This window comes from Acinetobacter sp. MYb191 (genome assembly GCF_037572605.1).
GTDB classification, from domain to species: domain Bacteria; phylum Pseudomonadota; class Gammaproteobacteria; order Pseudomonadales; family Moraxellaceae; genus Acinetobacter; species Acinetobacter johnsonii.
In genome coordinates this window covers 112,055-169,725 of record NZ_JBBGZP010000014.1, presented here as the reverse complement: position 1 = coordinate 169,725, position 57,671 = coordinate 112,055, and the positions used below count along the sequence as shown (strand labels likewise).

Sequence of the window (57,671 nt, the reverse complement as noted above, 5' to 3'; positions counted from 1 at the left end):
TGGGGCAGTCATTACATTTAAAAGGTTCGGGTAGTCCGCGTACAACCACGACGCAACCTATTACACAAACCGCTCCAATTCAACGTCAAAATGTTGGTCTCCCGAGTCAAAATACGACCACCACAACCACAACAACTCCTGCTAAAGTACCGACCGCACCTGTTGCGAGCTCGAAAAGTTCAACTTTACGCTGGGTAAAACCAAGTAATGGCGCTGTTTTGCAAGGTTATAATTTAGCAAATAATGTGAAAGGTATTCGCTATGCTGGTAACCAAGGTGATCCAATTTATGCAGCAGCAGATGGCCAAGTGGTGTATGCAGCAGACGGATTGAAAGAATATGGAAACTTAATTTTGATTAAGCATATTGATGGTTATATCACAGCATATGCACACAACAGTGCAATGAATGTGAAGAGCGGTCAAAATGTGACGGCAGGGCAGAAAATTGCAGAAATGGGCTCCACAGGTGCAACACGCACCATGTTAGAGTTCCAAGTACGCTTAGATGGCAAGCCAATCAATCCGACTATAGTTTTACCATTAAATTAAAAAATCTGGATGCAACGCAAAAAATTCACCGTATAATACAATGAGTTGTTTTTATCAAATAGATGAAAACTTCTCATGAATCCAGAGAGAATTTTATGTTAGATCAACTACGGGCAATGGGTGTTTTTGCTTGTGTTGTCGAAAAGAGTTCATTTAGTGGTGCCGCGCGTGAGTTAGGCATCACTACAAGTGCTGTGAGTCAGCAAATTCGTTCTTTAGAGCAAGAGATGGAAGTTGTTCTTTTACATCGCTCAACAAGAAAGTTGAATTTAACTGAAGCAGGTCAGGCTTTTTTCCACAGCTGTCAAGAAATGCTCGCCGCTGCTGAACGTGGCAAAATACGTATCAATGAATTGCGAGATGATCTCGTGGGTGAGCTGCGAATAGCCACTACGCCAGAGTTAGGTGCCAATCATGTGATTCCAGCTTTGTCGCATTGGATGTCTGCACATCGCGGATTATCTATTCATATTGAAGCAGATAATCATTATGTGGATTTGATGAATGGGCGAATTGATATTGCCTTAAGAATGAGTCCAACAGTTGACGATCAAAGCGTACATGTCGTGCCATTGGCGCGCGTGGAACAGATTTTGGTTGCATCACCGAGCTATTTGAATCAGTCTGCACCAATTTCACGACCTGAAGATTTGAAAAATCATGATCTTATTCCGATCACAATTATGAAAAATAATCATGATTTTGATTTTAAAAATGTAGTGACAGGTGACGCGGTTAAACTTGAGATGAAATCAAGAGTAGCCAGTAATAATATTTTAGTAACAAAGACTTTATGCCAACATGGGCATGGGGTTGCACGTATTTTATATTTAGATGTGCAAAAAGAATTGGTTAACGGTTCTTTAGTGGAAGTTCTTCCAGAGTGGAAGCTCCCTAACTTTACGCTATATGCCATCATTTCAAAGCATGAACAACAGCCGATGAAGATCCATCGTTGTTTGGATGCATTGAAACAATACTTTTGCCAATTACCCGGCGGTCGTATTTACCAAGAAGCAAGCTAATTCGATAGAGATTGTAATTGACGATCAGTCAACCCATACAAATGCTTATAAATTTTTAAATGATATAACTACATAATTTGGGTTAAGCGGTTCACATGGATCCGCTTAATATGGAGAGCAGCAGAGAAAGGCCAAAGCACTTACATCTGTTGCTCTTTATTTTTTTTCATTCAAAAGAATAGCAATACTTTTATTTCAAGCTATCTAAGCTTATTCAGCCTGATCTTGTGTTAGTTCTAAAGCGCGTTGGTAAGCAATTTTCTTTTTGATGCCGGTCAAATCCGCCGCTAACTGTGATGCAGCTTTCACTGACAAATCTTGTAAGAGACGCGTTAAAAGCTGGTCGAGTTTTTCTTGTGCCATATCTTTTTCAGTGGTCGCGCCACCAACAACCAATACAATCTCACCTTTTTGTTGATGATGATCGTTTGCAATAAATTCAACCAACTCACCTAAAGTCATCTTCTTGATGGTTTCAAAGGTTTTGGTAATTTCACGGGCAAAACCGACAGGGCGGTCAGCACCAAAGACTTTAGCCATGTCACTGACACTGTCTAAAATACGATGTGGTGCCTCATAAAAAATCAGAGTTTGCGTTTCGTCTTTGAGTTTTTCCAAGCTTGCCAGTCGTTGGGTTTGTTTAGAAGACAAAAAACCTTCAAAGCTGAAACGATCACTGGGTAAGCCGACTGAGCTTAAAGCGGCAATCGCAGCACAAGCGCCTGGTACAGGGATTACGCGGATATTATGCTCTTGTGCTGCACGAACCAATTTAAAACCTGGATCACTGATAAGAGGCGTTCCTGCATCACTGATAAGCGCCATATCTTCACCGTTCAACAAACGCTGAATAAGGATGTCAATTTTGTTGCTTTCGTTATGCTCGTGGCATGCAGTAAGTGGAGTTTGAATATTAAAGTGTTTCAGTAATTGTGCTGAAGTTCGTGTATCCTCAGCAGCAATGATTTTGACTGATTTTAGTACATCAATTGCGCGGTAAGTCATGTCATCTAAGTGCCCAATAGGGGTTGCGACTACAAATAACTGGGCACTCATGGGTTTTCTCCGCGCTGCAAAATAATAAAGTGATAGGTTGGATTGAGTACTTTGATGCATTCAACCGATACCGCGATAAGCATTCTACCTGAATTGTCCGTCGTGGCGTGAGCTAGAATGTTGTCGGCGATGCATTTGCAGGAGTTAGTGAGACATTCGGCTGAAATCTAAACGCCAAGAAAGCTTTAAAACACAGAATGAAATGAATTGATTGGTTCAAGAGACTTGCAGCTGTGGTTTTAAACATCAAGGCGTGAGATTTTTGATCGATATTGAGTTTTTCGAAATACGCTGATTAAAAAAAAATAAAAACGAAGTAGGGAAGATAAAGAGATGAAGCTGGGACAATGGGCAGAGCAACAAGCTTTGACTGTGCTAGAAGAACAGGGGTATGTTCATGTACAGTCCAATTATCACTCGCGCTTTGGAGAAATTGATCTGATTGTACAAAAAGGGCAGGAATTGGTTTTTGTTGAGGTCAAAGCACGCTCAAAAACGCGTTTTGCGCAGGCTATTGAAACAATTTCCTATTCAAAACAACGCAAAATAGCAAAAACGGCCATGTTATTTTTACAAGATCATCCACATTTCCACCAATATTATTGCCGCTTTGATGTGATTTGTTTTGATTTTTTTAAAGAAATTGCAAAAACCATACAGCAAGATTTTTCAAAATTCACTTATGATCAGCAATGGATAGAAAATGCTTTTACTTTTGATCAAGACTTTATTAATCTTTGAACAAAATCAAAGCTGAAATGCTGAATTAAAATAGTTTGAAAAGTTGAGGAGTCTTGCTGAGTGTTCAATCGTATTGCAATGACCGTATTATGCGTCGCAAGTTTATCTGGATGTGCAAGTTTCATTTCGGGTGGGACAGGAACAGCCGCTGTAGGAACAGAAAGCGGTGCACGTTCATTAGGGCAGGTTTTTATTGACTCTTCAATTGAGCGTACTGCAAAAATTAACTTATATAAATTGGACAGCCGTTTTAAACAGTCACGTGTCAATATCGAAAGTTTTCATGGGAATGTCTTGTTAACAGGACAAGTACCCGATCAACACTTACGTCAGTTGGCTGAAGACAATGTACGTGCGATGTCGGATGTCAAAACCGTGCATAACTACATTACAGTTGGAAACCAAATTAGTTATAGCACCATCATGCAAGATACCTCAGTCACGGCAAATACACGTGGCTTGATCATGAAAGCTGCTGTTGTTTCAGATGCGAAAGTCCGTATTCACACCGAAGATGGTGTGTTATATGTGATGGGGCGTTTAAATGGTGCTGAAATTACCGATTTAAACCAAGTGTTACAGCAAGTGGGGAATGTGACTAAAATTATCACACTGGTGGATAATATAGAGCAACAGTCCCAAATGACCAGTGCGTTTGCGTCACCAATGATCAATTCAACACCAACAGAGCAAACGCCTGTTGCGATAGACCCAGACCAAGTTGAGCCAAATAATGTTCAATAAGCTTCAGCCTTTTGTTCAAAGACTGAATCGTTCGGTAGAGTATGCAAGATTACTCTATCGTGACTTTCGTATTTATGATGTCGGTAGTTATGCCCTAAACCGTTTAACACCGCGTAAGGGTTATTCGGTCCAAGAAAATGTGGCCTATGGGTTACGCGCGCGACACCGTTTAGATTTGTTTCGCACGCAAACACCGCGTGAACACCGGCCTCTGATTGTATTTGTGCATGGCGGTGCATGGATGCATGGCGATAAAAAAGATTATCGTTTTATTGGCGAAGCCTTTGCCAAAGAGGGCTTTGATGTGGCGGTGATTAACTATCACTTGGCGCCTGAACATATTTTTCCTGCTTCTATTGATGATCTCAGCTTGGCTTTAAATTATCTCAATGTACATCAACTTAAATATCAAATTTCGACTGAAAAAGTGGTGTTGATGGGGCATTCTGCGGGTGCATTTAATGTGATGTCTGCGCTCTATCATCCGAAGCCATATGAAATACAATGCCGTAGTCAAATTACCGCCATTATTGGTTTGGCAGGCCCTTATCATTTTGACTATAAGGGTGATCCAATCTGTGCGGATGCTTTTGATCAGAACAGACCTTATCAGGAAGTGATGCCATATTATTTCGTCGAGTCGAATACGGTTAAACATTATCTGTTGGTTGCAGAGAATGATGATGTCGTTGGGTTGAGCAATGCCGTTGATTTGGATCGTAGATTGAAAGAAAAAGGCAACTACAGTCAACTTTGGACGGTGCCGCGTATCGGTCATATTTCAATGATTGGTTCAGTATCGAGTTTGTTTAGTCGTTACTTCACGACCAAGCAAAAAATTATGCAGGCACTCGAGGATGCGCTTAAGCACTAATTGGGTTTTAAGGTGTATTTGTTGTAGAGATGGTGAGTGAGCTTAGAGCCACTCACGTGTGTCATCCGCGACTGTTGTGCCTTCTGTCGCATGCATGATCATGGCATGTGCAATGCTGCCTTTGAACGGAATTTCTGGCAATTGATCAAACTTAAAGAATTGAGCATCGCTGATTTCTTCTTCTTGTAAGCAAAGCTCACCCGATGCATATTCTGCTTTAAACGCAATCATTAAGTTACTTGGAAAAGGCCAAGGCTGACTCGCTAAGTATTGAACATTTTTAACTCGAATGCCGACTTCTTCCAAGGTTTCGCGGCGTACAGCTTCTTCTAAGGTTTCACCGACTTCAACGAAGCCCGCAATCAAGCCATACATATTGCTGCGGGTATTACGCGCATTTTTTGCCAACAGAATTTCATCTTCACCTCGTGTAATGACGGTGATGACACAGGGTTGTACCCGTGGATACTGATGATAACCGCAGGCAGGACAGATCATGGCATATTCGCTAGAATGTGCTTCTGTGGCGTGGCCGCAATGGCTACAAAATTTATGATTGCGACGCCATTCTAGCAGCTGAATAGCTCGGCTGGCCTGTTCGAATTGTTTGGTGCTCCAGAGTGGAAGCAACTGGCGAATTGGGATGAGTTCTAAGCCTTCAGGAATCGGCTCATTGTCTAGCAGGTCTCGGGCAATCACTTGATCACCCGAGTGGAAACTTAAATCACTTGCTAGTTTTTCTACACGAGGCAATTGAAAGTTATGGTCCACCAACAATTGCTGTTGGTGGAAAATATAAGCAAGTGAAAGTTCTGACATTAGGCAACAGTCTTTAGTTTTTGGCTACTGTTCAATGCTACATCAAACATACTGTGTAATACAGGCTGTTTGTTTTTTAAGTTATCAATCAGCATATCTGCACTTGCGAGTGCATCAAGTACATGATTCACCTGAGCAGCAGTGAGCGCAGTTTCAGCCGTGATTTGTTGTTGCACAAAATCTGCTGAAATATTCAGAGCGGTTTGCCCATTTTCAGCGCCTAAGAACAACATGGCGCCCGCAACTTCACGTAGTTGCGCAGGAGTATTCTCAAGAGCAGTTAAATCTTGTTCTTGCTGATATTGCGCCAACGCTTGACTACTTAAGTCAATAGATGTTTTAGCCTCTGACAATAACGCAGCATGGGCTTCATCTAAACGGTCTAGTGAAATATTCATGTTGTTCACACGAAGCTGTAGGCGGCTTGAAGTATGGTGACGTTCTAGCACGCCAATCGAGTTCATTGCCGACAAGATCACGTTCATCAACTGCTGCGCAAAACCTTCATCCTTCAGCATATCTGCTTGACTAAGTGATGCTGCTTGACGGTTTAAGTCATTATGTGCTTCATTTAAGTTCAATACTTTGAAGATGTTCGCCAAATCGACCAGTTTTGCTTGGAGCTCTTGGGTTTTCTCAGGCGTCATGTTTTGATAGTTGTACTCAATGTCATTACGGATTTGCGACATTTCGCTGGTCACCAAATCACTAATGGTATGCATCGTGTCGAAATCAGGACCATACAGATGACGACTGAAAACTTGCAGCTGCGTATCTGTGAGTAGGTCATCGCCAATATTGAGTTTGCCACGGATGTGTTGGGATACTTCGTCTTCTTGGCTGATACATAAGCTGAGAATGTTGGCAAGATCGGTGAGGCTGGCTTTGAAACGTTCAGGCGCAGTAAAGAACTGTGCAATGTTACGTTCGATGCTAATCAAAGTACGTAAACGTGGTTCATTAATGAGCAATTGTTCAATTTGATTGAGTGCAACATAGACCAAGTTCCAATACTGTTTACTCGGCGTTTGTTCTGCTAGACCCGCTAAATAAGTTCCCACCAATTTCATTGCTTGTAAATCAAGTTCGCTTTCTTCTTGTTTCAACATTTGACTTAAAGACAGCTTGTACAGGCGGTGAACATATTGAGATTTTTCAAGACTTGGCGCTTGAGGGAGGTTGAAATCTGGGGTGATACAGTCTAGTAAGGACTCGATGTGCTGACCTTCTTGCGTTAAAGGCTTTGCTAATGCAATTTCAAGACGGTTTAAGGTATCGAGTAAAAACTGTGGAATTTTCACTTCTCTTAAGCAAATGAACTCAATATAGCGCTTCAGCATGGTCGTGCCTTCGCTGAGTGCAATCACATCTGGCGTATTAATCTGTGCAGGATTCCCCATGATCTTGCGCATAAGCTCTGCGGAATATTCAGCAATTTTGGCTAAGCTCGACATATCAATCAATGCAAGCACTTGAGCACATTGCTCAAATTGGTTTAATGCATCGTCAATTCCAAAAGGTAAAGTCTGATCTTCTGCTAAGGTGCTCACAGCTGATTCAACCAGCTTAATGGAGTTATCCACTTCATTTTTTATTATCAGCAGCGCCGTTGGATCAAAATGAATAGAGGTTTGGTAAGACATTGATCTGCACCTATCCTAGTGTTTTATCGTGTTTATATGCGGCCCAAAGAAGGCATAGCAACTTGTTCATCACTATAGCCTAACTGAAAAATCTTGTAATACAAAAGTTAACAAAACTTTAGAATTTATTTGGCAAAAAGGCAGGGTGTGCCATGTTTTTCTTGGTATTGTTTGACCCAAGTCTCATGTGCTTCAAGTTCTTCGGCTGAAGGGTGAATTACCGCCAGTTCAATATCCAGTGTTTGACGCTGACTTTGCCCATTTTGTTGTTCACTATGCGACAGGGCATCCATATCAAAGGAAACCTGACCACCTGTCATAGCCAAGTAAACGTCGGCTAGAATTTCAGCATCCAGTAAGGCCCCGTGGAAGGTACGGTCACGCTGTGGAATTTCGTAACGGCGAACTAAGGCATCAAGTGAGTTTTTTTGTCCCGGATGCTTAGATTTTGCCATCGCGAGGGTATCTGTCACCGCACAAACTTCAGAAAGCGCAACAAATCCTGCACGCTTGAACTCCATGTCTAAGAAGTTCATATCGAAGCTTGCATTATGCGCAATGATTTCCGCACCTTTGAGATAGGCAAATAAAGTGTCAGCAATCTCTTGATACAGCGGTTTATCTTTTAAAAAGTCATCAGAGATCCCGTGGACATTTTCAGAGTCGCCCACAGGTTTTTTCGGATTGATGTAGATATGAATCGAGCTGCCTGTGAGCTTTCGATTGACCATTTCAATCGCACCAACTTCAATAATGCGATCGCCATCTTGATAATAGAAACCTGTAGTCTCTGTATCGAGGATGAGCTGTCGAGGTCCAAAGACCTCAACCTTACGTGGAGTAATCACAATTTGCGGATGTTGTTTGAGTTGTGTTAAATCGACACTTGCCGCAACTTCAGGCGTTTGTTCAGTAGACGCAACCGTTGTGCCAAGTTCTGGTTCAGCCATTAAACTTGGCTCTTGTTCTGCAACGTGTATTTCACTTTCGGCTAAATCTTCGCTGTTATCAACTTCTTCGTCATCGAAACCCAAACCAAAAGGGTCGTTTAACAACCAGTCTGGTTCAACTTTTTTTTTATCTACAGGCGGTTCTGTTGTCGCTGTTTTAGACTGACGAAGTTGAGCCTGTGTTTGATCGGCACCGAGGTTTGCCAATTGATCTGCCATTTCATTACCTTCATGACCTGCATGGCCTTTGACCCAGTGCCAGTCGATTTCACGGCCTTGGCAGGCTGCATCGAGTTTTTTCCACAAATCTGGATTTTTAACGTCTTTCCAGTTTTTCTTTTTCCAACCTGTAATCCACTCGGTAATGCCGCGTTTGACATAGGTTGAATCTGTCCAGACTACCAACTTCGCATCGGTTGGGCAAAAAAGAATGCCTTCAATGGCCGCGGTGAGTTCCATACGGTTATTGGTGGTGTTGTCTTCACCGCCACACAGTTTATGTTCTTCAGTTTCTGTAATAATGTACGCGCCCCATCCCCCAAGACCAGGGTTTCCACGACATGCACCATCGACATACAGGGTAATTGTTTGTGACATACACAACTTCCGTAAACTGAAAATTAAAACTAAGCGGGCACCATTGTATAACGCAAATGCACTAGAGAAGTGTATAAGATGCAGCTTTTTTAATTTCTTGTAACATTTATACTGATTTCAAGTTAAATTAACGCCTTGTGTCTGCGGCGTGCTTTACTACAATGGCAGATCTAAAAAATAAATTTTATACGAGTTGTTTGGATTTTCTTATGTATAAGTCAGCTGCCATTTTTGGCCAACCGATGTTACCGACATTATTTAAAATTACAGTACTCGGTTCAGCACTCGCGACACTTGGACTGGCTGGTTGCTCCTCGACGCAAAGTGCAACGCAAACATCAAAATCCAAACAAGTCGGATCGAACTACTTAGACGCAAATAGCCTAGACTCATTAGAAGATTTACTTTCTGCAACCGACATGCGTGCGGTGGAAGGGGATCGACTGTTGGTGTTAAAGCACGGTGATGTTTGGAAGCGTATGACCGTGGGCTTTAAAATGAACAGCGATCATTGGAATCCGCGTATTGATGCACAGCGCGGATGGTTCATTTCACGCCAACCGTATTTGGATCGTTTAAGTGCACGTGCTTCACGTTATTTGTATCACACCGTTAAAGAAGCCGAGCGTCGCGGATTACCAACAGAGCTGGCTCTACTGCCTGTGATTGAAAGTTCGTATGACCCTGCTGCAACCAGTAGTGCTGCGGCTGCGGGCTTATGGCAGTTTATTCCAAGTACGGGACGTATTTATGGCTTAAAACAAAGTAGCCAATACGACGGACGCCGTGATGTGGTGGAGTCAACGCGTGCTGCGTATGAGTTTTTGGGCAGTTTATATAACCAGTTTGGTTCGTGGGAACTTGCGCTAGCAGCTTATAATGCAGGTCCGGGCCGTATTCAACAAGCAATTAACCGTAATAAAGCAGCGGGCTTACCAACGGATTATTGGTCGTTAAAACTGCCAGAAGAAACCATGAACTATGTGCCACGGTTCTTGGCGGTTGCGCAGATCATTAAAAATCCAAATGCCTATAACATCAATTTACCGCCGATTGCCAACCGTCCACACTTTAGAGAAGTTACTGTGGGCGCGGTGAGTCTAAATGAAGTTGCGTCGATTACAGGTTTAAGTCGTGCCGAGCTGTATCAGTTAAACCCGGGACACCGCGGTGAATGGATTGATGGTGCAAGTCCAATGCGGATTTTAATTCCTGCGGATTTGAGTCCTTCAGTGGATGTACGTTTGAAAAAATTACAGGGTGGTTCAGGCGGCTTGTGGGCATCTGCAAATACCAAACTGCCTGAAAATAACCAAACGATTCAACCAAGCAAAATTGAATCGCCGACCTTAAACACCAAAGCTATCACACCATCGAAAACTACACCACCTGTTTTAGCGACGACAACAACAAAAACCACAACAGGAAAGCCTGCCACTTCGTCTACAGTGACGTCGTCAAGCAGTACTGCTATTGCGACGCCTACCCGTGGTTCAACGCCTAAAGGGTCTAATGCACTGGCTGCTTTTGCTGCTAATAGCGATATTCCAAGTGCGCCGCGTATTCCAGTTGCGGTTACGCCAGCGACCCCAGTGAAACCCGTTTCCGTTGAACCACCAATTTCAGCGGCAGAACGTGAGCAGTTAACCGCGGCCATTCAAGCCGAAGGTCAAAGCAAAACTGTCGATGAAGTTCTGAAACCAGTTGCGACGAAAGCAGAGCAAGCTGAAGTGGTAGCTGAAATTCAAGCTTTGGCCCCTCAAGGCACAGAAATTGTGGATCCTTTAGATGGTAAAATTAAGCTCACCGCAATTCAAACCAGTCAGTCTGTGGCAGAGCTGCAAGGTAAAGAGTTAACCAAAGGTTTTGCTTATCCAAAATCTGTGGCTGACAATACTCGTTTAGATTCAGATGAAGTGAAGCGTAATCAAGGCAAAAATTTTGTTAAGACTGACTCTGAAATTGTAATTGTGCCGCCAAAAGGTAAACGTTCAACTTATACCGTACAACCGGGTGATACTTTGGCGCTGATTGCTGCCAAAAATGGGGTGAACTGGCGTGATGTGGCGAAGTGGAACCAAATGGATGCCAATGCCACACTTTATGTCGGTACATCGATTTATTTATATGATGCAAAACCACAAGCTGAAAAAGTTGAAGTGCGTTCTACCGTGAAAGCTGAGACTAAACCCGAGAGTTATACCGTTCGTGCCAATGATACCTTAACCGGTATCGCGGATGAGTTTGGTTTAAGCTTAAAACAGTTGGCTGACTATAACGGTTTAAGCGTGACGAGTGGTGTACGTGTGGGGCAAAAGCTTTCTTTAAAAGAAACAGCACAATCGCGAGCAAAAACTAACGATGAGAAAGCTACGAGCCAAACTAAAGTAGCAACTCAGTCGTATACGGTGAAACGTGGCGAATATCTGAAACTGATTGCAGACCGTTATGCGCTGTCAAATCAAGAATTGGCAGATTTAACACCGGGTTTAAATGCGGGCAGCAACCTGTTGGTTGGACAAAAAATTAATGTGCCACTCAATGAGGTCAAAAGCTTAACGACAAGTAGTGCCAAAGCATCTCCAGTTAAAGCCGAGCCACAATTCAAAGTTGAAAGCTATAAAGTACAACGTGGTGATACATTGTATAGCATTGCATCACAGTCGAAGATGAGCTTGTCAGAGCTGGCTGATCTTAACAATCTTTCAAGCAATAGCGGCTTGCAAGTGGGTCAAAGTATTAAGATCCCGGCAGGTTCAACCGTGCCAGATACTTACACCGTTCAGTCGGGGGACTCATTAACTGCGATTGCTTCGAAATATAATTTGGGTATGGATTATATTGCTGACCTCAACAACATGAGTCGTACAGCGGGCTTACGTGCAGGTCAAAAACTCAAATTAACCGGTGAAGTGCCTACTGTTGAAACGCCTAAAACAGTCGAAAAACAAACCACTGCAAGTAATAACTCAACCGATATTCACGTGGTGAAATCGGGTGAAACCCTAAATAGCATTGCGCGTAAATATCACTTGCAACTGAACTATTTGGCTGAATTAAACAACCTAAGCCGTACGGCGAATGTTCGTGTTGGTCAGCGTTTGAAAATTGAAGGTGATGTTGATTCAGCTCCAATCAAAACAGAAACAGTGGCAGCAAAACCACAAGCAACTTCTAGCCGTGCAACTGAAGCCTATAAAGTGAAGTCAGGCGAGTCGTTAAATTCAATTGCAAGCCGTGCGGGGATATCCGTGTCAGAGCTTGCTAGTTTAAATAATCTGAGTCCGCGTGCGGGCTTACAAGTTGGGCAGACCATTCAAATCCCAAAACTGATTTCGCAGTACACGGTGAAACGTGGTGATACCTTAATTGGACTGGCAAGTCGTTATGGTATGGACACTTCGCAATTGGCTGAGCTCAATGACATTAAACCGAATACGCAGTTGCGCATTGGGGATGTAATTAAGGTGCCGAACTAATATTGAGTTGAAATGCAATTTCAGAGAAAGCCCCGATGACGGTTAGAACAAAACTCTTGCTGTTCAGCCTTGTAACGATTCCTTTAAAGGCATGGTCTGCACTGCAGACCATGCCTTTTATTGCACCTTATGGTACGCCGAAATACAGCCAGTCGGATCATCTGCCTTATGCTAATGTGCAGGCACCGAAGGGTGGCGAATTAACACGTGCAGTCATTGGGAGTTTTGATAACTTAAACAGTATGAATGGTCGTGGTACTGCAGTTGAGGGAACCAATTATTTATTTGACTCGCTCATGAGTAGTTCTTTAGATGAGCCTGCGGTGATGTATCCATTGCTGGCAGAAAAGGTCAGCTATGACCCGAAAAACTTTAACGCGATCATTTTTCATTTAAACCCAAAAGCACGGTTTAGTGATGGCAGTCCTGTTACCGCAGCCGATGTAAAGTTCAGTTTTGATATCTTTCAAAGCAAATCCAATTTTGGCTTACAGATGTATTTGTCGGATTTAGCCAAGACAGAAGTGTTGTCCAAATACAGGGTCAAAATGCAATTTAAAACCCGAAATAATGTGGAAATGCCTTTGATTGTAGCCAGAATGCCAATTTATTCCAAAAAAGACTGGCAAGGCAAAGATTTTAGTAAAACTTCGATCAAACCGATTTTAGGATCAGGCCCTTATCTCTTAGAGAAAATCAATGCAGGGCAGCGGGTTATTTATAAGCGTAATCCAAACTATTGGGCCAGAGATTTAAAGGTCAACCAAGGGCGTTATAATTTTAACCGCGTGGGTTATGTGTACTATCGCAGCAAAGATATTGCTTTTACTGCGTTTAAGGCGGGTTTATATACCTTGCATGAGGAAGAGTCCGCACGACAATGGGTGACTGCCTATAACTTTCCCGCAGCGAAACAAGGTCTCGTTAAAAAATATCGCTTTAAGCATTTCAATCCGATTCCAACGCAAAGTTTTGTGTTTAATACCCGTCGTCAGCCTTTTCAAGATATTTATTTTCGCCAAGCTTTAACCTATGCCTACGATTTCGAATGGCAAAATAAAGCAATGTTCTATGGGCAATATCAACGTCTGCAAAGCTATTTTTCTAACAGTGAACTAGAGGCGAAGGGTCTGCCTTCGGCTGCTGAAATCAAAATATTGAAGCCTTATTTGGCGAAATTGCATCCCGTACAGCGAGATGGTGTTTTAAAGAACTGGCGTTATTCAGCTTCAGAAGGATCGGGCTATAATCGAAATAATTTACTCATCGCACGACAGATTTTATTAAAAAATGGCTATACATATAATGCAAAAGGTCAACTGTTAGATCGGAAAAATAAGCCGATTCAGTTTGAGTTTCTGATTCAGCCGAGTGATGCTGTACGTGAAATTACGCCTTTTGTTCGCCATCTAAAGCGCCTAGGAATACAGCTGAACATTCGACAGGTTGATACACCGCAGTACTATGAGCGTATGCGGACTCAAGATTTTGATATGACCCTACAAACGATGCCACAGTCTTTGACACCGGGCAAAGAACAGGTGCAACTGTGGGGCAGTGCTTCAGCCCATCAGGTGGGAAATTATAATTATTCGGGTATTCAAAATCCGGTGATTGATCAGATGATTCAACAGTTGATTCAAGTGCCTGATCGTAAGCAAGTGGTCGTGCAAACGCGTATTTTAGATCGATTACTGCGTGCGGGTTATTATCAAATTCCGACCTATGGTAAAGCGGATCAATGGTATGCCTATTGGAACATGTATCAAAAACCGGCACGGAGTCCACAGTTGCATGTCGGTTTGGATTATTGGTGGAGTGATGCCAAACAGGCAAAAAAGGTGAGTCAGTATTTAGGTCAGGCAGCCAAGCCATAAGCTGGTATAGGGGGGGAGATGCGTATGTATATATTCAAAAGGCTGTTGCTGATCGTTCCGACCTTATTTCTGATTTTGCTGATCAATTTTGCTGTGATCCAAATTGCACCTGGTGGGCCTGTTGAGCAAGCCATTCAACAAGCGGAAGCTATGCAAACTTTGGGTAATTTGGGCGGTGCAGGTGGAGGCTCAAATGTCTATCAAGGCGCGCAAGGACTCAGTGATGAAATGCTCGCAAAGATCAAAGCACATTATGGTTTTGATCAGCCTATGCATATACGCTTTTTTGAAATGGTAAAAAATTATGCGCAACTGGACTTCGGTACAAGCTTTTTTAAAGACCAACCTGTTACAGCATTGATTAAGGATAAATTACCTGTATCCGTGTCCTTGGGGCTGTGGAGTGCTTTACTGATTTATCTGATTTCCATTCCTTTGGGCATTAAAAAAGCACGATTGCACGGCACGGTGTTTGATCAGTCTACATCGCTCCTGTTGGCAGTGGCTTATGCAGTTCCTGCGTTTATTTTTGCAATTCTCCTGATTGTCTTTTTTGCAGGCGGTTCTTATTTCCAATGGTTCCCCTTGCAAGGTTTGGTCTCGGAAAATTTTGCAGACTTGTCACTATGGGGCAAAATTAAAGATTATTTTTGGCATATGGCTTTACCGCTTTTAGCGATGGTGATTGGTGGCTTTGCCACGGTGACTTATCTCACTAAGTACTCGTTTATGGAAGAGCTAGGCAAGCCTTATGTGCTGACGGCACGTTCCAAAGGCCTGACCGAGTCTCAAGTGTTGTATGGTCATGTGTTTCGCAATGCGATACTGATTGTGGTGGCAGGTTTACCAGAAGCTTTAATCGCTTACTTCTTTGTGGGCAATTTATTTATTGAGATTATATTTAATCTGGATGGTTTAGGTTTATTAGGATTTGAAGCCATTGTGCAGCGTGACTATCCTGTGATTTTTGGCACATTGTTTATTTTTACTTTGTTGGGCTTGCTGCTACGTCTGATTGGCGATGTGTTGTATCAGCTGATTGATCCGCGAATTCATTTTGATTCGCAAGGGAGAGGCTGATGTCACCTATTTTACAGGCAGGTTTCAAGCGATTTAAGCAAAATAAGCTTGGTCTCAGTTGTTGTATTTTATTTCTTTGTGTTTTTGTACTGTCTTTAGCTGCAGAATTGATCGCGAATGATAAGCCGCTGTTGCTTAAGTATGATAATGCTTTGTATTTCCCTGTATTGAAACACTATCCAGAAACGACTTTTGGCGGTGTTTTCGAAACTGAAACTGAATATAAAGATCCAGTGGTACAGCAGCTGATTCAAGCAAAAGGTTGGGCTGTTTGGCCGTTAATTCAATATTCATATCAAACTCCCAATGTAGATTTGGCGGTTCCAGTACCCTCACCACCTACGATGCAAAATTGGCTCGGGACAGATGACCAAGGTCGTGATGTCTTAGCGCGCGTGTTGTATGGTTTACGTGTCTCATTGCTGTTCGGTTTTATTTTGACTTTCAGTTCAGCTGTACTGGGCATAGTGATTGGAGCAATACAAGGTTATTACGGTGGTTGGATCGATTTAATCGGGCAGCGTATTTTAGAAGTGTGGGGCGGGTTACCCATGCTTTTCATGGTGATGATTTTAGTCAGTATGTTTAGCCCAAATATTTACTGGCTGTTTTTAATCATGCTGTTATTCAGTTGGACAATTTTAGTTCCACTGGTACGTGCTGAGTTTTTAAGGGCCCGTCAGCTAGACTATGTCCGTGCCGCGCGAAGTTTAGGTGTCACCAACCGAGCTATTATCTTTCGGCATATTTTACCCAATGCAATCAGCTCTAGCCTGTCACAACTGCCTTTTATTTTAACTGCCAATATTACTGCGTTAACCGCATTGGATTTCTTGGGTTATGGCCTACCGCCTGATGCGGCATCATTGGGCGAGCTTTTGTTACAAGGCAAGAATAATTTAAATGCACCATGGTTGGCACTGTCTGGCTTTTTCAGCTTGGCCATTGTGCTTGCGTTGTTGATGTATATCGGGGAGGCTTTGCGCGATGCATTTGACCCTAGACGCTAATAGTCCAGCCTCCATACTTAAAGTGAATGCACTGAGCATTCACAGTTCAGAACGGGTATTGGTCGATCAGCTCAGTTTTGAACTACATGCTGGGCAGACTTTAGCACTGGTTGGAGAGAGCGGTTCAGGAAAATCGATCAGTGCTTTAGCCTTGATGGGGTTATTGCCGAAAGCATTGCAAGTGTACGGGTCATTACTGTTAGACGGAAAAGAGCTACTCGAGCTGAGCGATGATCAATTTAGGCAGATTCGTGGGCAAAAAATTGCAATGGTTTTTCAAGAGCCGATGACTGCCTTGAATTCTTTGCATCGAGTAGAAAAAATCATTGCCGAGACTTTATGGTTACAGGGCTGGTCTAAAAAGCAAGCGCGGCAACGAGTGATTGCCTTGCTAGAGGATGTGGGCATTCCAAATCCTGAAAGTATGTTGCAGCGTTTTCCTTATGAGCTGTCTGGTGGCCAACGCCAGCGGGTCATGATTGCTATGGCACTGGTGCAAGAGCCTGATATTTTGATTGCTGATGAGCCCACCACGGCACTAGATGTCATGCTGCAAGTTCAAATTTTAGACTTGCTGAAGTCTTTACAACAGCGCCATAACATGGCCATGATTTTGATTAGCCATGACCTCAACTTGGTGAAACACTATGCTGATGATGCCGTGGTCATCCATCAAGGTAAGGTCGTAGAACAAGGGGCGGTTGCGCAGATTTTTGAGCAGTCGCAGTCTACTTATACTCAAAACTTACTCAATCATTCTTTTGGTCAAGCCATTAATGTACAAGATGCAGCACCTTTGCTCCGCTTAAAACAACTTGAGGTTAAATTTCCGATTAAAAAAGGCTGGTTTAATCGCACGACACAGTATCTTGCTGCGGTTGAAGCTTTGGACTTGAGCTTGGCTCAAGGGCATTCATTGGGAGTGGTGGGGGAAAGTGGTGCAGGCAAAAGTTCTTTGGCACTGGCCGTAGCAAGGCTGATTGAAAGTCGAGGAAAGATCCAGTTTGGAGAACATGATTTAAACCAACTCTCGCAAAAGGCATTACGTCCGCTTCGCGGTGATTTTCAAATCGTGTTTCAAGATCCGTTCGCAAGTTTGAACCCACGCATGAGTGTTGAGCAAATTATTGCAGAAGGTTTGACTTTAAAGCCTTTGTCTTCATTTGAGAGGACACAGCGTGTTGAGAATGTCTTAACTCAGATGGAGTTACCTGTCACATTTAAAAACTATTATCCACATGAGCTATCTGGTGGGCAGAGGCAGCGTGTGGCTTTGGCGAGAGCCTTGGTGCTTCAACCTAAACTGTTGATTTTAGATGAACCAACTTCGGCCTTAGACCGAAGTACGCAGCGTTCAATTGTGGCGTTATTACGCCGTCTACAACACGAGCAGGGCATGAGTTATTTGTTTATTAGTCATGACTTACAAGTGGTGCGGGCACTCTGCCAACAGATTTTGGTCTTGCGACATGCCAAAGTAGTGGAGTTGCAAGCCACTGAACAGCTTTTTGAGCAACCGCAGTCTGACTACACACGTCAACTGATTCAAGCCAGTCAGTATCAGTAAAATCAGTTTTCTAAATAAAAGGCTGGAAATTTTGACAAAATGAATTGTCAAATTCTCTTGACTGTGGCCAAAAAACACATAGAGTAAAAACACTAAAAAATATTAAAGGATGAATTTTCATGAACCAGCTTGCAAGCGCAATCGACATTGGGCAGGTCCATTTTAAAAATAAGATGATTAAAGGGGCGATGAGTGAAGCACTGGCTAATCATGCAGGCCAGCCGAATCATTTGCACTTAGGCTTGTATGAGGCTTGGGCAAAAGGAGGCCTAGGCTGTGCCATTACAGGCAATGTGATGGTGGACTTCCGAGCTAAAAATGAACCAGGCGTGGTGGTGATTGAAACCGAACGTGACTTAGAACCACTAAAACAATGGGCTGCGATTGGTAAAAAACATGGCATGGTGCAGTTGGTACAGTTGTCACATCCAGGGCGTCAGTGTCCTAAGGGTTTAAATAAGGAAACGGTTGCACCTTCAGCAGTACCGTTTAGTCCCGCTTTAGCAATGAGCTTTGGAACGCCGCGAGCGCTTCGTGAAGATGAAATCCTAGATATTATCCAACGTTTTGCAACTTCAGCCGCCATCTGTGAAAAAGCGGGCTTTGAAGGCGTGCAATTACATGGTGCGCATGGCTATCTCATCAGTCAGTTTTTATCACCTTTGACCAATAAACGCCAAGATCAATGGGGTGGTTCTGCTGAAAACCGCATGCGTTTTTTATTGGAAATTTATAAAGCGGTACGTGCGGCAACGTCAGAGCAGTTTATTATTTCGGTCAAACTCAACTCGGCAGACTTCCAGCGTGGCGGGATTACTGAAGAGGATGTAATCGCTACATTTAAAGCCATTGATGCTGCTGGGATTGATTTGATTGAGATTTCAGGTGGTAGTTATGAAGCACCTGCGATGGCTGGGGTGAAGCAAGAAAAACGTAAGGCATCGACCATTGCACGTGAGGCTTACTTTTTAGATTTTGCTGAGAAAATTCGTAAACAAGTCCAGTGTAAGTTGATGGTGACAGGCGGTTTTCGTACTGCTGCGGGGATGAACGCAGCCTTAGAAAGTGGCGCATGTGATTTTATTGGGATGGCACGTCCATTTGCGGTAGAACCAGATATTACAGATCGTTTAATTGCAGGAAACGATGTGCGTTATGCAGTCGATAAGATTAAAACAGGCATTTCAATGATCGATAAAATGGCGATTATGGAAGTGATCTGGTATGCCGCACAATTTAAGGATATCGCAGAAGGTAAACAACCAAATCCGAAACTGTCACCGCTCAAAGTGTTTTTTAATTATTTAAAAGGCAATGTAAAGGCGGTGATTAAAGGGCAAGTCAACTCTAGAAAGTCAGCTTAAGCATAGCATTACTGCGTGATAGACCAATAGTGTTCAAAATAGGAAGCAGACCATTGCCCACGTGCCATTGCAGCATTGAAGGCAGGTCTGCTTTGTATTTGGGTGAAATAGTATTGAATGGCCTGATATTGAGTAAACTGTGGTGTGGCATAACTGGCCGCATAGAGTGGAAACCACATCAAGATATCTGCATAACTAAACACATCGCCTGCAAAGTATGAATGCGTGCTTAAGTGAATATCAATTTCTTTCAGTTGTCGATGTAGCTCAGGGTTTAAATAAGCGTGATTGAAGGCGCTTTGAAAGGCCAAACTCACAAAGCGTACAACCAAAGGTGTTTGTTGCTTAATGTGTTGGAAAACTTGTTTCAATGCCAAATTGGGCATGAGACTGGCATCGCTATAATGGCTATAAAAACAGAAGTTCCAATACTGTGTATGGTCATGGGGAATAATTAACTTCTGCTGTAGTTGGCATAAATATTCTACGATTGCGCTGCTTTCCGTAAGTCGTATCGTCTGAGTATCATGTGAAATGTCGAGCGTTGGAAATTTCAGATTCATTTGTCTAGCTTGAGTTGCATCATACGGCTTGAGTTCATAAGACAGCTCAAGTTCCTCAAGTAGCCAAAGAATACGCTGTGAACGTGAGTTTTGAAGATGATGTAAGATCATAAATATTTTTAGTTTTAAGTGATTGATCGTATCTATAAAAAGAAGAATAAAGGAAATCTAGGATGAAAAATAGAAATGTTGTGATTTTAAGTGCTGTTTCACTGTTGGTAAGTCCTCAACAGCTATGGGCTAATATGTCCTATCAAACAGGTTATATTATTTTTCACGTCTCGAAGTCTCAACAAAGTTTAGGGATACAAAAAGCGACCAAGTCTCGTTATAGCCATATGGGTTTAATTGTTCATAAAAATGGAAAAGCATGGGTTTTAGAGGCAGTTCAGCCTGTGAAATATACGGCACTTCAGCAGTGGATTGATCGCGGGGTTGAGCGGCATTATGTGGTGAAGCGCCTTAAAACGAATTTGACTGTTCAGCAAAAGCAGACGCTAATCAAGAACGCAGAACAATACTTAGGCCAGCCTTATGATCTTTATTTTGAGTGGGACAATCGTGCTTTATATTGCTCAGAAATAGTCTGGAAGGCCTATCATGATGCTTTAGGTATTGAGTTGGCTCCGTTATCCAAACTGAAGCAATTTGATTTAAGTTCGTCTGAAGTCAAGCAACTCATGCAACAGAGATATGGGCAAAACATTCCCTTGAATGAAACTGTGATTGCACCACAGACTATTTTTTCCTCGACCGCTTTGGTTGAAGTTGATCGTAAATGAACAGGGAATAAAAAAGCCCAAGTCATAATGCTTGGGCTTTTTTATGAGATGACTCTATAAAAAATCAATCTCGAATATGGCGTCCCTACGGGGATTCGAACCCCGGTTACCGCCGTGAAAGGGCGATGTCCTAGGCCTCTAGACGATAGGGACAGTACAGAAGTGATGTTTTAAAACCGATTACTTTTGATCTTAAGTAATGGCGTCCCTACGGGGATTCGAACCCCGGTTACCGCCGTGAAAGGGCGATGTCCTAGGCCTCTAGACGATAGGGACTTAATAAAACTTTACTTCTGAAATTGGCGTCCCTACGGGGATTCGAACCCCGGTTACCGCCGTGAAAGGGCGATGTCCTAGGCCTCTAGACGATAGGGACGTTTCAGAGGTGGGCGTATATTAGGGCGAAAATAGAGGGGTGTCAAACGCTTTTCTCTAAATAATTCCAGTTTTAAGTGTTGAGTGCATAAATTTAAAACAATCTAGATAAAATGATTAAAAATCATATGATTTAAGCCGATTTTTTAAGCAAACTTAGTAAGTTGTTGATGAACTCGGGATGGTGTAAATAGCCTTCGATCAGATGAGGATGAGCAAGATCGGTGGTGATTTGCTTGTTGATAATGGCAGGAGTAAAAGCAAATGGTTTTTGATTCAGTGGGAAAGCACTCAGAAAATCAGCATCTGAATAAAAATTGATCCAATTGCCATATAAAGCTGCAGGCCGTTGAATAGGTTGCTGTAAATGGCACTGGATAACGCGAAAGGCAAGTGGTGAACCGAGGGTAATCAGTGTTTGAATCTTAAGTTCAGGGTGTTGAATTAAATAATTATAGGCAATCACGCTGCCTAGAGAGTGGGCAATCACAATATTGGGTTTTGTACCGTGTAAGTGCTCATGCAGACGCGTATGCACGGTGTGGATGAAGTGTGGATTGGATAAATATAGATACGCTTCCATCAAAAAACGATGAATAAAGCTACTATGCAGCTCTGGGAAGTGGTTGATTAAACTGGCTAAGTCACGTAAGGCCAGATCTTTGCCGAGGAGGCTGATGTATTTAATTTTATTATTGAATGAGAGTTCATCTGAAATGGTGAGCTGAGGGTTTTTAGAAATTTCAGCTTGATGTTCGATATTGGGTGCAGCGGTGTGCGTCAGGTGAATAGGATGCAAAAAGGAAAAAGGAGACCAATGTTGTGGCATAAGGGTGCTGGCGTTGAGGGTGTTTTCTAAATGCTGACGTGTTAGAAGATCTCCATAAAAGGCCAGCCGACTGTGCCGCTGAAGATAGGGAAGGTCATCTGCGCGGCCAAGTTCGCTCAGTACCTGTTGTAAGATCACAAGCCAATGTTGAAGCAGAGTACGTGCAGTCTTGTGCTGCTGATTCATCCCATGAATCCATACAATATTCATCGTGTATGCACCGATGATGTACTTGATCAAAACAGTATAAAAAAAAGAGCGACCGAAGTCGCTCTTTTTAACAATACGGATTAAGTTTTCTTGTGATAAAAGGTGTAATAACTTGCATAACATACTGCAATAAACAATAAACAACCAAAGAAGCTAATACGCATACTTGGATCAAACACCATGCTGACGCAGGTGATAAAGCAGAAGATAAAGCCAAGGATTGGCACAATAGGAAACAGTGGCGCTGCAAAACCTAATTCTTCTTTTTTACGTCCTTGTTTATACCATTGGCGACGGAAGTTAAATTGGCTTAAGCAAATACTCATCCAAACGACGACCATGGTAAACGCTGCAATACCTAAAAGGTTTGTAAAAATGGCTTCAGGTGCAAACTGTTCAGACAGTAAACCCGGCATACCCCCAATCATGGTCACGATGACTGCCACGTAAGGGACACCACGTGCATTGATTTTTGAGAAGACTGCTGGCAACTGTTTTTGGTAAGACAACGACCACATCATACGCGAAGCGGCAAATAGTCCTGAGTTCGCAGCAGATAGCAACGCAGTGATAATCACAAAACGAATGATATCTTCAGCATAAGGAATGCCAATGTGCTGGAATACGGTTACAAATGGACTGCTACTCACGCCTTCAGCTGCTAAACCTGCTTCTTGATGCGGGAGGAGTGAAGTCACGACCAAGATGGTACCCACAAAGAAAATCAATAAGCGGAAAATCGCAGTATTGATGGCTTTGGGTACATTCTTAGCAGGATCTTTGGTTTCACCCGCAGCAACACCAATCAGCTCTGTACCAGAAAATGCAAAGTTCACGATCAACATGGTGGTAAAGATAGGGAACAAGCCTTCTGGGAACCAACCCTGAGCCGTTAAGTTGCTAAATAAAGGCGCAGCTTCATAGCCTCTGTAGCCAATCACGCCAAAAATAGCGAGTAGACCCAATAGAATAAAAATAACAACGGTGATAACTTTGACTAAAGCTAACCAAAACTCAGATTCAGCGAACCATTTGGTCGAGATCATATTTAAACTAAATACAAATGCACCAAAAATTAGAGTCCACATCCACATTGAACTATCTGGAAACCACTCCTGCATGAGAAGTGCAGCAGCTGTAAACTCGGTTCCTAGAGTGACGGACCACGTTAGCCAGTACAGCCATGTGATGGTATAACCTGAGCCTGGTCCGATGTAGCGTTTGGCATAAGCACCAAATGAACCAGACTCAGGCATATGAACAGCAAGTTCCCCTAAACACAGCATGACCATATATGCAATGATCCCGCCGAGGAAATAAGAAATAATGGCACCTACAGGCCCCGTTTGTGCAATGACTTCACCCGATCCTAAAAATAGGCCAGTCCCGATTGCGCCACCAAGCGAAATCATAACCAGATGTCGAGTACTCATAGCGCGTTTTAAAGGCGCAGAATTGCCCTGATGCGAAGCATCATTCGGAGATGAGTGCATAAGCGTTAATAAGTTCAGGAATGAAGCGGGCTATTGTAGTGAAAAACTGCAAATCTGCAATGAAATAATAGTAATTATGAATAAGTGTTGATCGGATAAGATCAAGAGATGGCGTCCCTACGGGGATTCGAACCCCGGTTACCGCCGTGAAAGGGCGATGTCCTAGGCCTCTAGACGATAGGGACGTTGCGAGGTGATGCGTATATTAAGGATTAAAGGCCTATTTGTCAAAAGGGTTTTTGCTCTGTGATGGTTGAAAGTTCAAACATTAGGCAAAACAAGTAATTAAATTGAATAAATTTTTTATTGTTGCAAAAGTGAGCCCAAAAAATAAGCTTGAGCTCACTTTGCTGAAGGTACTTAGTTTTTATTATGATAGAGCCAATAGTAACTGGCATAGCAAGCCGCCATAAAGAGCAAGCAGCCAATAAAACCTGAAAGCATTTCAGGGTCAGCCGCCATACTTAAGCCTGTTGCTGTACAGCAGATAAAGCCTAGGATCGGAACGAACGGATACCAAGGGGTACGGAATTTCAGCTCCGATAAAGCCCGCCCTTGCTTTAACCATTGGCGGCGGAAGTTAAATTGACTCCAGCAAATACTCATCCAGACAATCACCATGGTAAATGCTGCGACACCCATTAAGTTCTTAAAAATGACATCTGCACCAAACTGCTCAGAGAGCAAACCCGGCAAGCCACCAATCATGGTGACCCAAATGGCAATATAAGGCACCCCAGATTTACTTACTTTGGCAAAAAGCTTGGGGAGTTGGTTTTGTGAGGACAGGGCCCACATCATGCGTGATGCAGCATATAGGCCTGAGTTCGCGGTTGATAATAATGCCGTGATAATCACAAAACGGATAAAATCTTCAGCATAGGGAATACCCATTTGAGTGAATACAGTCACAAACGGACTGCTGCTTAAGCCACCATGCCCGCCCACTTGCAAACCCGTGTTGCTATAGCTGAGCAGGGAACTAATGACAATGATAGTGCCAACAAAGAAAATAATCAGGCGCCAAACCGCGGCATGAATAGCTTTGGGTACATTTTTTTCTGGGTTTTCAGTTTCACCTGCGGCAATGCCAATCATTTCTGTGCCATTAAAAGCGAAATTCACAATTAATAAGGTGGTAAACAAAGGAATAAGGCCATTTGGTAGCCAGCCTTGTGCGGTTAAGTTGTTGAATAAGGGTGCAGACTCATACCCCTGAAAAGGGATGATACCGAAGATACAGGCAAAGCCTAATAGAATGAAAATAAGTACAGTTGCGACTTTGATCATGGACAGCCAAAACTCAGACTCTGCAAAAGCTCGGGTTGAACTGAGGTTTGAAATCAGTACACCACTGGCAAAGATTAACGTCCATAACCAGATCGACGTTTGTGGGAACCATTCCTGTATCAAAATGGCTGCTGCTGTAAATTCGGTGCCGAGTGTTGCCGACCAGCCGAGCCAATACATCCACGACACCATATAACCTGTGCCAGGGCCAATATAACGTGTTGCAAAGGCACCAAATGAACCAGAAACAGGTAAATGTACTGCAAGCTCCCCGAGGCAAAGCATGACCATATATGCGATCAACCCGCCAATAATATAAGCCAGCACAGCACCAAGAGGGCCTGCCTGAGAGATCACTTCGCCTGAGCCCATGAACAGACCTGTACCAATGGCACCACCAAGCGATAACATGATCAGGTGGCGTGTGCTCATGGCACGTTTTAATGAGGTATTTTGCGTTGAATCAGTTGAATCAGTTGAATCAGTTGAATCAGTTGAATCAGTTGAATCAGTTGAAGACTGCGAAGGCGGCGTTGCAGATTGCATAGAAAATCAAACAATGGGCTTAAAGTTATATTCTAGTTTTTAATAAGATGAAAAATCACGTGAATTGAAATTTTCTGATGAACTTTGGCTATTAATTTAAAAAACAAATGCTTAAAGACTATTTTTTAGTGGTCGGGTGTTGGATAAGAAGAGTTGTTCTCAGTACTTGATTGTATTTCTTCTGCAACAGGGGCTTGTTTGATGTTATTGGTCCCTTGTTGGACAAACCATAAGTAAAAAATAGAAGGCGATAGAATCAATAAAAAGATTAAAATTTTTTTAAGCACAACAATCAACCTTGAAAAAAACGAAGCATCGCATAGCGAGCGCATGGTTAAAATTGAAATGAAACATCGGTGGTCAATCAGAACCGATTAAATGAAAAGTGGTGTTTTCTAGATATAGAATAAGATGGCGTCCCTACGGGGATTCGAACCCCGGTTACCGCCGTGAAAGGGCGATGTCCTAGGCCTCTAGACGATAGGGACGTTGCGAGGATGGCGGTATCTTATTGATCCGCCACCAGAGTGTCAAGTAGGTGTGGCGCGAGTTTGTTCAAAATATAACAGAACAGTTCAGCGGTTTTTTGAGTGTCGTATAAAGCCGAGTGGGCCTCTCTACCATCGAACTCAATCCCTGCTTGAATACATGACTTCGCAAGAACGGTTTGACCAAACATCACAGCACTTAAGGTGACGGTGTCAAATACAGAAAAACTGTGAAATGGGTTTTGATTTTTAGTCCCTGTACGTGCAATAGCTGCTTGTACAAAGCCTAAATCAAAGTGGGCGTTATGACCGACCAAGACCGCATGTGTACAGTTCTGTTGGCGACGGACTTCATTGACGGCTTTAAAAATACGTTTTAATGCTGTTTTTTCGTCTTCAGCCATAGCCATGCGCATCGGGTTAAAGGGATCAATACCAATAAAGTCTAATGAGCGACGGTCTAGATTTGCACCTTCGAATGGGTTGATATGCGCATGATGTGCAGGACCCGGTACAAATTGACCTTCTTCATTATAAATAATCGGAATTGCAGCAATTTCCAATAAGGCATCGGTCTGTGCATTAAAACCTGCTGTTTCGACATCGACAACAACAGGTAGAAAACCACGGAAACGCTGACCAATTATTGGCAATGTTTCATTTGTCACACTTTTCTCCATTGAATGGTTTTACCCGCATACAGCGGAATAATTTGTTCACCATCCAAATAGTCTAAACTCTCAGGGATGACTTGGTCTTCTTTTACCAGTGTAATTGTAGAAGTATTGCGCGGTAGACCGTAGAAATCTGCACCAAAGTGGCTGGCAAAACCTTCAAGGCGTTCAAGTTTACCCACTTGATCGAAGGCTTGAGCATAAAGTTCAATTGCCGTTGGTGCGCTGTAGCAACCTGCACATCCACATGCATTTTCTTTGGCATTTTTAGAGTGTGGTGCACTGTCTGTGCCTAAGAAAAACTTAGGGTTGGCACTGGTCGCAACTTCGAGCAAAGTTTGCTGATGCGTTTGACGTTTTAAAATGGGTAAACAATAGAAATGCGGTTTAATACCACCAACCAACATGTCATTACGGTTAAACAGTAAATGCTGTGGAGTAATGGTTGCAGCCACATTGCGGTCTTGCTCTAAAACAAAGTTGGCCGCTTCGCTGGTCGTAATGTGTTCTAAAACCAATTTCAGTTTTGGAAATTGTTTTAGCAACGGAGAAAGAACTTCGTCTAAGAAGCGTTTTTCACGATCGAAAATATCGACATGATTGTGTGTGACTTCACCATGCAGCAGTAATGGAACCTGATGTTCTTCAAGTTGCTCAATAACGGCATAGACTTTACGAATGTCGCTTACACCATTATCTGAGTTGGTGGTCGCGCCAGCAGGGTAGAGTTTAATGGCATTTACAAACTCAGAATTTTTAATTTTCTTGACTTCTTCAGGCGAAGTTGTGTCAGTAAAATACAATACCATGCGTGGGTCGAAGGCATTGCCTTCTGGTACATGCGCCATGATGCGTTCACGGTACGCATTCGCTTCCTCAACCGTTTTAACTGGCGGTACGGTATTTGGCATACAAATAGCGCGTGAAAACTGTTGGGCTAAATCGGGAACCGTACGTTGTAATGCAAGACCATCACGAAGGTGAGCGTGCCAATCATCTGGCTGGAGAATCGTAATCGTATTCAAGGCGATTTCTGTCAAAGAAATAAAACAGATGATAATGCATATGCGCCAAAAATGGTAATGACAAATAAAGGCATCTTGTCTGATTATTATGATTTATCTTTGTAATTTTGTGTTATTTTTAGGCAACTACAAGAATTAAATCTGGTCTGGTATGGAATATAAATACAACCTCGCCAAACTTCAGTACGATAAAGAAAAAATGGAAGAGCTGATTACACGACACAACCGTCGTATTGGTCAGGTTTTTCCTCAGAAATTAGAACAAGAGTTTTGGCGATTAAACTTAGAGCGCGCGCGTCGCAATATTAATGACTTTCTTTGGTCTGGTGTTTTGGCTTATTTTATTTTTGCCATTTTGACGATTCCGGGGGATTACTGGATTATTGAACAGTCTCATTTTAAACAAGATTTTATTCATTGCTTACTGGGGCTTTTAAATGGTGCGGTTTGTCTTTTGTTCCTTTATGTTTTTTCACATTTTACCAAGCTAAAGCCTTTTTTTGCTTATGCAGCCATGTTTGCTGTGTTTTGGGCTGTGGTCTCGACGACTTGGTTGACCATGTCGGTACATACCGAAGCTTTGCGCCATCAAGCGATGATGATCATTTGCATGATTTATGTGTTGGGATATTTACTGACTGGGGTAAAGCCGGGATATGTTTTTATCACAGGCGTAGTAGCTGCTGGGGTTTCATTTTTAGTGCTGATTTCAACGCTGGTCAAGTTTGATGCGATTGTGATGGGGCGTGTGATGTTTGGTAGCTGTTTACTGGGGTTTATCATCAGTCGTATGATTTACGCCCGCGAGCGCATCATTTTTTTAAATATTCGCCGTGCCAAGATTAGTGAAAAAATACATCGAATACATACCTCAGAGTTACTGCATTTGAGTCAGAATGATGAGCTGACGAAGATATCAAATCGGCGTAATTTTGACGAAATGATGGATACCTATTATGAGCAATCACGTCAGGATGAAACACCTTTATCCATTTTGTTTATTGATGTTGATTTCTTCAAAAAATATAACGACTGTTATGGTCACCAAAAGGGCGATGATGTGATTTCATCGATTGCAAAATCTATTAAAAATGCGATTCGGCATATGGATTTTGTGGCGCGTTATGGCGGCGAAGAGTTTGTGGTGTTATTACCTGAAACTGATGCACATGGCGCTTATGCGGTGGCTTCAAATATTTACCGAGCGATTGAACGTTTGGAAATTCCGCATCAAATGTCTGAAGTATCTCCATTTGTCACCATTAGTTTAGGGATTACAGTCTTTAAAGGCGAGGTTGATTTGAGCAAAGCCGAGTTGCTGGGGATTGCAGATCAGGCTTTATACCGTGCCAAGCAATTGGGACGTAATCAGATTTATTATCAGCCTTTAACCACATCGACGTGTATAGAATGAATCGCTAAAATAAAAAAAACCGCTCTTATGAGCGGTTTTTTTGACATTCAACAAACTTATTTGTTTTTGTCTTTTAGCTGTGGAACAGCAGAACCTGTACCGACTGCAAGCAAACCAGTATTGGTATAAATACCAAGTTTCGCACGAGTATCGGTAATGTCCAAGTTACGCATAGTTAACTGACCAATACGGTCCATTGGCGTAAACATTGAATCGCCTTTCTCCATCGTCAAACGCTCAGCTTCATAAGTGAGGTTTTCAGACTCAGTGTTCATGATGGTGTAGTCATTACCACGACGAAGTTCTAAAGTTACTGTACCAGTGATGGCTTTCGCAACCCAACGCTGTGCAGTTTCACGAAGCATTAATGCTTGAGAGTCGAACCAACGACCTTGGTAAAGTAAACGGCCTAAACGTAGACCGTTAATACGATACTGTTCAATCGTGTCTTCGTTATGAATACCAGTAACCAAGCGCTCATAAGCAATATGTAGAAGTGCCATACCTGGTGCTTCATAAATACCGCGAGATTTTGCTTCAATAATACGGTTTTCGATTTGGTCAGACATACCTAGACCATGACGACCACCAATACGGTTGGCTTCAAGAATGAACTCAACAGGGTCTTCGATACGTTGACCATTGATTGCAACAGGGAAGCCTTCTTCAAAAGTAATCGATACTTCTTCAGCTTTAACTTCTACGTCGTCTTTCCAGAATGCAACGCCCATGATTGGGTCAACAATTTTGATCCCTGCATTGAGGTATTCAAGATCTTTTGCTTCGTGGGTCGCACCCAACATGTTTGAGTCAGTTGAGTAAGCTTTTTCTTTTGACATTTTATAGTCAAAGCCGTTGTCGATCAAGAATTGCGACATTTCAGCACGTCCACCTAATTCATCAATAAACGTTTGGTCTAACCAAGGTTTATAGATTTTAAGTGCAGGGTTAGTTAACAAACCATAACGGTAGAAACGTTCAATATCGTTTCCTTTATATGTTGAACCATCACCCCAGATGTTGACATCATCTTCTTTCATTGCAGTAACAAGCATAGTCCCTGTTACTGCACGACCCAATGGCGTCGTGTTGAAATACGGTACACCACCAGTTGAAATGTGGAACGCACCACATTGAATCGCAGCAATACCTTCAAGTGCAAGCTGTAAACGGCAGTCAACTAAGCGAGCTTTTACTGCGCCATACGCTTCCGCTTTTTTTGGAATCGCATCGTAGTCGTCTTCATCAGGCTGACCTAAGTTTGCTGTATAAGCATAAGGTTCTGCGCCTTTTTGTTTCATCCACAAAAGTGCAGCTGAAGTATCTAGACCACCAGAGAAGGCAATACCAACTTTTTTGCCAACTGGGACATTCTGCAAGATAGTTGCATTATCAGTCATTGTTAATCCTAACGATATAAATATAGGCACCGAGAATGGGTGGCCTGAAAGAATACATATGTCCGCGATTGTAGCACTTTTCCAAATGGTTTTTCTAAAAAATCATAGGGCTTTAAAAATATTAAAGTTCATGTGCATATCGATACTGTTGAAAAATTTCTGGAGAAAATCGGTTTCTATATTGTGTGCTCACTTTTTGTCTTTTTAGAAGATTTTTAGGCTGTAAATTAATCAGAAAAGTGGGGAAGTTGGTTTGGTTTAAATTGGTATTACCAATATTGTGTGATTTTTCCATTTTTTGAGTATTAAGCTGGATTTAAGTTGGGTGATTATTTTTTATATTATTAGACTAAAGTCTAAAATTGGCATTATTTTCATAAAAATATAAGTAAAAACAATGATATTAATTTGATTGAAATATGATCTAGTTTGTAAAGGTAGCTCATATTGGTCATACCAATATTAACTTTTAATTGAAGTTTTACTTCATTTTAAATCAAAATAAGCCAAGTATAAGTCATTATTGGTTTGTTTCTCTTTACGGTTGCACATATTGGTCTGTCCAATATTGGCAAAAGTGCCAATAATATGCTCAAAATTAAATCTTAGTAAGCATTTCAAGGAGATGACAATGCTTCAATGGCAGCAAATGTATGACCCGATGGGGAATATTTGGATTTCAAGTCTAATAGCACTGATTCCGATTATCTTCTTCTTTTTGGCGCTCGCGGTATTTCGTTTAAAAGGCAGTGTGGCGGGTACGATCACCGTTGTACTTGCACTTCTTGTCTCTTTATTTGCCTATAAGATGCCTGTGCTGATGGCATTTGCATCGATGGCTTATGGTTTCCTCTACGGTTTATGGCCGATTGCATGGATCATTATTGGTGCGGTGTTCCTGTATAAAATTTCAGTGAAGACAGGCCAGTTCGACATCATTCGTTCTTCTATTCTCTCAATTACTGAAGATCAGCGTTTACAAATGCTGTTGGTAGGTTTTGCTTTCGGTACCTTCTTAGAGGGTGCGGCAGGCTTTGGTGCTCCTGTGGCAATTACCGCTGCACTATTAGTCGGTTTAGGCTTTAAACCGTTATATGCAGCAGGTCTGTGCCTCATTGTAAACACAGCACCTGTGGCTTTTGGTGCAATGGGTATTCCAATTATTGTTGCTGGACAAGTCTCTGGTGTCGATACGATGGAAATCAGCCAAATGGTGGGCCGTCAGCTACCATTTATGGTGCCAATCGTGTTGTTCTGGATTATGGCAATCATGGACGGCTGGCGCGGTGTTAAAGAAACATGGCCAGCAGTTGTGGTAGGTGCAAGTAGCTTTGCGATTGCACAATACTTAACTTCTAACTTTGTCGGTCCAGAATTACCTGATATTACGGCTGCAATTGCATCCCTGATTTCTTTAACAATTTTGTTTAAATACTGGCAGCCGAAGCACATTTTCCGTTTTGCAGATCAAGACGCAACGATGAGTGAAGATGTGGCTGCACAAAAACAGCAAAAATACACTGTAGGACAAATTGCAAAAGCATGGTCTCCATTCGCGATTTTAACTGTGATGGTGACGATCTGGAGTGTGAAACCGTTTAAGGATTTATTTGCCAAAGACGGTGCATTGCATGATCTCGTGATTTCAATCAAAGTACCATTTTTGCATCAAATGATTCAAAAAATGCCACCTGTGGTTGCTGAAATTAAAGATTATGACGCGATTTACAAGTTTGATTGGATCTCGGCTACAGGAACTGCGATTTTTATTGCAGCATTGATTACCATTGCCTATTTGAAGATGAAACCGAAAGATGCTGTGGTAACTTTTGGTGAAACTCTGAATGAGTTGAAAGTTCCCATTTATTCAATTGGTATGGTGTTGTCTTTTGCTTTTATCGCAAACTATTCAGGTATGTCCTCGACCTTGGCTTTGGCCCTCGCACATACAGGTTCGGCATTTACGTTCTTCTCACCTTTCTTGGGTTGGTTGGGTGTATTCCTTACAGGTTCAGATACTTCTGCCAATGCACTGTTTTCAGCGCTTCAAGCCACCACAGCTCAGCAAATTGGTGTGCCAGAAGTTTTACTGGTGGCAGCCAATACCAGTGGTGGTGTGACCGGTAAGATGATTTCACCTCAATCGATTGCAATTGCGTGTGCGGCGGTAGGACTGGTTGGTAAAGAGTCTGATTTATTCCGTTTTACCTTAAAACACAGTATAACGTTCACAATTATGATGGGTATTATGATTACCCTACAAGCCTATGTGTTCCCATGGATGATTCCATAACACAAATTGTGTATCAACGTTAAGGAAAGCAGATGAAAGTCTCCGATAAAGCTGTACAAAGCCTGCGTGTATTGATTGAACAAAGCAATATGCAAGTTGGAGACCGTCTGCCTGCTGAAAGAAAACTGTGTGAACAGCTTCAAGTCTCTCGCTCTTCTTTAAGAGAGGCCATTTCGCAGTTGACCAGCATGGGTATGTTGGTCAGCAAAGTGGGGGCGGGGACTTTTTTAAAACAATTACCAGCAACTTGGTCCAGTTATCAAATCGTACAACCGATTAGTAATTTGATGAGTGAAGATCCTGCCTACCGATTTGATGTGCAAGAGGCGCGCATTATTTTAGAAGGTGGAACAACTTGGTATGCAGCACAACGCGCAACCCAAGAAGATCTGGTGAACATCCGACATCATTATGATCAGATTAACCATTTTCAGGCTTTGGGAAATGATGACGAGGCGGCTCGTGCAGATGCGAAATTTCATTTAGCGATTGCTGAAGCATCTCATAATTTGGTTTTGATTCAGATGATGCGTGGTCTGTTCGATTTGTTGCAGTTCAACGTCGCTTTGGGACGTCGAAAAGTCTATAGCGAAGCACACCGTTTTGATCAATTGCATGATCAGCACTTTCAAGTCATGAATGCAATTGAACGTCGTGATCCAGAAGCTGCACGTAAAGCAGTCTGTGGACACATTGAGTTTGTAGTACAACAGGTGCGAATGATTGATGAGGAAGAAGCTCGTCGTCAGCGCGCCAGTCGATTAAACAGGATATAAGCATGATTATTTCTTCTGCCAATGACTACCGTGAAGCGGCACGACGTCGTTTACCGCCATTTTTATTCCATTACATCGATGGTGGTGCGTATGCAGAATATACCCTGAAGCGTAATGTAGAAGATTTATCAAAAATTGCTTTGCGCCAGCGTGTACTGAACGACATGTCACAGTTAAGTTTAGAGACCAAACTTTTTGATGAAACTTTGTCGATGCCTGTTGCATTATCTCCTGTGGGTTTAACAGGCATGTATGCACGCCGCGGCGAAGTTCAAGCTGCGGTCGCTGCAGATAAAAAGGGTATTCCATTTACACTGTCTACCGTTTCAGTATGTCCAATTGAAGAAGTGGCACCTGCGATTCAACGTCCAATGTGGTTCCAGCTCTATGTACTACGTGACCGTGGTTTCATGAAAAATGCTTTGGAGCGTGCTAAAGCAGCAGGCTGTTCAACCTTGGTGTTTACTGTGGATATGCCTGTTCCGGGCGCGCGTTACCGCGATGCCCACTCAGGTATGAGTGGCCCAAATGCAGCAATGCGCCGTTACATGCAGTCGTGTTTCCACCCACACTGGGCGTGGAATGTCGGCATGATGGGACGTCCGCATGACTTGGGCAATATTTCCAAATACTTAGGTAAGCCTACAGGTCTAGAAGATTATATTGGTTGGTTAGGTTCTAACTTCGATCCGTCTATTTCTTGGAAAGACCTTGAGTGGATTCGTGAGTTTTGGGATGGGCCAATGGTCATTAAAGGAATTCTGGATCCTGAAGATGCTAAAGATGCAGTGCGTTTCGGTGCAGATGGGATTGTGGTTTCAAACCACGGTGGTCGTCAGCTGGATGGGGTTTTATCTTCTGCACGTGCACTTCCGCCGATTGCAGATGCAGTCAAGGGTGATATTAAAATCCTCGCGGATTCGGGTATTCGTAATGGTTTAGACGTGGTGCGTATGCTGGCGTTGGGTGCGGACACGTGTATGCTCGGTCGTGCCTTTGTTTATGCTTTAGGTGCGGCAGGCGGTGAGGGTGTTTCAAATCTGCTTGATTTAATTGATAAAGAAATGCGTGTGGCAATGACTTTAACAGGTGCAAAAACCATCGCTGATATTACGTCTGACTGTTTAGTGAAGTTAGAACGAGAGTTGGCTGAGTAAAACTCTCTAATAAAAGCGAATGAATATAAAGAAGCATCCTTTGCCTCATTTTGAATTAAAAAATTTAAGTTCAATTGCGTAGGCGATACCTTACTTTTCAAGGATGAAAAGTAACAAAAATCCTTTGTTGGGCGAGGGGTACGTCCTGTACCCCGCCCAACGGCGGCATCCATGCCGCTACACGACATCGAATACCGTGATTAATACGCTTAAAAAAATGAATGTGTTATTTCATAATCTAGCTTTATTGAAAAGCTCAAAAAATTAATGGGCAGGATATAAAATGCAACCCAATTTAGACGCACCGCAAACTATTCAAAAACTCATCACCATTGTTGGTAAACAACACGTTTTAACTGACGATAAAGACACACGTTTATACCGCCAAGGTCGTCGTTACGGTGCAGGGAAAGTACTGGCTGTTGTTGCACCAGGTTCATTACTGGAACAGTGGCAAGTACTGCAAGCGGCTGTTGATGCAGATTGTATTGTGATTATGCAAGCAGCCAATACAGGTTTGACCGGTGGTTCAACGCCTTTTGGCGATGACTATGACCGTCCTGTGGTACTGATCAGCACGCGTCGTTTGGTTGGCATTCAGGTTATTAATGACGGTCAGCAAGTGATTTGTCTACCTGGTGCAACACTAGATCGACTTGAAAAAGAATTGGTGCCATTTAATCGGGAGCCACACTCGGTGATTGGTTCATCGTGTATTGGAGCTTCAGTTTTAGGTGGCGTCTGTAATAACTCTGGCGGTGCTTTGGTGCGCCGTGGTCCTGCTTATACTGAGTTAGCTTTGTATGCCCGTGTCAATGATGATGGTCAGTTAGAGTTGGTGAATCATCTAGGGGTAAATCTCGGAGAAACACCTGAAGAAATACTAAGCAAGCTTGAAACGAAAAATTATCAAATCGGCGATATTATCAATAACTCAGGCTGCTGCGCATCGGACCATCGTTATGGACATGATGTTAAACAAGTTGATGAAAATACACCTGCACGTTTTAATGCCGATCCGTCTCGTTTATATGAAGCATCGGGTTCGGCAGGTAAAGTGTGTGTTTTTGCCGTACGTTTGGATACCTTTGAAAAAATTCCAAGTCAGGTATTTTACGTCGGTACAAACTCACATGATGATTTGACTGAAATCCGCCGTTTTTTACTAAAAGATTTGCCGCGATTGCCGATTGCAGGGGAATACATCCATCGCGTGGCTTATGATATTGGGGCAGAGTACGGTAAAGACACCTTTATGTTCATTGAAAAACTCGGCACAGCCAAAGTACCTGCTGCATTTGCAATGAAAGATAAGGTCGATGCGTACTTAGAAAAATTTGGTATGAAAGGACTGTCAGATAAAGTCCTGCAATTGATCACCAAATTTTTGCCTAATCATTTACCGAAACGGATGAATGCTTTCCGTGATTTATATGAACATCATTTGGTTATTCGGATTGAAAATCAAGATGTCGAGCAAGTTGAAAGCTTTTTAAAACGTTATTTCCAAGATAAAACTTCAGGTGATTTTTTCCACTGTAGCGAGGAAGAAGGACGTAAAGCATTTTTACATCGTTTTGCCGTTGCAGGTGCAGCAATTCGCTATCGGGATACGCACCGTTCAGAGGTTGAAGATATTGTGGCTCTGGATATCGCATTGCGTCGTAATGATCGAGAGTGGGTGGAAACCTTACCCAAAGAGATGGATGATCTGATTGTTCATAAACTCTATTATGGTCACTTTTTATGTCATGTGTTTCATCAGGACTATATTGTGAAAAAAGGCGTAGATCCTTTGGCGATGGAACACCAAATGTGGCATTTACTGGATGCTCGTGGGGCAGAATACCCAGCCGAGCATAATGTCGGACATTTATATGTAGCAAAACCTGCACTACGAACGCATTATGAAAAGCTTGATCCAACCAATAGTTTTAATGTGGGTATTGGTCAAACCAGTAAGTTAAAGCATTGGCAGTAAAGGGCTTTGGTCTAAAAAACTAAACCAGTGAGGGCAACGTCACTGGTTTTTTTATTGTCATATGTTTTTGAGAGCTCAGTTGAATTGACCGTAGATGCCAAGAATTTTTTATAAATTGTCATCCCAATATTTTAAAAAACAGCTAAAGTACTATGCAACAAGTTGCAAAGCCAAAGATAAGGATTCATGATGACAACCAATAGCTATGCACATATTTTAAAACCCTTACATTTGGGTTTTACCACCATTAAAAACCGTGTGGTGATGGGCTCCATGCATACGGGCTTGGAAGATCGTTTTTATAATTATCCAAAATTGGCAGCATACTTCGGTGAGCGTGCTAAAGGTGGTGTTGGTCTGATCATTACAGGCGGGATTTCTCCAAACCGTCAAGGTTGGCTTCTTCCTGCGGGTGGAACGATGAATACGCTGGGGGATATTGCTCCGCATCGTTTAGTGACACATGCAGTACATAAGCATGGCGCAAAAATTTTAATGCAAATTTTGCATGCTGGACGTTATGGCTACCAACCTTTTGTGGTTTCTGCCAGTCCAATCAAGTCGCCGATTTCGCCTTTTAAACCGCGTCAAATGTCTGAAAAACAAATTTTGAATACTATTGATGACTATGTCAACTGTGCCAGTCTTGCGAAAAAGGCAGGTTATGACGGTGTGGAAATTATGGGTTCAGAAGGTTATTTACTGAATCAGTTCTTAAGCCGTCATGTGAATCAACGTGAAGACCGTTGGGGTGGGCCGATTGAAAACCGTATGCGTTTTGCGGTCGAAATTGTCAAAGGGATACGTGCACAAGTCGGCGAGAAATTTATTATTTGCTTCCGTTTGTCATTGCTAGATTTAGTGCATGATGGCAATACCATGCAAGAAGTGATTACCATTGCGCAAGCACTAGAAAAAGCAGGCATTACCTTGTTGAATACAGGGATTGGCTGGCATGAAGCGCGGATTCCGACTATTGTGACTTCGGTGCCACGTGCTGCTTTTGTTGACTATACTGCGGAAGTGAAAAAGCACGTAGCTGTGCCAGTGATTGCTTCAAACCGCATTAATATGCCAGACACGGCAGAAGAGATTTTGGCATCGGGCAAAGCTGATATGGTGCAAATGGCGCGTCCGTTATTGGCTGATGCTTTTTGGGTGAATAAAACAGCAACCAATCGTGTCGATGAAATTAATACATGTATCGCTTGTAACCAAGCATGCTTAGATCATACTTTTAAAAACCAACGTGCTACTTGTTTAGTCAACCCGCGTGCGGCGTTTGAAACTGAGTTGGTTTATTTGAAAGCGAAACAAGCGAAACGAGTTGCGGTTGTGGGTGGTGGCGTCGCAGGTATGTCAGCCGCGACGGTTGCAGCCAGTCGTGGACACCAAGTGACTCTGTTTGAAGCAAGTCATGAGGTGGGTGGACAGTTCAACTTGGCAAAAGTTGTACCTGGTAAAGAAGAGTTTCATGAGACCATTCGTTATTTCAAAGTACAGATTGAAAAAACTGGCGTCGACTTACGTTTAAACACCAAAGTGAATCGTGAGCAGCTTGAGCGTGAAGGCTTTGAAGAAATTATCATTGCAACAGGTGTTGTGCCACGCGCATTACGTATCGAAGGGAGTGATTCACCGCAAGTCTTGTCTTATGCAGAAGTGCTGCGCGGTGCACCTGTTGGTCGAAAGGTTGCAGTGATTGGTGCTGGAGGGATTGGTTTTGATGTGTCTGAGTATTTATTGAAACCAGAGCATCAACCTCAGCCACAACCACTTGCAGATTGGCAACGTGAATGGGGCGTAGATCCAAACCCGAATTATGTTTCTGAAGGAGGCACGCAGGCCGCAGAAGTTCATCCACCTGTTCGTGAGATTTATTTATTACAGCGTAAAACCTCTGCACTTGGAGCAGGTTTGGGCAAAACTTCGGGCTGGGTACACCGTGCACAGTTGAAAAAGCATGCAGTACGTATGTTACGTGGGGTTCAGTACAAAGCTGTGACTGATGAAGGGCTTTGGGTGGATATGGCAGGACAAGATCAATTGCTACGTGTCGATACTATCGTTGTGTGTGCAGGGCAGGAGTCTGTAAAGGATCTGATGCCAAGTGCTGAGCAAAATACACTAGCGAATTATCACATTATTGGTGGTGCTAAATTGGCAGCTGAGCTAGATGCGAAGCGTGCGATTCGTGAAGGTGCTGAAATCGCTTCGAAATTATAAACTTTTGATGAAACAATATGCAGTTGATTGCTTTGACGGTAATTTTTACTTGTCATCAAAACAAAAGCTCCGTATGATGGCGCACATGGAAGCGTGGCAGAGCGGTTTAATGCACCGGTCTTGAAAACCGACGAGGGCTTATACCCCTCCGTGAGTTCGAATCTCACCGCTTCCGCCAAATTTGAAAAGCCCTCTGTAGTTACAGAGGGCTTTTTTTTATCTCGTGTTTTTACTCACAAGCTTATCCAAATTAATTTTGGATCTAAAACAAGATGGTTTAGATCAGAAAGAAATGAGTATAAAAATATAATATCTCTAAAGACACTGATGGTATTAAAAAGAGATTTTAAAGAGACAAAAAAGGGCTCATGAATGAACCCTTAGATGAAAATAGAATAAATTGAGATTAGAGATTACCTATGTATTCTTTTTACACAAAATTTTCCAAGGAAATTATATAGGTATTTCTTCTTCAAGCCTGCTCGTTGCTAATCGACGAGGCTATACTGCTTCTACTAAAAAGTTAGTGACGTGGAATGCGCACTGTTAAAGCGGTCCACAAAGCCGCGATTACTTGCAACGCGCCGATCACCAAAAAACCAATAGCGAAGCTCCCTGTTAACTGACTAAATTTGCCAATTAACACTGGTGCAAAAAATCCTCCAAGGTTTCCTATCGATGCGATGACTCCAATACCTACTGCAGCTGCTGCAGGTGAGAGCATTCGGGTTGGGATCGTCCAGATTAATGGTGCACCAGCCAAGATACCGATGTGAGCAATACTAAAGCCAATCAGTAAACCTACTACACTGTCTAAGTGACTAGTGATGACTAAGTAACCTATAGCAATCAAAGAAAAACAAACTGCTAAATGCCAGCGACGTTCTTGAGTTCGATCTGAGTTTCGACAGATGAGGAGCATGGCAATCACACCCAGTATATTGGGGACTGCGACTAATAATCCGATTTTAGCATTTGATTCTATTCCAGCTTGGCTAAATAAAGTTGGCATCCAAAAAGATATACCATAGCCACCGCAGACCAATAAGAAATAGATCCAAGCACTGTTCCAAGTCCAAAAGTTCCGTAAGGCTGCTTTTATTGAGGCTTTAGGACGAGCTTGATTGCCCAAACTGACGTGAAGAACTTGTTTCTCTCGCGGACTTAGCCAGTTTGCGTGATCTGGTCGATCTGTGAGTAAAAAATAAATACCAGCGGCGATGATGACGCAGGGAAATCCTGTTGTAATCATCAACCACTGCCATCCTGCTAGACCTGCATAACCATCCATATACTGTATGATTGCCCCACATATTGGGCCACCAATGATCCCAGACACAGCCAGTCCAGCCATAAATACTGCCATGATCCGCCCACGATGAGATGCTGGAAACCAGTAAGTGATAAACAGGACAACACCCGGGAAAAAACCTGCTTCAGCAAAACCAATAAAAAAGCGAATGACATAAAACTCTAGCGGAGTCGTGATGAAGGCTAAACTTAATGTTGCACCTCCCCACGCGACCATGATGATGGGTACCCAACGTCGAGCGCCAATGCGTTCAAGAATCATGTTGCTGGGAACTTCAAAAAAGAAGTAACCAATAAAAAACATCCCTGCGCCAATGCCGTATGCAACATCATCCAGTCCAAGCGCCTGACTCATCTGTAGCTTGGCAAATGAAATATTGATTCGATCGATAAAGTTAATGAGATAAGCTAAAAACAGGATAGGGATCAACCGCCATGCGGCTTTTCGTACAACCGCATCAATCTCTGCGGATGTGATTTCTGGTACTGGGGAGCCACTTAATGGCTTAGTCGTAACCATTTCATTCATTTTATTATTTCCTTGAGTGTTACCAGTCGGAACTCCATGTTCCTCATTAGGTTGGTAGCTCATTCCTTGTAGACACACACATGCCTCGGAGCTTCTAAACTCCAAGACATGCATGCCACTTACTCTTGTGTTTTAAATTGAAATTGGGCTTTGTAATTAGGTTTTGTAGCTCGGGTCTAATCGATCGAGTTTACGCAACAATGCTGGCCAAGCAATTTCAGCACCCATACCGCTCGTTGCAGCCTTAAATACTTCACCAAGACCTTGTCGAATTGCTGGATCAACTTCAATCAATTGACCGCCTGCTTGAGCATCAATTTGAATCAGACAGGTATTTTCGAAGGTATACATTTTGAGGAAGGCATCTGCCACACTACGCCCAACGACCAGTAAGCCATGATTACGAAGCATCAAATAATCTGCATTGCCTAGGTCGGCCTGTAAGCGCAGCTTTTCATCTTCACGTATCGCAACCCCTTCATAATCGTGGTAGGCCAACGAATCAAGAATAAAAATGGACTGTTGGCTAATGGGTAAAACACCGCATTTTTGAGCACTCACCCCCACGCCACTACGTGTGTGGGTGTGCAAAATACAATGTGCATCTTCTCGCACTGCATGAATAGCACTATGAATAGTGAAGCCAGCGGGTGTTACAGGAAATGGGGAGTCACTTAACTTGTTACATTCAGCATCCACTTTAATTAAGTTAGAAGCTGTAATTTCTTCGAATAACAAGCCATAAGGATTGAGTAAGAACTGTTCGGCTTCGCCTTTTGCAGTCGGCAAACGCACACTGATATGAGTAAATACTAAGTCCGTCCAGCCATATAATGCAGCGAGTCGGTAAATAGCAGCGAGTTCCACCCGCAGATTCCACTCGACTTCACTCACTTTACCTTTCAATGATTCGATTTGCATGTTTTTCTCCATTTAACCCTTATTCTGTACGCTCCGCTTCTATACGCTCTAACGCGGCTTTATACAAAGTGTTTTTGGGTTTAGAAAAAACGTTACATAACATCGGCTCAAAAAACTCAAGCGGAAGGATTTCACCATTCGGGTCAAATGCTGGATTGTCGTATAAATCGACAAATTCACGTGTACGTTCATAATGCTGATGCCCTGCAAACATATCGCGCATATTTCGATCCATACCGATATAGTGGAAAAAGTTATTTCCCTGAAAAACGCCGTGATTTTGAATCATCCAATGATTCGCTTCACTGATGAAAGGCTTAAGAATTGCTGCTGCAACTTCAGGGTGATTGAAAGAACCCAAAGTATCCCCAATGTCATGTAACAATGCGCAAACCACATATTCTTCATCACGACCATCGCGATAGGCTAAAGTCGCAGTCTGTAAGCAATGGCTCAGTCGATCAATAGGGAAGCCCGCATAATCACCATCTAATAGCTTGAGATGGGCCATGACACGGTCAGGCAATTCTTTGCTAAAAGGCTTAAACTCAGCGCCAATAATATCCCAATCCTCTTGAACACTCTGATCCATCCGAGTAAAGCTGGCATGCTTGTTCATCATTCGTTTCCTTACTAAAGTATTTTTTTTAAATCCTACAGCGTGACTAGAGTCTTGCTTTTCAAAAGTCTTGGCTTGATTTATTCACACTGTTGACAACAACCTATCAGTGTCATACATTCTCGTCTAATGCATTATTTACGGGAAACTTATGCATTGAGAGCATCAATCAATTTAAAACAATTAAGACACTTAGAATTACTTGCTGAAGAACTGAATTTTTCGAGAGCTGCCGAACGCGCAAATCTTTCACAAACTGCTTTTAGTCGTAGTATCCAAGCACTGGAAACAGAATTCGATTTACGTTTATTCGATAGAGACACGCGATCGGTACGTCCAACCCCAGCGGGTCGATATTTAATAGCAAGAGCACACACCTTACTGGGCAGAGCACGTGACTTAGCCGATGATATCTATTACTTATCCCAAGCAGAACGTGGCGAGCTAAACTTCGGGATTAGCTTACTTGCTATTGATGGGCCGCTACGTAGTGCGCTGATAGAGCTAAAACAACAGTGTCCGCACTTAAAACTACATATAGAAGCGAGTCAAACACCTAACTTACAGACACATTTAGAACAAGAAAGAATTGAGTTTTTTATTGCTTACCCAGGCGACCTACAAGAGGATGAACGCTTCGAACTCACTTGGCTACCATCTGAACCATGTTCAATGTACTGTAGGCCTGAACACCCGTTATTACAGCAAAAGACTCCTCCTTCACCCATGCAAATTCCGGATTATCCTTGGTCCGCGGTAACGATTGATAAATCACTTTCGCCACGGATACGTTCGATACTTGGCATGAAGCCGAATCAAGCGCTGCCAATTGGACTGACCTGTGATAATTTGCAAATACTGCATGACACGACATTGCATAGCAACAATATACTGTTTACTTGGAAATCATGGATAGATAGCAATAGTGAACTCGTTAATATTGGAACTTTCCTTCAACCCCAACTCCCTACGATAGAGATGAATATTGAGTGTGCTATTGTGCAATTGGCAGACCGTTCACTCTCACCCCCCGCTCAGCGCTTAGTGGATTTAACTTTGATGCATGCACGCATAGATTCCTAAAAGCATGATCTCTTTGCTTAGGTTGTAAGTATTGTCGTTTTTTCTAGATTCGACTTTGTCCCTACACACTGTGCGCTTTGTACCAACAGCATATGAACCAAAATAATTAAGTAGTAGTGCAGCTTATTTCAGATCAAATGGCGTCAGAGATTTGGTGAACAAAAGGTTTAATTTTATTTGCTGGCATCTGCTTTTTTGCGGGATTTAGGTGCGGGTAATTTGGTCTAGAAATATAGCTCGAAAACTGAGAGGTGTAATGCCCCAGTTCTGTTCAGGTTTAATATACATTGGCTCTGAGTGTGTACGTCCAAATGGCTCTCGTTTATGAACATAAAAAAGGGCAAATTTTGCATAGTCCTGTTTTTCTAATTCATACGGTTTTTCTGCAAAGTGGACGAATACTTCAACGTCCTTTTGAGAGCCTCTTTGAAAAATAATGAGGTTTCAAAATTCTCTAGAAACAGGTTTATGCAATGTACTGGGAAAACATTGGCATCCAGTGCAAGCTAAAATAAAAAATTAGGTTTTTATATTTTTGATATGATCAGAATGAAGTTTATGAAATCGCAGAAGATGAGGTATGGGTATGAGACCAAATGTATTGCTAGACAAATGTAATTGGTCTTTGCTTCGTATCTTCCGTGTGATTGTTCAAGAAGGCAGTTTGAACAAAGCCGCAATTAAGTTATTTTTAACCCAGTCAGCCATTAGTCAAAGTTTAAAAAGATTGGAGGAGCAGATTGGCGAAACATTGATTATTCGAACGGGGGGGAAATTCTATTTAACCGCGACAGGAGAGATTGTATTTGAAGCAAGTATGATGATTTATAGTCAATTAATGGATTATGAAGAACGGTTAAATACAGAGAAAAATAGCTTATCGGGTACGATTAAACTTTTGGTTCTGAGTCGTATTGAGTCCACACGTTATGACCAATTACTACATGATTTTCATCAAAAATACCCATTGGTAGATTTTCAAGTGGATGTTTTAAAAAGTAAAGAGATCCAACAGTTATTGTTGCAAAAAATCCCAGCACTTGGGATTGGAATTAATCAGTCACAGCATCCGAAACTAAATTATCAAACTTTAATTAATCAAAAATATGCATTATTTTGTAGTGATAAACACTCACTTTATGTAGAAGATGTTCAAAGTATTGAACAAATCAAAGGTCATGGATTTATCTCTTTTCAGAGCGAACAATTAAATGACCCATCATCACCATTAAATGAAGTTAGGGAAATAATTTTAAAAAATAATCGATTATTAGTCACGACAAACAATATGGATGAAGTCATTCGATTTATTCAAAATGGTATTGGTATTGGTTTATTACCAAAAAACATCATTGAAAAAAGCAGTCAATATCATTTATTCAAACAGCTTCCGCCTTTTCCTCACGTTTCTATTATTCCAATTTCATTGGCATGGCATAAAGATCGTGAGTTATCTTTACTGGAACAGTATTTTATAAATGATCTCAGAAGTGTATTTAATATAAATCATTCAAAGCATAATGAATAAGAAAACTCGATGCAGCATTAAATATATATCTTTTACGTAGACAGAATGAGATCACTGATAACGAGAAAATTACTGTTTGAGTGAGCAAATTCCTCAAAATGGATTTTATCCAAGAAGCAGGGTTTAAGTTGTGAAAAACGATCAAGTGATAGGGGCAGATTAAGCACTATTTATGGTTTTATCACCTAAAAAATAATAAGAATTTATATGCATCTGCACTAAGTTTAGTCAGTTTTATTTTGTATTACTATGTGCAATCAAACTTGAGTGTTGAGTGGAATGGTTCCTTTCGATTGCCAAGAATTGGTTCTATGTTTTTGTAAAAAAAGAATAACAATAAAAACGCAACAATAAAAATCATGGAATTGATGGGAAACAACACGATGAAAAACAAGCTGGTCTATGCTTTATTGGCAATACTCGCCATTTCTTATACACACGCAGAAACGACTGAAGAATCAAGCCTCTTTAACGGTTTCTCTACAAGCGGGAGCGTCGCTTTTCTAACGGATTATTATTTCCGAGGCTATTCACAAACACAGGGTAAGCCAGCAGTACAAGGGTTTTTAAGAGTTGATCATGATTCAGGGTTATATGCCCAACTTTTTGCATCGAATATTCAACTCGATATTGGCAGTAGCCTAGAGCTAGATTATTACGTGGGCTATGATTATTTCGTGAATGATCAATTTAAGCTCAATGTTCAATATTTAGATGTCAATTACCCCGGAACAGATCAAAGCATACCTGATGCGGATTATGAAGAGTATTCAGTTGCTGCATCTGGGTTAGGTTTATTGAAAGAAAATGATGAATTGAATTTTTCATTCTATTATTCCCCAGAATATACATTCCAAACAGGAAAAATGCTGCGTTATGAAACCAGTTACCGATATCCTGTTGCAGATAAATGGAATGCCTATGCTCAGGTCGGTTATAACCAGTTCTCTAGTAAAGTAGCTTATGATGTTTTGTGGGCTACAGATCAAAAAGATTCTTTTTACGATTATAAAGTGGGTGGAAACTACAGTTACCATGACTTTATTTTTGATCTGTATTATGTCGATTCGAATATTAACAAAGCACTATCCAATGCAGATGATGCTGTAGTTTTTAGTTTAACAAAGTCTTTTTAATGATCGATTTTTATTAATTAGGTTTTGAAACTTAGAAAAGCATAAAGGGGATTACTCTAGAGCATTAGGGCGATCCTTTTTTTTGCATAAAATTTTTTATAGAAAGCAATTTAAAAATGTCATGCCCAGCATTTTTTATGATTGAAGTACTTATATTTTAAGGTCATTAGGAAAGCGATCAGGTGGTGAGTTATAGGGTATAAGTTTTACTAATACGGTAGTTTAAAATTTATCACTTGTTGGTATTGTCTTTTTTTTTTAGAGTGAATTTACAGAATGAGGTGTTACTCAACTCCCCATAAAAGTATTTCTAAAATGGATGTTGCTAAGAAATGAAAGCGAATGCGGAACGATTGTGGCAAATGCTAATGGAAATGGCAAAGATTGGTGCAACAGATAAAGGCGGAAACACACGTTTAGCTTTATCTGATGAAGATGTTGCTGGGCGCTCTTTGCTGATTGAATGGGCAAAAAAGATTAATCTTTCAATCCATTATGATGAAATTGGTAACTTGATTTTAAGACGCGCAGGGCTTTCGGCGACGGCATTACCTATCGTTATGGGGAGTCATTTAGACACCCAGCCCAAAGGTGGACGTTTCGATGGCATCTATGGTGTTTTGTCGGGCATGGAAGTGTTACAGCGTTTGACGGAAGAAGGCATCCATACCCACCATCCTTTGGAAGTGGTGGTGTGGACCAATGAAGAAGGTGCACGTTTTACTCCAGCGATGATGGGTTCTGCGGTATTTACTGGGCTTTTACCGAAGCAAAAAGTCTATGAGAGTACAGATAAACAGGGTATTTCGGTTTATTCAGAATTGGTCCGTACAGGCCAACTGGGAGAAACACCTTTGGCGCGTCCATTTAAAGCATATTACGAAGCACATATTGAGCAAGGCCCTGTGTTGGAACAGAGCCAAGTTGCGATTGGGGTCGTTACGGGTGGGCAAGCCATTTTATGGTTAGATGTTGAAACCAAAGGTAAAGCGGCACATGCAGGCACAACACCAATGCATATGCGTAAAGATACCATGGTGGGTTCGGCGGCTATGATTGTGGAATTAGAACACAATGTCCGTAAGCGCTTCCCAGAGGGCTTGGTCACCTTTGGTGAAATGCAAGTAGCAAACTCTTCACGTAATACCATTCCAGGTCAAATTCAATGGACCATTGATTTGCGCAATCCGAATGATGCTGCACTGAAAGATATGGAAGTCGAGACACGCAAGATTTTGCAAACACTGGCAGAGCAGCATGATTTAGACATTAGTATTTCACAGCATTGGTTAAGCCCTGCGACTTATTTCGATAAGGCGTGTGTCGAGACAGTACAACAAGCTGTAGATACGTTGGGCTACTCTAATCAGACCATTGTGAGTGGTGCAGGACATGATGCCATTAATATTGCGAAGCATTGTCCAACGACGATGATTTTTATTCCATGTATTGATGGGTTAAGTCATAACGAGGCGGAAGATGTGTATGCATGTGATGCAGCACAAGGTGCCGATGTGCTTTTGAATGCCATTCTAAATTATGACGCCATGCAGGCGAAAACATCAGAAACTCAGCGTGCTCAAGCAGTTTAAAAGACTATTGCGATTGATGAATAAACCGTAAAATGCCGCCTCCAAGATTGGTGTGTGGCAAAGTGTTAAGGAAGGACAAAAATGAATTCTAAATTACCTGTAAATGTTGATATTCAAGATATTTGGCAAAAAGACAAAGACCATGTGATTCACCCATGGACAGATTTCACCACATTTAAAGAAGAAGGTTCTTTAATTATGTCAAAAGGTGAAAATGTCTTTGTTTATGACATACATGGTAACAAATACCTTGATGGTATTGGTGGCTTGTGGTGTGTCAACGTCGGTTATGGTCGTCAGGAAATTGCGGATGCGGTATCTGCACAAATTATGGAACTTCCATATTTCTCTCCATTTGGTCATCAAACCACTGCACCCGCAGCAAAATTAGCAGCGAAATTGGCTGAACATGCGCCAGAAGGTCTAAATCATGTGTTTTTTGGTTGTGGTGGATCAGTGGCAAACGACACCGCCGTGCGTTTAATCCACCATTATTTCCATCAAATTGGTCAGCCTTCAAAGAAAAAACTGATTGCACGTAAAGATGCTTATCATGGCAGTACTTACATCAGTATGAGCTTAACAGGCATTGAGGCCGATCATATTGGTTTTGAAATTCACAACCAATTGGTGCATCACGTTTCATGTCCAAATCCATACCGTAAGCCTGAATCGCAATCGATGGAAGATTTCTGTAATGAAAAAGTTCAGGAGTTAGAAGATACGATTTTGGCACTGGGCCCAGACAATGTTGCAGCATTCTTTGCTGAACCGATCATGGGGGCAGGTGGGGTGATTGTTCCACCAGAAGGCTACCATGTTAAAACTTTAGCGGTATGTAAAAAATACAATGTGTTGTATGTATCGGATGAAGTGGTTACGGCATTTGGTCGTTTAGGTCATATGTTTGCTTCAGAGGACGTATTTGGCATTGTTCCAGATATCATTACTTGTGCTAAAGGTTTGTCTTCGGGCTATTTACCTTTGGGTGCAACCATTATTTCAGATGAAATTTATGACGCGATTAGTAAGCCACATCATGAAGGCGGTTTGTTAACGCACGGCTTTACCTATTCAGGTCATCCTGTGAGCTGTGTGGCTGCGCTAAAAAATATTGAAATTATTGAACGTGAAAATATTTGCGAACATGTACAAGATGCTGGTGTTTATTTTGAACAACAGCTTAAAACTTTATCCGATCTTGAAATTGTGGGTGAGGTTCGCGGCAAAAAATTCATGATGTGTATTGAAAACTTGCGCAACAAAGAAACCAAAGAGTTGTTTGATGGTTCGATTGGCGTAGGTAAGCGAATTGCCAATCACTGCCAAAAGTTAGGTCTCATCGTACGTCCTGTGGGTCATATGAATGTTCTTTCTCCTCCATTAATTTTAACGCGTGAGCAGATTGATTTCACAGTCAAAACTCTACGTCATGCAATTCAAAATACGATTCAAGAGTTAAAAGCTGAAGGTCATTTGTAAGGTTTAACAATCATTCATTTCTATGACAACCTGATTCGAATGAGTTGGGTTGTACAGAAGTTGTTTGCCTGTAAATCGGTTTGAGGCGGACATATTAGCCCCAAAAAGACCTAATGTAACAATAGTCCTGCTGTGATGTGCCAAATAAGAAGCTGACGAAGTTTCGCATGATGCCATCAGACTAAGGCGAGTAAAACGATGAAAAATTATATCAATGGACAATGGACTGCTACGACGGGGAGCACCGAAATAGCGGTAATCAATCCGCGCAGTGAACAAGCGCTGGCACATTTTGTCACAGCTTCTACTGAGGATGTCGATGCGGCGGTTGACGCTGCAAATCAGGCTTTAGCAAGCTGGAGTAATACCAGTGCAGCAGAACGCGCGGCATGGCTGAATAAAATTGCAGATGCAATTGAGCAGTCAAAAGATAAGTTGGTCGAACTGTCGCATAGCAATAATGGTAAGTCGCTCAGTCAAGCCCAAGCTGATGTCGATAACAGCGTCAAATGCTATCGCTACTATGCCGATCTCGTGCAGAAATTTGTATTTACCAAAACCAGTTCAACGGATCATGGTACGGAATTAACCCATCAGCAAAACCCTGTTGGGGTCGTGGCTTTAATCACGCCGTGGAACTTTCCATTAATTACCAGTGCATGGAAAATTGCGCCAGCGTTGGCAGCAGGTTGTACCTTGGTATTTAAACCTTCCGAATTGGTGCCATTACCAGAACTGGAATTTATGAAACTGTTAAACCAAATGAATTTCCCACAGGGAGTGTTCAATTTGGTGTTGGGTGACGCAATAGCCGCTGAACATTTGGTCCGTCATCCAGAGGTACAAAAAGTATCGTTTACGGGCAGTACCGAAATTGGCATTCAAGTGATGCAAGCCGCGGCAACGTCAGTTAAACGGGTCACCCTTGAGCTGGGCGGCAAGTCTGCATTTTTAGTATTAGAAGATGCCGATATTGATGATGCGGTGGAAAAAGCTGTGGGTGGCATGTTCTATAACGCGGGACAAATGTGTTCAGCTATGTCGCGTGTACTGGTGCATAAATCAGTTGCTGATGTGTTCTATCAAAAGCTTAAGCAAGCGACAGAGTCAATTTTGCTCGGACAAGAAGCTGAAGGCCAGTTCAGCATGGGGCCAATGACCACACATAAACAATTCAAAAAAGTGCATGAGTATTTAGCGCTGGCGGAACAAGAACAACTGACGGCATTGATTGATGTAAATAACATTGCATGTCCTGCTCAGGGTTTTTATATTCGCCCGCAAATCTATATTGATGTACCAACCCACAGTCGTCTGTGGAAAGAAGAAGTTTTTGGACCAGTCATGTGCTGTCGCACATTTGGCACTGAAGTTGAGGCGGTTCAAGTGGCTAATGATTCAGACTTTGGTTTGGCTGCAACTATTATGACAGGATCGGTCGAGCAGGGTAAAACCATCGCGAAGCGATTACGAGCAGGTCATATCTGGATTAACTCTTTCCAAATGATTCACCCAAGTTCTTTATGGGGCGGTTTTAAAAAGAGTGGGACTGGGCGTGAGCTGGGTGAGTCAGGAATGCAAAGCTATTTAGAGGAAAACGTCATTACAATTTAGATGTAGTGTTCACAGGTTATTGAGAAGGAAAAGGATGTCCTTATTCAATACATGTGCTGTTCGGTGATGGAACCATTGCACTTAAGAAAGTGCGTACATAAAGAGCTACAGGAGTTACAAGCATGGAATGCGAGAATCATCAAAGGAGTCTCTCCCTTTGGCAAGTGGTTGTCATTGGGGTTGCCTATATGGCACCAGCTACGGTATTCGATACATTTGGGATTATTTCAAGAGTGACCGAGGGTCGAGTCCCTTTAGCCTATTTGCTGGCGCTGGTGGCCATGCTGTTAACTGCATTAAGTTATGCGCGTTTTAGCCGAATATCCTCAAAGGAAGGTTCAGCGTATACCTATACCACCGAAACTTGCGGTAAAACCATGGGGTTTTTTGTTGGTTGGTGCTCTTTATTAGATTACATGCTCTTGCCCCTCATTAATGCCTTACTTGCTGCATTTTATTTAAATGCGCTAATGCCCGATGTGTCATATACCGCTTGGGTAATGATTATGGTCGGTTTGGTCACGCTGATTAACAGTTTTCGTATCAATATTCTTGCCAATTTCAGCTTTATTTTTGTCGCGGCCACTTTGGTCATGATGCTGGTGTTTATTTTCTTGGTGGTGACAGGCATTGGTAACTCACAAGGCTATAGCGGTATTTTAACCACCAAACCTTTATGGAATGGCAATACTGAAATGATGTCCTTAATTTCAGGCATTTCGTTGGTGTGTTTTTCTTACTTAGGTTTTGATGCTGTATCGACATTGGCCTCTGAAACGAAAAATCCAACCAAGACCATTCCGAAAGCCATTATTTTAACGACATTAGTGGGTGGCGGAATTTTTATTACAGTGTCATGGTTTGTACAGCTGTCCTTTCCGTCATTGTCGCAATTTAAAAACCCAGATGAAGCCTTACCTGAAATTGCCTTGTTTGTGGGTGGTGCAGTCTTTCAGTCAGCATTATTAACCGTACAAATTATGAATGCCTTTGCCTCTGGCTTAGCAACCCATGCTAGTGCTTCACGTTTAATGTACATCATGGGACGTGATGGTGTTTTTAATAAGAAGATCTTTGGTGCCATCAGTAAAAAACGCGGTACACCCCTATATTCAATCTTCTTTGTAGGCATGATTTCTTTATTGGCCATTTATGTTGACCTTGCGACAGTGGTGAGCTTCGTCAGCTTTGGTGCATTGATTGCGTTTACCATGGTGAATTTTTCGGTCTTTATGAAATTTTATGTGCTTAGAAAGGAACGTCTAGGGTTTAAGAATGTGTTTATGAACGTATTTCTACCTTTAGTGTCCGTACTTTCGCTGCTCGGTTTATGGATCAATTTAGAGAAATCAGCACTTGAGTTTGGTGGCATTTGGTTATGTGTAGGCATTGGGTTGGTGTTGTACAAGAAAATTAAAAAGCAGCCGATTTCCATAGGAGCACCAGCCGAGGAAGTCTCAAACGGTTAAGGAAGTGTCAGTGAAGGACTTTAATTCACTCATTTAAAATTTAGAAACATGCAAAATTGTAGAGAGAGTAAAAATGGAACTTGTAGTTGAAAAGCAAAAAACAGTAAAAACGCCAAAACAGCAGGGCTATTGCATGCCAGGTGAATGGGCGGCTCAAGAAGCAGTATGGATGATTTGGCCGTATCGTACTGATAACTGGCGTGACAATGCACAGCCAGCGCAACAGGCTTTTGCCCAAGTTGCAGCTGCTATTTAACAAAAGACGCCCGTATTTATGGCTGTTCCTGTTTCAGAAATGGAAAAAGCACGCAAAACTATGCCTGCAGAAGTGACCTTATATGAAATGGAAAGTGACGATGCGTGGACACGTGATACTGGACCTTCGATTGTTAAAAATGCACAAGGTGAACGTATCGGTATTGACTGGGTATTCAATGCTTGGGGCGGAGAAGAAGGCGGCTTGTATTTCCCATGGGATCAAGACCAGCTCATTGCCAAGCAAATCTCTGCGATGCATGAGCTGGATAGCTTTTCTACACGTTTAGTGCTAGAGGGTGGTTCTATCCATGTGGATGGTGAAGGTACACTCTTAACCACCGCAGAATGCCTGCTCAACCCAAATCGTAATCCAGCTTTAACCCAAGACGACATTGAAGAAATTTTACAAGAGTGTTTAGGCGTCACGACTTTCATTTGGTTACCAGATGGGGTGTATAACGATGAAACAGATGGACATGTAGATAATATGTGCTGTTTTGTTCGCCCGGGTGAAGTGGCATTGCACTGGACTGACGATGAAAATGATCCACAATATCCACGCTCTATGGCGGCACTAAAGGTTCTAGAAAACACCCTTGATGCGCAAGGTCGTCACTTAAAGGTTTGGAAACTACCTTCACCAGGCCCACTGTATGCGAGTGAAGATGAAACCAGCGCTGTGCAAAAAGGCAATGCGATTGAACGAATTGAAGGCAACCGTTTGGCAGGCTCTTATGTGAATTACCTGATTAGTAACCAACAAATTATTTTCCCGTTATTAGATGAACGCACAGATGAGCAGGCAAAGGTATTGTTCCAGCAGATGTATCCTGAGTATTTAATTACTGGTGTACCAGCGCGTGAAATTTTGTTGGGCGGTGGTAATATTCACTGTATTACGCAACAAATTCCAGCCTAAAGCTATAAAACGGTTTAGTTCTATCCCTTCAAGTAAAGCCATGCATATGCATGGCTTTACTTTTTGTCGTCTATTTTGCAAAGCTAAATATATTCATAGTGTTATTAAAATAAATGGACTGTCTGGGGCTGTTGGTATTTCTACGGTTTTAATTGGGCTTTCAAGACCACCGCGCTAAAAATCAACAATGGTCGCGATTGGAAAATATCAAGATGATTGCACTGCGTGTTAGTAGACAAAAATAGGCTATTCGCAGTATGCAAAACAAACCACATAGTCAATCTAGAGTGATAACCAGTTATAGCTAAGTAGGTAAATATGTGCTGAAACTTTCTAATTTATAACTGTTTAAATAGATATATTTCAGTATGTTAGTTTGATTTTTCATGTGTTTTATATAAGAGAGTTGCTATAATCTTGCCCGTCTATCTTGGGGGATAGTGATGTGTTGAGTCGTATTTTATTGGGTTTTCTTTGTGTATTATGGGGAGGATCTGCGTTTGCCGAATGGACGTTTGTGAATGCAAATTATGATCGTTCACAATATGTTTATGTCGATTTTGATCGAGTTAAAATGCATGATACCAGTCGTAATGAAGTTGAGTATTGGGTCAAATATCTCATTAAAAGCGACAAAGAAAAAGACGGCTTGGAGTTAGGGGATTACTCACTCGCACTATACAGAGTTGGCTGTGACAATGAAGTCTATAGTATTCGTTCATCTGCCAATTTTAAAAAAAATGGCTCGTTACTCAGTAGTCAAGACTATGCAACAAGTCAGACTCGACCGCTGATTCCCAATACTGCTGTGGATTATACCGCCGAGATGGTCTGCCACGTTTTACCGCAACGCCAAAAAGTCGATCGTTTGGAACAACTGGCTCGACGCATTGCGACGGGGGAATATAAATAAGAACCTGCTGTGGATGATTTAATCCATCAGCATGCCTTGTTTTAAGTCAGCTTGTTTACGCAAATAATCCCAGACCAATTTAATCCGTGGTTCGTGTTGCAGGTCGACAAAAGTCAGCATCCAAAAGGTATGTGTGAAGCGTACCTGCTCGGGCAGCACTTGTTCTAAGTCGGGTTGGTCATGGGCTAGAAATTGTGGCAAAATGGCCAATCCAGCTCCTGCATTGACTGCGATTTGTTGGGCCAAAATACTGCTACTGCGAAAATTTGCCGTCAAAGGAATGGGTAGCCGTTCCAAGCAATATAGCTCCGAACTATAAATCAGATCATCAATATAATTGACAAAGCGATGGGTCGCTAAATCTTCCATCCGCTGAATAGGCGGATGCTGTGCCAGATAGCGCTTGCTGCCATAAATTTTTAAACAGTAATCGGTCAGTCGGGTAATGATGTAGGGACCTGATTTTGGACGGTCAATTGAAATCACAATATCCGCTTCACGATGCGACAGCTTGATCATCTTCGGTACAGGAATCAGATCGATAGTGAGTAGTGGAAATTGCAATGACAGTTCGGCCAATAACTGGGTTAAAAACGCTGTGCCGAAACCCTCAGGTGCGCCAATGCGCACTCGTCCTTCAAGTGGCTGTTGCGGTTTCTGAATTTGCAAAAAGGCCTGTTCCATTTGCTCTACGCGCGGAACCAGAGCCATGCCATCGACGGTGAGTTCATAGCCTGTGGCTTCACGTTTAAACAGCGGTGTACCTAAAGCAACTTCTAAAGACTGTACCCGCCGCGCCACAGTACTGTGTTCGACTCCAATAATCCGTGCTGCATTGGTCAGGGTTTTAGCGCGTGCCAAGACCAAAAAAAACTGCAGATGATCCCAATCTACTTTCATTTTTTATTTTCCACATCCTGTGCAAAATTGCACAACCATCGTGCACCAATCTGCATTGGTGGTCAAAGTTTTCTTTGCTAGTCTGAGTTGAAAAGCAGAAATTGAATATACGGTTTAAGTCGTATGTTTCAACAGTGACACAATAAAAATGAATGCCTATGGAGAGGTTATGAATACGGTTTCTAAAATCCAAATTACTACAGCTAAACTTCTGATTAACGGTGAATTTGTCGAGTCTAAAACCCAGCAATGGCAAGACATTATCAATCCAGCAACGCAGGAAGTGATTGGTTTAGTCCCTTTTGCTACGCCTGAGGAAATCCAAGCTGCGATTAGCTCAGCAAAATCTGCCTTTGCCAGCTGGAGAGAAACCCCGATTCAAGCGCGTATGCGCATTATGCTGAAACTACAGCAACTGATTCGTGACAATGCCAAGAAAATTGCACAAGTACTTACAGCCGAACAAGGTAAAACTTTGGCGGATGCGGAAGGTGATATTCAGCGTGGTTTAGAGGTGGTGGAACATGCATGTTCAATTGGCACCTTGCAAATGGGTGAATATACCGAAGGTGTGGCACGTGGCGTAGATACCTATACCTTGCAACAACCTTTAGGTGTATGTGCGGGCATTACGCCATTTAACTTCCCAGCGATGATTCCTTTGTGGATGTTCCCAATGGCAATCGTCTGCGGCAATACCTTTGTTTTGAAGCCATCTGAACAAGATCCGCTCTCCACCATGATGTTGGTCGAGTTGGCAATCGAAGCTGGTATTCCCGCAGGCGTACTGAATGTAGTGCATGGTGGCAAAGACGTGGTCGATGCCCTGTGTACCCATCAAGACATTAAAGCCATTTCTTTTGTGGGTTCAACTGCTGTCGGTACGCATGTCTATAACTTGGCAGGTCAACATGGCAAACGTGTGCAATCGATGATGGGCGCGAAAAACCATGTGGTGGTGATGCCTGATGCTAATAAAGAACAAACTTTAAATGCCATGGTCGGTGCAGCCTTTGGTGCGGCAGGGCAACGTTGTATGGCGCTTTCGGTTGCAGTCATGGTCGGTGACAGTAAACACTGGATCAATGAATTGGTCGCAAAAGCGAAGACCTTGAGTGTGAATGCAGGTCATGAGCCGAATACGGACATTGGCCCTGTGATTTCACCGCGTGCCAAAGCCCGTGTGATTGATCTGATTAACAGTGGTGTAGAACAAGGTGCCGAACTGCTGCTGGATGGTCGTGATATTCAAGTCAAAGGCTATGAAAATGGCAACTTTGTCGGGGCAACGGTGTTTAACCAAGTCACGACGGATATGCGCATTTATAAAGAAGAAATCTTTGGTCCTGTACTGACGATTCTCTGTGTGGATACGTTGGATGAGGCGATTGAACTGGTGAATGCCAATCCATTTGGTAATGGCGTGGGATTATTCACCCAAAGTGGGGCAGTGGCAAGGACTTTCCAAAACCGTATTGATATTGGTCAAGTGGGCATCAATATTCCAATTCCAGTCCCAGTCCCATTCTTTAGCTTTACAGGTTCACGTGGCTCAAAGCTCGGTGACCTAGGCCCTTATGGCAAACAAGCGGTTCAGTTCTATACGCAAACCAAAACCATTACCAGTCGTTGGTTTGAAGACAGCCAAGAAGCAGGGGAAGTCAATACCACCATCAGTTTACGCTAAGGAGTAGCGAGATGAAGATAGCTTTCATTGGTTTAGGGAATATGGGCGGTTCGATGGCACAGAACCTGCTCAAAGCAGGGCAAACAGTGTTGGGCTATGATCTGAGTGAAAAAGCCTTACAACAGTTTACCGAAAGTGGTGGGATTGTTTGTGACAGCCCGCAAGCGGCGGCTGAGCAAGCAGATGTGGTGATTAGTATGTTGCCCGCAGCCAAGCATGTACGTGACGTGTATTTGGGTGAAACGGGGATTCTAGCGGTGATGCGGGCAGGTAGTCTCTGTATTGACTCCAGTACCATCGACCCGCAAACCATTAAAGATGTTGCTGCTGAGGGCTTGAATCATCAGGTTCAAGTCTGTGACGCGCCTGTTTCTGGTGGCACCATTGGTGCTAAAGCGGGCACCTTGACCTTTATGGTCGGCGCTGATGATACAACTTATGAGCGTGTGCAGCCGATTTTAAGCTTTATGGGCAAAAACACGGTGCACTGTGGTGCGGTGGGAGCAGGGCAAATTGCTAAAATTTGCAATAACATGATTCTCGGTATTTCTATGGCGGCCGTGGCAGAAGGTATGGCTTTGGGCAGTCGACTGGGCATTGATACACATGCGCTGGCAGGGGTGATCAATAGTTCAAGTGGCCGTTGCTGGAGTTCGGAAATCTGTAATCCTTGGCCAGATATTAGCCCAAATGCACCCGCAGGACGTGGCTATACCGATGGATTTGCCTCACAACTCATGCTCAAAGATTTAGGTTTGGCCATTGAAGCGGCAGGCCAAGTCAAGCAACCTGTATTGCTCGGTGGTTTGGC

At 42.4% G+C, this 57,671-nt stretch carries 43 protein-coding genes, 6 tRNA genes and 1 pseudogene (2 of these 50 running past the window's edge); 30 read left to right on the top strand and 20 right to left on the bottom strand.

Features of this window, described 5'->3' with window-relative positions; all coding sequences use genetic code 11:
- Positions 1-551: the 3' portion of a peptidoglycan DD-metalloendopeptidase family protein gene (locus tag WH214_RS10050; RefSeq protein WP_339421255.1), read on the top strand. It extends 268 nt beyond the left edge of the window; only the last 551 of its 819 coding nucleotides appear in the window; its start codon lies off the left edge, out of view; the stop codon is at positions 549-551.
- A gap of 95 nt (positions 552-646) precedes the next feature.
- Positions 647-1,576 (top strand): LysR family transcriptional regulator, encoded by a 930-nt coding sequence (locus WH214_RS10045; protein ID WP_010326350.1) that lies wholly within the window; start codon positions 647-649, stop codon positions 1,574-1,576.
- A 210-nt stretch (positions 1,577-1,786) separates the two neighbouring features.
- On the opposite strand, the gene rsmI is transcribed toward WH214_RS10045, so the two are convergent.
- Positions 1,787-2,632, bottom strand: coding sequence for a 16S rRNA (cytidine(1402)-2'-O)-methyltransferase (gene rsmI / locus WH214_RS10040; protein WP_242760290.1), 846 nt, complete (start codon positions 2,630-2,632; stop codon positions 1,787-1,789).
- 333 nt (positions 2,633-2,965) lie between these two features.
- Between rsmI and WH214_RS10035 the strand changes: the two genes are divergently transcribed.
- The 3 genes from WH214_RS10035 to WH214_RS10025 are packed head-to-tail and all read left to right on the top strand — an operon-like array spanning position 2,966 to position 4,991.
- On the top strand, positions 2,966-3,373 hold the full coding sequence (locus WH214_RS10035; RefSeq protein ID WP_339421252.1) for a YraN family protein: 408 nt from the start codon (positions 2,966-2,968) through the stop codon (positions 3,371-3,373).
- 60 nt (positions 3,374-3,433) lie between these two features.
- Positions 3,434-4,117, top strand: coding sequence for a BON domain-containing protein (locus WH214_RS10030; RefSeq protein ID WP_339421250.1), 684 nt, complete (start codon positions 3,434-3,436; stop codon positions 4,115-4,117).
- Positions 4,107-4,991: an alpha/beta hydrolase gene (locus WH214_RS10025; protein ID WP_062034475.1), complete on the top strand. Its 885-nt coding sequence runs from the start codon at positions 4,107-4,109 to the stop codon at positions 4,989-4,991. The genes WH214_RS10030 and WH214_RS10025 overlap by 11 nt, the downstream gene beginning before the upstream one ends.
- 42 nt (positions 4,992-5,033) lie before the next feature.
- Here WH214_RS10025 and nudC read toward each other — a convergent pair whose 3' ends face one another.
- The 3 genes from nudC to dnaQ form a co-directional block, all read right to left on the bottom strand.
- Positions 5,034-5,810, bottom strand: coding sequence for an NAD(+) diphosphatase (gene nudC / locus WH214_RS10020; RefSeq protein ID WP_148826398.1), 777 nt, complete (start codon positions 5,808-5,810; stop codon positions 5,034-5,036).
- Entirely contained in the window at positions 5,810-7,453 is a 1,644-nt protein-coding gene (locus WH214_RS10015) for a chemotaxis protein (RefSeq protein ID WP_339421243.1), read from the bottom strand. Before WH214_RS10015 ends, nudC begins: the two co-directional genes overlap by 1 nt.
- 125 nt (positions 7,454-7,578) lie before the next feature.
- Positions 7,579-9,000, bottom strand: a complete 1,422-nt coding sequence (dnaQ, locus tag WH214_RS10010) for a DNA polymerase III subunit epsilon (RefSeq protein ID WP_339421241.1) — start codon at positions 8,998-9,000, stop codon at positions 7,579-7,581.
- Between the two features lie 209 nt (positions 9,001-9,209).
- Here dnaQ and WH214_RS10005 point away from each other — a divergent pair, with 209 nt between their 5' ends.
- From WH214_RS10005 to WH214_RS09980, 6 genes are all read left to right on the top strand, one after another.
- Positions 9,210-12,479 (top strand): LysM peptidoglycan-binding domain-containing protein, encoded by a 3,270-nt coding sequence (locus tag WH214_RS10005; protein WP_339421239.1) that lies wholly within the window; start codon positions 9,210-9,212, stop codon positions 12,477-12,479.
- A 35-nt stretch (positions 12,480-12,514) separates the two neighbouring features.
- Positions 12,515-14,356, top strand: coding sequence for an extracellular solute-binding protein (locus WH214_RS10000; RefSeq protein WP_339421237.1), 1,842 nt, complete (start codon positions 12,515-12,517; stop codon positions 14,354-14,356).
- Between the two features lie 18 nt (positions 14,357-14,374).
- On the top strand, positions 14,375-15,436 hold the full coding sequence (yejB, locus tag WH214_RS09995; RefSeq protein WP_035326609.1) for a microcin C ABC transporter permease YejB: 1,062 nt from the start codon (positions 14,375-14,377) through the stop codon (positions 15,434-15,436).
- Positions 15,436-16,446: an ABC transporter permease gene (locus WH214_RS09990; protein ID WP_004980782.1), complete on the top strand. Its 1,011-nt coding sequence runs from the start codon at positions 15,436-15,438 to the stop codon at positions 16,444-16,446. The genes yejB and WH214_RS09990 overlap by 1 nt, the downstream gene beginning before the upstream one ends.
- Positions 16,424-18,013: an ABC transporter ATP-binding protein gene (locus WH214_RS09985; protein WP_339421232.1), complete on the top strand. Its 1,590-nt coding sequence runs from the start codon at positions 16,424-16,426 to the stop codon at positions 18,011-18,013. Before WH214_RS09990 ends, WH214_RS09985 begins: the two co-directional genes overlap by 23 nt.
- A gap of 119 nt (positions 18,014-18,132) precedes the next feature.
- Positions 18,133-19,377, top strand: a complete 1,245-nt coding sequence (locus WH214_RS09980) for an NADH:flavin oxidoreductase/NADH oxidase family protein (protein WP_339421230.1) — start codon at positions 18,133-18,135, stop codon at positions 19,375-19,377.
- 8 nt (positions 19,378-19,385) lie between these two features.
- Here the strand turns inward: WH214_RS09980 and WH214_RS09975 are convergent, their stop codons facing one another.
- Positions 19,386-20,051, bottom strand: a complete 666-nt coding sequence (locus WH214_RS09975; protein ID WP_339421228.1) for a glutathione binding-like protein — start codon at positions 20,049-20,051, stop codon at positions 19,386-19,388.
- Positions 20,052-20,113: 62 nt separating this feature from the next.
- Between WH214_RS09975 and WH214_RS09970 the strand changes: the two genes are divergently transcribed.
- Entirely contained in the window at positions 20,114-20,722 is a 609-nt protein-coding gene (locus WH214_RS09970) for a YiiX family permuted papain-like enzyme (protein WP_339993278.1), read from the top strand.
- Positions 20,723-20,799: 77 nt separating this feature from the next.
- On the opposite strand, the gene WH214_RS09965 is transcribed toward WH214_RS09970, so the two are convergent.
- The 10 genes from WH214_RS09965 to pyrC form a co-directional block, all read right to left on the bottom strand.
- Positions 20,800-20,875, bottom strand: a tRNA-Glu gene (locus WH214_RS09965).
- A gap of 47 nt (positions 20,876-20,922) precedes the next feature.
- A tRNA-Glu gene (locus WH214_RS09960) sits at positions 20,923-20,998 on the bottom strand.
- A 24-nt stretch (positions 20,999-21,022) separates the two neighbouring features.
- Positions 21,023-21,098 (bottom strand) — tRNA-Glu (locus WH214_RS09955).
- A gap of 132 nt (positions 21,099-21,230) precedes the next feature.
- Positions 21,231-22,136, bottom strand: a complete 906-nt coding sequence (locus WH214_RS09950; RefSeq protein ID WP_035326887.1) for an alpha/beta fold hydrolase — start codon at positions 22,134-22,136, stop codon at positions 21,231-21,233.
- 80 nt (positions 22,137-22,216) lie between these two features.
- Positions 22,217-23,629, bottom strand: coding sequence for an amino acid permease (locus WH214_RS09945; RefSeq protein ID WP_004980765.1), 1,413 nt, complete (start codon positions 23,627-23,629; stop codon positions 22,217-22,219).
- A 109-nt stretch (positions 23,630-23,738) separates the two neighbouring features.
- Positions 23,739-23,814, bottom strand: a tRNA-Glu gene (locus tag WH214_RS09940).
- A 175-nt stretch (positions 23,815-23,989) separates the two neighbouring features.
- Complete coding sequence (locus tag WH214_RS09935; protein ID WP_445206363.1) at positions 23,990-25,465, bottom strand: amino acid permease; 1,476 nt, start codon at positions 25,463-25,465, stop codon at positions 23,990-23,992.
- A gap of 412 nt (positions 25,466-25,877) precedes the next feature.
- Positions 25,878-25,953 (bottom strand) — tRNA-Glu (locus WH214_RS09930).
- Between the two features lie 20 nt (positions 25,954-25,973).
- On the bottom strand, positions 25,974-26,633 hold the full coding sequence (gene rnt / locus WH214_RS09925; protein WP_005399764.1) for a ribonuclease T: 660 nt from the start codon (positions 26,631-26,633) through the stop codon (positions 25,974-25,976).
- Positions 26,618-27,652 (bottom strand): dihydroorotase, encoded by a 1,035-nt coding sequence (gene pyrC / locus WH214_RS09920; protein ID WP_010326368.1) that lies wholly within the window; start codon positions 27,650-27,652, stop codon positions 26,618-26,620. Before pyrC ends, rnt begins: the two co-directional genes overlap by 16 nt.
- Positions 27,653-27,803: 151 nt before the next feature.
- Here pyrC and WH214_RS09915 point away from each other — a divergent pair, with 151 nt between their 5' ends.
- Complete coding sequence (locus WH214_RS09915; protein ID WP_339421223.1) at positions 27,804-29,066, top strand: GGDEF domain-containing protein; 1,263 nt, start codon at positions 27,804-27,806, stop codon at positions 29,064-29,066.
- Between the two features lie 56 nt (positions 29,067-29,122).
- On the opposite strand, the gene argG is transcribed toward WH214_RS09915, so the two are convergent.
- The gene (gene argG, locus WH214_RS09910) at positions 29,123-30,466 is read right to left on the bottom strand and encodes an argininosuccinate synthase (RefSeq protein ID WP_004694013.1); all 1,344 of its coding nucleotides are present in this window, start codon (positions 30,464-30,466) and stop codon (positions 29,123-29,125) included.
- Positions 30,467-31,091: 625 nt separating this feature from the next.
- On the opposite strand from argG, the gene lldP reads away from it, so the two are divergent.
- From lldP to WH214_RS09880, 6 genes are all read left to right on the top strand, one after another.
- The gene (lldP, locus tag WH214_RS09905; protein ID WP_171065388.1) at positions 31,092-32,759 is read left to right on the top strand and encodes an L-lactate permease; all 1,668 of its coding nucleotides are present in this window, start codon (positions 31,092-31,094) and stop codon (positions 32,757-32,759) included.
- A gap of 32 nt (positions 32,760-32,791) precedes the next feature.
- Positions 32,792-33,535 carry a transcriptional regulator LldR gene (gene lldR / locus WH214_RS09900; RefSeq protein ID WP_004694009.1) on the top strand — a complete coding sequence of 248 codons (744 nt, stop codon included), beginning with the start codon at positions 32,792-32,794 and terminating at the stop codon, positions 33,533-33,535.
- Between the two features lie 2 nt (positions 33,536-33,537).
- Positions 33,538-34,692 (top strand): FMN-dependent L-lactate dehydrogenase LldD, encoded by a 1,155-nt coding sequence (gene lldD / locus WH214_RS09895; RefSeq protein ID WP_005399760.1) that lies wholly within the window; start codon positions 33,538-33,540, stop codon positions 34,690-34,692.
- 283 nt (positions 34,693-34,975) lie between these two features.
- The gene (gene dld, locus WH214_RS09890) at positions 34,976-36,673 is read left to right on the top strand and encodes a D-lactate dehydrogenase (protein WP_339421221.1); all 1,698 of its coding nucleotides are present in this window, start codon (positions 34,976-34,978) and stop codon (positions 36,671-36,673) included.
- A 189-nt stretch (positions 36,674-36,862) separates the two neighbouring features.
- Positions 36,863-38,899 (top strand): NADPH-dependent 2,4-dienoyl-CoA reductase, encoded by a 2,037-nt coding sequence (locus WH214_RS09885; RefSeq protein ID WP_148827096.1) that lies wholly within the window; start codon positions 36,863-36,865, stop codon positions 38,897-38,899.
- A gap of 87 nt (positions 38,900-38,986) precedes the next feature.
- Positions 38,987-39,077: transfer RNA gene (locus WH214_RS09880), tRNA-Ser, on the top strand.
- 345 nt (positions 39,078-39,422) lie between these two features.
- Here the strand turns inward: WH214_RS09880 and WH214_RS09875 are convergent.
- The 3 genes from WH214_RS09875 to WH214_RS09865 all read right to left on the bottom strand — a co-directional run bounded on the left by WH214_RS09875 (position 39,423) and on the right by WH214_RS09865 (position 42,282).
- The gene (locus tag WH214_RS09875; protein ID WP_339421219.1) at positions 39,423-40,739 is read right to left on the bottom strand and encodes an MFS transporter; all 1,317 of its coding nucleotides are present in this window, start codon (positions 40,737-40,739) and stop codon (positions 39,423-39,425) included.
- Between the two features lie 156 nt (positions 40,740-40,895).
- Positions 40,896-41,660 (bottom strand): class II aldolase/adducin family protein, encoded by a 765-nt coding sequence (locus WH214_RS09870; protein ID WP_339993272.1) that lies wholly within the window; start codon positions 41,658-41,660, stop codon positions 40,896-40,898.
- A 19-nt stretch (positions 41,661-41,679) separates the two neighbouring features.
- Positions 41,680-42,282: an HD domain-containing protein gene (locus WH214_RS09865; protein ID WP_339421215.1), complete on the bottom strand. Its 603-nt coding sequence runs from the start codon at positions 42,280-42,282 to the stop codon at positions 41,680-41,682.
- A gap of 126 nt (positions 42,283-42,408) precedes the next feature.
- Here WH214_RS09865 and WH214_RS09860 point away from each other — a divergent pair, with 126 nt between their 5' ends.
- The 9 genes and pseudogenes from WH214_RS09860 (at position 42,409) to WH214_RS09820 (ending at position 54,273) form a co-directional block, all read left to right on the top strand.
- Positions 42,409-43,362 carry a LysR family transcriptional regulator gene (locus tag WH214_RS09860; RefSeq protein ID WP_339421213.1) on the top strand — a complete coding sequence of 318 codons (954 nt, stop codon included), beginning with the start codon at positions 42,409-42,411 and terminating at the stop codon, positions 43,360-43,362.
- A gap of 580 nt (positions 43,363-43,942) precedes the next feature.
- Entirely contained in the window at positions 43,943-44,890 is a 948-nt protein-coding gene (locus WH214_RS09855; RefSeq protein ID WP_339421211.1) for a LysR family transcriptional regulator, read from the top strand.
- Positions 44,891-45,273: 383 nt separating this feature from the next.
- A complete protein-coding gene (locus tag WH214_RS09850; RefSeq protein ID WP_339421209.1) occupies positions 45,274-46,026 on the top strand; it encodes a TorF family putative porin in 753 nt (250 codons plus the stop codon).
- A 332-nt stretch (positions 46,027-46,358) separates the two neighbouring features.
- Complete coding sequence (locus WH214_RS09845) at positions 46,359-47,618, top strand: Zn-dependent hydrolase (RefSeq protein WP_339421207.1); 1,260 nt, start codon at positions 46,359-46,361, stop codon at positions 47,616-47,618.
- A gap of 81 nt (positions 47,619-47,699) precedes the next feature.
- On the top strand, positions 47,700-49,100 hold the full coding sequence (locus WH214_RS09840) for an aminotransferase (protein ID WP_339421205.1): 1,401 nt from the start codon (positions 47,700-47,702) through the stop codon (positions 49,098-49,100).
- 198 nt (positions 49,101-49,298) lie between these two features.
- Positions 49,299-50,714, top strand: coding sequence for an aldehyde dehydrogenase family protein (locus tag WH214_RS09835; RefSeq protein ID WP_339421204.1), 1,416 nt, complete (start codon positions 49,299-49,301; stop codon positions 50,712-50,714).
- A 122-nt stretch (positions 50,715-50,836) separates the two neighbouring features.
- Positions 50,837-52,183 carry an APC family permease gene (locus WH214_RS09830; protein ID WP_339421203.1) on the top strand — a complete coding sequence of 449 codons (1,347 nt, stop codon included), beginning with the start codon at positions 50,837-50,839 and terminating at the stop codon, positions 52,181-52,183.
- A gap of 73 nt (positions 52,184-52,256) precedes the next feature.
- A pseudogene (gene aguA, locus WH214_RS09825) lies at positions 52,257-53,360 on the top strand (agmatine deiminase).
- Between the two features lie 445 nt (positions 53,361-53,805).
- The gene (locus WH214_RS09820) at positions 53,806-54,273 is read left to right on the top strand and encodes a surface-adhesin E family protein (protein ID WP_339421200.1); all 468 of its coding nucleotides are present in this window, start codon (positions 53,806-53,808) and stop codon (positions 54,271-54,273) included.
- A gap of 18 nt (positions 54,274-54,291) precedes the next feature.
- Here the strand turns inward: WH214_RS09820 and WH214_RS09815 are convergent, their stop codons facing one another.
- Complete coding sequence (locus WH214_RS09815) at positions 54,292-55,173, bottom strand: LysR family transcriptional regulator (RefSeq protein ID WP_234965711.1); 882 nt, start codon at positions 55,171-55,173, stop codon at positions 54,292-54,294.
- 169 nt (positions 55,174-55,342) lie between these two features.
- Here WH214_RS09815 and WH214_RS09810 point away from each other — a divergent pair, with 169 nt between their 5' ends.
- Together WH214_RS09810 and mmsB are read left to right on the top strand one after the other, a co-directional pair.
- On the top strand, positions 55,343-56,860 hold the full coding sequence (locus WH214_RS09810) for a CoA-acylating methylmalonate-semialdehyde dehydrogenase (RefSeq protein ID WP_339421195.1): 1,518 nt from the start codon (positions 55,343-55,345) through the stop codon (positions 56,858-56,860).
- An 11-nt stretch (positions 56,861-56,871) separates the two neighbouring features.
- Positions 56,872-57,671, top strand: partial view of a 3-hydroxyisobutyrate dehydrogenase gene (gene mmsB / locus WH214_RS09805; RefSeq protein WP_339421193.1) — the 5' portion only. It continues 91 nt past the right edge of the window; 800 of the gene's 891 nt are visible here — the first part of the coding sequence; its start codon is at positions 56,872-56,874; its stop codon lies beyond the right edge, outside the window.

Coding starts and splice junctions, on each gene's coding strand:
- WH214_RS09810 (WP_339421195.1), top strand. CDS start 55,343: ATGAATACGGTTTCTAAAATCCAAATTACTACAGCTAAACTTCTGATT.
- WH214_RS09875 (WP_339421219.1), bottom strand. CDS start 40,739: ATGAATGAAATGGTTACGACTAAGCCATTAAGTGGCTCCCCAGTACCA.
- WH214_RS09840 (WP_339421205.1), top strand. CDS start 47,700: ATGAATTCTAAATTACCTGTAAATGTTGATATTCAAGATATTTGGCAA.
- WH214_RS09865 (WP_339421215.1), bottom strand. CDS start 42,282: ATGATGAACAAGCATGCCAGCTTTACTCGGATGGATCAGAGTGTTCAA.
- WH214_RS09830 (WP_339421203.1), top strand. CDS start 50,837: ATGGAATGCGAGAATCATCAAAGGAGTCTCTCCCTTTGGCAAGTGGTT.
- WH214_RS09975 (WP_339421228.1), bottom strand. CDS start 20,051: ATGATCTTACATCATCTTCAAAACTCACGTTCACAGCGTATTCTTTGG.
- WH214_RS09980 (WP_339421230.1), top strand. CDS start 18,133: ATGAACCAGCTTGCAAGCGCAATCGACATTGGGCAGGTCCATTTTAAA.
- WH214_RS09915 (WP_339421223.1), top strand. CDS start 27,804: ATGGAATATAAATACAACCTCGCCAAACTTCAGTACGATAAAGAAAAA.
- WH214_RS09860 (WP_339421213.1), top strand. CDS start 42,409: ATGCATTATTTACGGGAAACTTATGCATTGAGAGCATCAATCAATTTA.
- yejB (WP_035326609.1), top strand. CDS start 14,375: ATGCGTATGTATATATTCAAAAGGCTGTTGCTGATCGTTCCGACCTTA.
- WH214_RS09945 (WP_004980765.1), bottom strand. CDS start 23,629: ATGCACTCATCTCCGAATGATGCTTCGCATCAGGGCAATTCTGCGCCT.
- WH214_RS09985 (WP_339421232.1), top strand. CDS start 16,424: ATGCATTTGACCCTAGACGCTAATAGTCCAGCCTCCATACTTAAAGTG.
- WH214_RS10015 (WP_339421243.1), bottom strand. CDS start 7,453: ATGTCTTACCAAACCTCTATTCATTTTGATCCAACGGCGCTGCTGATA.
- nudC (WP_148826398.1), bottom strand. CDS start 5,810: ATGTCAGAACTTTCACTTGCTTATATTTTCCACCAACAGCAATTGTTG.
- rnt (WP_005399764.1), bottom strand. CDS start 26,633: ATGGAGAAAAGTGTGACAAATGAAACATTGCCAATAATTGGTCAGCGT.
- WH214_RS09935 (WP_445206363.1), bottom strand. CDS start 25,465: ATGCAATCTGCAACGCCGCCTTCGCAGTCTTCAACTGATTCAACTGAT.
- rsmI (WP_242760290.1), bottom strand. CDS start 2,632: ATGAGTGCCCAGTTATTTGTAGTCGCAACCCCTATTGGGCACTTAGAT.
- WH214_RS10035 (WP_339421252.1), top strand. CDS start 2,966: ATGAAGCTGGGACAATGGGCAGAGCAACAAGCTTTGACTGTGCTAGAA.
- WH214_RS09845 (WP_339421207.1), top strand. CDS start 46,359: ATGAAAGCGAATGCGGAACGATTGTGGCAAATGCTAATGGAAATGGCA.
- WH214_RS09870 (WP_339993272.1), bottom strand. CDS start 41,660: ATGCAAATCGAATCATTGAAAGGTAAAGTGAGTGAAGTCGAGTGGAAT.
- dld (WP_339421221.1), top strand. CDS start 34,976: ATGCAACCCAATTTAGACGCACCGCAAACTATTCAAAAACTCATCACC.
- WH214_RS10005 (WP_339421239.1), top strand. CDS start 9,210: ATGTATAAGTCAGCTGCCATTTTTGGCCAACCGATGTTACCGACATTA.
- lldP (WP_171065388.1), top strand. CDS start 31,092: ATGACAATGCTTCAATGGCAGCAAATGTATGACCCGATGGGGAATATT.
- WH214_RS09855 (WP_339421211.1), top strand. CDS start 43,943: ATGGGTATGAGACCAAATGTATTGCTAGACAAATGTAATTGGTCTTTG.
- WH214_RS10000 (WP_339421237.1), top strand. CDS start 12,515: ATGACGGTTAGAACAAAACTCTTGCTGTTCAGCCTTGTAACGATTCCT.
- lldR (WP_004694009.1), top strand. CDS start 32,792: ATGAAAGTCTCCGATAAAGCTGTACAAAGCCTGCGTGTATTGATTGAA.
- WH214_RS09835 (WP_339421204.1), top strand. CDS start 49,299: ATGAAAAATTATATCAATGGACAATGGACTGCTACGACGGGGAGCACC.
- WH214_RS09990 (WP_004980782.1), top strand. CDS start 15,436: ATGTCACCTATTTTACAGGCAGGTTTCAAGCGATTTAAGCAAAATAAG.
- lldD (WP_005399760.1), top strand. CDS start 33,538: ATGATTATTTCTTCTGCCAATGACTACCGTGAAGCGGCACGACGTCGT.
- WH214_RS09885 (WP_148827096.1), top strand. CDS start 36,863: ATGACAACCAATAGCTATGCACATATTTTAAAACCCTTACATTTGGGT.
- WH214_RS09815 (WP_234965711.1), bottom strand. CDS start 55,173: ATGAAAGTAGATTGGGATCATCTGCAGTTTTTTTTGGTCTTGGCACGC.
- WH214_RS10025 (WP_062034475.1), top strand. CDS start 4,107: ATGTTCAATAAGCTTCAGCCTTTTGTTCAAAGACTGAATCGTTCGGTA.
- argG (WP_004694013.1), bottom strand. CDS start 30,466: ATGACTGATAATGCAACTATCTTGCAGAATGTCCCAGTTGGCAAAAAA.
- WH214_RS10045 (WP_010326350.1), top strand. CDS start 647: ATGTTAGATCAACTACGGGCAATGGGTGTTTTTGCTTGTGTTGTCGAA.
- WH214_RS09970 (WP_339993278.1), top strand. CDS start 20,114: ATGAAAAATAGAAATGTTGTGATTTTAAGTGCTGTTTCACTGTTGGTA.
- WH214_RS09950 (WP_035326887.1), bottom strand. CDS start 22,136: ATGAATATTGTATGGATTCATGGGATGAATCAGCAGCACAAGACTGCA.
- WH214_RS09850 (WP_339421209.1), top strand. CDS start 45,274: ATGAAAAACAAGCTGGTCTATGCTTTATTGGCAATACTCGCCATTTCT.
- dnaQ (WP_339421241.1), bottom strand. CDS start 9,000: ATGTCACAAACAATTACCCTGTATGTCGATGGTGCATGTCGTGGAAAC.